Annotated in this window: 66 protein-coding genes and 4 tRNA genes (2 of these 70 only partly in view); 46 read left to right on the plus strand and 24 right to left on the minus strand. The window is 36.0% G+C overall.

The features are described from left to right. From Q8S25_RS09840 to Q8S25_RS09860, 5 genes are all read right to left on the minus strand, one after another. A protein-coding gene (locus Q8S25_RS09840; RefSeq protein WP_305537244.1) for a DMT family transporter crosses the window boundary here: on the minus strand, positions 1-312 show its start. The gene continues 603 nt to the left of window position 1, outside the view; the window shows 312 of its 915 coding nt (coding positions 1-312); it begins with the start codon at positions 310-312; its stop codon lies beyond the left edge, outside the window. After that, on the minus strand, positions 312-1616 hold the full coding sequence (locus Q8S25_RS09845) for a radical SAM protein (protein ID WP_305537246.1): 1305 nt from the start codon (positions 1614-1616) through the stop codon (positions 312-314). The genes Q8S25_RS09840 and Q8S25_RS09845 overlap by 1 nt, the downstream gene beginning before the upstream one ends. Beyond that, complete coding sequence (locus Q8S25_RS09850) at positions 1606-2181, minus strand: hypothetical protein (protein WP_305537248.1); 576 nt, start codon at positions 2179-2181, stop codon at positions 1606-1608. Before Q8S25_RS09850 ends, Q8S25_RS09845 begins: the two co-directional genes overlap by 11 nt. Further along, a complete protein-coding gene (locus Q8S25_RS09855; protein WP_305537250.1) occupies positions 2181-3212 on the minus strand; it encodes an agmatinase family protein in 1032 nt (343 codons plus the stop codon). The genes Q8S25_RS09850 and Q8S25_RS09855 overlap by 1 nt, the downstream gene beginning before the upstream one ends. A gap of 67 nt (positions 3213-3279) precedes the next feature. Beyond that, positions 3280-3816, minus strand: coding sequence for a hypothetical protein (locus Q8S25_RS09860; RefSeq protein WP_305537252.1), 537 nt, complete (start codon positions 3814-3816; stop codon positions 3280-3282). Between the two features lie 101 nt (positions 3817-3917). On the opposite strand from Q8S25_RS09860, the gene Q8S25_RS09865 reads away from it, so the two are divergent. The 3 genes from Q8S25_RS09865 to Q8S25_RS09875 all read left to right on the plus strand — a co-directional run bounded on the left by Q8S25_RS09865 (position 3918) and on the right by Q8S25_RS09875 (position 7485). Then, positions 3918-4325: a cytochrome c maturation protein CcmE gene (locus tag Q8S25_RS09865; RefSeq protein WP_305537254.1), complete on the plus strand. Its 408-nt coding sequence runs from the start codon at positions 3918-3920 to the stop codon at positions 4323-4325. 25 nt (positions 4326-4350) lie between these two features. Then, positions 4351-6798 carry a cytochrome c biogenesis protein CcsA gene (gene ccsA, locus Q8S25_RS09870; protein WP_305537256.1) on the plus strand — a complete coding sequence of 816 codons (2448 nt, stop codon included), beginning with the start codon at positions 4351-4353 and terminating at the stop codon, positions 6796-6798. Positions 6799-6870: 72 nt separating this feature from the next. After that, positions 6871-7485: a DUF4294 domain-containing protein gene (locus Q8S25_RS09875; RefSeq protein WP_305537258.1), complete on the plus strand. Its 615-nt coding sequence runs from the start codon at positions 6871-6873 to the stop codon at positions 7483-7485. On the opposite strand, the gene aat is transcribed toward Q8S25_RS09875, so the two are convergent. Both aat and Q8S25_RS09885 read right to left on the minus strand, forming a co-directional pair. Then, the gene (gene aat, locus Q8S25_RS09880; protein ID WP_305537260.1) at positions 7482-8120 is read right to left on the minus strand and encodes a leucyl/phenylalanyl-tRNA--protein transferase; all 639 of its coding nucleotides are present in this window, start codon (positions 8118-8120) and stop codon (positions 7482-7484) included. The genes Q8S25_RS09875 and aat overlap by 4 nt on opposite strands. Next, on the minus strand, positions 8120-8425 hold the full coding sequence (locus Q8S25_RS09885; RefSeq protein WP_305537262.1) for an ATP-dependent Clp protease adaptor ClpS: 306 nt from the start codon (positions 8423-8425) through the stop codon (positions 8120-8122). The genes aat and Q8S25_RS09885 overlap by 1 nt, the downstream gene beginning before the upstream one ends. Positions 8426-8543: 118 nt before the next feature. Between Q8S25_RS09885 and Q8S25_RS09890 the strand changes: the two genes are divergently transcribed. The 5 genes from Q8S25_RS09890 to Q8S25_RS09910 all read left to right on the plus strand — a co-directional run bounded on the left by Q8S25_RS09890 (position 8544) and on the right by Q8S25_RS09910 (position 11935). Beyond that, positions 8544-8618, plus strand: a tRNA-Val gene (locus tag Q8S25_RS09890). 155 nt (positions 8619-8773) lie between these two features. Continuing rightward, the gene (locus Q8S25_RS09895) at positions 8774-9916 is read left to right on the plus strand and encodes a glycoside hydrolase family 26 protein (protein WP_305537264.1); all 1143 of its coding nucleotides are present in this window, start codon (positions 8774-8776) and stop codon (positions 9914-9916) included. Then, positions 9913-10356 (plus strand): YciI family protein, encoded by a 444-nt coding sequence (locus tag Q8S25_RS09900; protein ID WP_305537266.1) that lies wholly within the window; start codon positions 9913-9915, stop codon positions 10354-10356. The genes Q8S25_RS09895 and Q8S25_RS09900 overlap by 4 nt, the downstream gene beginning before the upstream one ends. Before the next feature lie 28 nt (positions 10357-10384). After that, a complete protein-coding gene (locus tag Q8S25_RS09905) occupies positions 10385-10849 on the plus strand; it encodes a hypothetical protein (protein ID WP_305537268.1) in 465 nt (154 codons plus the stop codon). Between the two features lie 42 nt (positions 10850-10891). After that, complete coding sequence (locus Q8S25_RS09910) at positions 10892-11935, plus strand: NAD(P)-dependent alcohol dehydrogenase (protein WP_305537270.1); 1044 nt, start codon at positions 10892-10894, stop codon at positions 11933-11935. On the opposite strand, the gene Q8S25_RS09915 is transcribed toward Q8S25_RS09910, so the two are convergent. The 5 genes from Q8S25_RS09915 to Q8S25_RS09935 all read right to left on the minus strand — a co-directional run bounded on the left by Q8S25_RS09915 (position 11932) and on the right by Q8S25_RS09935 (position 15552). Next, positions 11932-12447, minus strand: a complete 516-nt coding sequence (locus tag Q8S25_RS09915; RefSeq protein ID WP_305537272.1) for a RidA family protein — start codon at positions 12445-12447, stop codon at positions 11932-11934. The two genes, Q8S25_RS09910 and Q8S25_RS09915, sit on opposite strands and share 4 nt — an antisense overlap. 1 nt (position 12448) lies before the next feature. Continuing rightward, complete coding sequence (locus tag Q8S25_RS09920; RefSeq protein WP_305537274.1) at positions 12449-12745, minus strand: DUF167 family protein; 297 nt, start codon at positions 12743-12745, stop codon at positions 12449-12451. Positions 12746-12754: 9 nt separating this feature from the next. Continuing rightward, positions 12755-14794: a DUF1684 domain-containing protein gene (locus Q8S25_RS09925; protein WP_305537276.1), complete on the minus strand. Its 2040-nt coding sequence runs from the start codon at positions 14792-14794 to the stop codon at positions 12755-12757. A 41-nt stretch (positions 14795-14835) separates the two neighbouring features. After that, entirely contained in the window at positions 14836-15126 is a 291-nt protein-coding gene (locus Q8S25_RS09930; RefSeq protein ID WP_305537278.1) for a hypothetical protein, read from the minus strand. A gap of 66 nt (positions 15127-15192) precedes the next feature. Further along, positions 15193-15552: a YraN family protein gene (locus tag Q8S25_RS09935; protein ID WP_305537280.1), complete on the minus strand. Its 360-nt coding sequence runs from the start codon at positions 15550-15552 to the stop codon at positions 15193-15195. Between the two features lie 54 nt (positions 15553-15606). Between Q8S25_RS09935 and manA the strand changes: the two genes are divergently transcribed. Together manA and Q8S25_RS09945 are read left to right on the plus strand one after the other, a co-directional pair. Then, positions 15607-16815, plus strand: coding sequence for a mannose-6-phosphate isomerase, class I (gene manA / locus Q8S25_RS09940; RefSeq protein ID WP_305537282.1), 1209 nt, complete (start codon positions 15607-15609; stop codon positions 16813-16815). A 78-nt stretch (positions 16816-16893) separates the two neighbouring features. Then, on the plus strand, positions 16894-17457 hold the full coding sequence (locus tag Q8S25_RS09945; protein WP_305537284.1) for a DUF6580 family putative transport protein: 564 nt from the start codon (positions 16894-16896) through the stop codon (positions 17455-17457). Here Q8S25_RS09945 and rnhA read toward each other — a convergent pair. Together rnhA and Q8S25_RS09955 are read right to left on the minus strand one after the other, a co-directional pair. Beyond that, positions 17454-17921 (minus strand): ribonuclease HI, encoded by a 468-nt coding sequence (gene rnhA / locus Q8S25_RS09950; protein WP_305537286.1) that lies wholly within the window; start codon positions 17919-17921, stop codon positions 17454-17456. The genes Q8S25_RS09945 and rnhA overlap by 4 nt on opposite strands. 26 nt (positions 17922-17947) lie before the next feature. Beyond that, on the minus strand, positions 17948-19576 hold the full coding sequence (locus Q8S25_RS09955) for an acyl-CoA carboxylase subunit beta (RefSeq protein ID WP_305537288.1): 1629 nt from the start codon (positions 19574-19576) through the stop codon (positions 17948-17950). A gap of 54 nt (positions 19577-19630) precedes the next feature. On the opposite strand from Q8S25_RS09955, the gene Q8S25_RS09960 reads away from it, so the two are divergent. From Q8S25_RS09960 to Q8S25_RS09970, 3 genes are read left to right on the plus strand one after another with little or no spacing between them, the layout of a single operon-like run. Beyond that, entirely contained in the window at positions 19631-21235 is a 1605-nt protein-coding gene (locus Q8S25_RS09960) for a GMC family oxidoreductase (protein WP_305537290.1), read from the plus strand. 52 nt (positions 21236-21287) lie between these two features. Continuing rightward, positions 21288-24197 (plus strand): 4-alpha-glucanotransferase, encoded by a 2910-nt coding sequence (locus Q8S25_RS09965; RefSeq protein WP_305537292.1) that lies wholly within the window; start codon positions 21288-21290, stop codon positions 24195-24197. Between the two features lie 8 nt (positions 24198-24205). After that, complete coding sequence (locus Q8S25_RS09970) at positions 24206-25219, plus strand: dipeptide epimerase (protein ID WP_305537294.1); 1014 nt, start codon at positions 24206-24208, stop codon at positions 25217-25219. On the opposite strand, the gene Q8S25_RS09975 is transcribed toward Q8S25_RS09970, so the two are convergent. From Q8S25_RS09975 to Q8S25_RS09995, 5 genes are read right to left on the minus strand one after another with little or no spacing between them, the layout of a single operon-like run. Next, positions 25202-25660: an NUDIX domain-containing protein gene (locus Q8S25_RS09975; protein WP_305537296.1), complete on the minus strand. Its 459-nt coding sequence runs from the start codon at positions 25658-25660 to the stop codon at positions 25202-25204. The two genes, Q8S25_RS09970 and Q8S25_RS09975, sit on opposite strands and share 18 nt — an antisense overlap. Then, positions 25661-26599 carry a magnesium transporter CorA family protein gene (locus tag Q8S25_RS09980; protein ID WP_305537298.1) on the minus strand — a complete coding sequence of 313 codons (939 nt, stop codon included), beginning with the start codon at positions 26597-26599 and terminating at the stop codon, positions 25661-25663. It lies immediately after the preceding gene. A 23-nt stretch (positions 26600-26622) separates the two neighbouring features. After that, entirely contained in the window at positions 26623-27402 is a 780-nt protein-coding gene (gene dapF, locus Q8S25_RS09985; protein WP_305537300.1) for a diaminopimelate epimerase, read from the minus strand. Positions 27403-27439: 37 nt separating this feature from the next. Beyond that, a complete protein-coding gene (locus tag Q8S25_RS09990) occupies positions 27440-27802 on the minus strand; it encodes a four helix bundle protein (RefSeq protein ID WP_305537302.1) in 363 nt (120 codons plus the stop codon). A 39-nt stretch (positions 27803-27841) separates the two neighbouring features. Beyond that, complete coding sequence (locus Q8S25_RS09995) at positions 27842-28720, minus strand: nucleoside phosphorylase (RefSeq protein ID WP_305537304.1); 879 nt, start codon at positions 28718-28720, stop codon at positions 27842-27844. Between the two features lie 88 nt (positions 28721-28808). Here Q8S25_RS09995 and Q8S25_RS10000 point away from each other — a divergent pair. The 20 genes from Q8S25_RS10000 to Q8S25_RS10090 all read left to right on the plus strand — a co-directional run bounded on the left by Q8S25_RS10000 (position 28809) and on the right by Q8S25_RS10090 (position 43514). Next, positions 28809-28879, plus strand: a tRNA-Cys gene (locus Q8S25_RS10000). 117 nt (positions 28880-28996) lie between these two features. Further along, the gene (locus Q8S25_RS10005) at positions 28997-29812 is read left to right on the plus strand and encodes a sulfite exporter TauE/SafE family protein (RefSeq protein WP_305537306.1); all 816 of its coding nucleotides are present in this window, start codon (positions 28997-28999) and stop codon (positions 29810-29812) included. A gap of 82 nt (positions 29813-29894) precedes the next feature. Further along, on the plus strand, positions 29895-31295 hold the full coding sequence (locus Q8S25_RS10010; protein ID WP_305537308.1) for a rhodanese-like domain-containing protein: 1401 nt from the start codon (positions 29895-29897) through the stop codon (positions 31293-31295). A 111-nt stretch (positions 31296-31406) separates the two neighbouring features. After that, entirely contained in the window at positions 31407-31721 is a 315-nt protein-coding gene (locus Q8S25_RS10015; RefSeq protein WP_305537310.1) for a YHS domain-containing protein, read from the plus strand. A gap of 89 nt (positions 31722-31810) precedes the next feature. Continuing rightward, positions 31811-33226, plus strand: a complete 1416-nt coding sequence (locus Q8S25_RS10020; protein WP_305537312.1) for a rhodanese-like domain-containing protein — start codon at positions 31811-31813, stop codon at positions 33224-33226. Positions 33227-33231: 5 nt separating this feature from the next. Further along, a complete protein-coding gene (locus Q8S25_RS10025; protein WP_305537314.1) occupies positions 33232-33675 on the plus strand; it encodes an OsmC family protein in 444 nt (147 codons plus the stop codon). An 89-nt stretch (positions 33676-33764) separates the two neighbouring features. After that, entirely contained in the window at positions 33765-33962 is a 198-nt protein-coding gene (locus Q8S25_RS14740; RefSeq protein ID WP_371131591.1) for a hypothetical protein, read from the plus strand. A gap of 70 nt (positions 33963-34032) precedes the next feature. Next, complete coding sequence (locus Q8S25_RS10030) at positions 34033-35265, plus strand: MFS transporter (protein WP_305537316.1); 1233 nt, start codon at positions 34033-34035, stop codon at positions 35263-35265. A 62-nt stretch (positions 35266-35327) separates the two neighbouring features. Beyond that, positions 35328-35567, plus strand: coding sequence for a hypothetical protein (locus Q8S25_RS10035; RefSeq protein ID WP_305537318.1), 240 nt, complete (start codon positions 35328-35330; stop codon positions 35565-35567). Beyond that, positions 35548-35763: a DUF6132 family protein gene (locus Q8S25_RS10040; RefSeq protein WP_305537320.1), complete on the plus strand. Its 216-nt coding sequence runs from the start codon at positions 35548-35550 to the stop codon at positions 35761-35763. Before Q8S25_RS10035 ends, Q8S25_RS10040 begins: the two co-directional genes overlap by 20 nt. Before the next feature lie 11 nt (positions 35764-35774). Next, positions 35775-36068 carry a thioredoxin gene (gene trxA, locus Q8S25_RS10045; protein WP_305537322.1) on the plus strand — a complete coding sequence of 98 codons (294 nt, stop codon included), beginning with the start codon at positions 35775-35777 and terminating at the stop codon, positions 36066-36068. A gap of 8 nt (positions 36069-36076) precedes the next feature. Further along, positions 36077-36388, plus strand: a complete 312-nt coding sequence (locus Q8S25_RS10050; protein ID WP_305537324.1) for a rhodanese-like domain-containing protein — start codon at positions 36077-36079, stop codon at positions 36386-36388. A 14-nt stretch (positions 36389-36402) separates the two neighbouring features. Beyond that, positions 36403-37236, plus strand: coding sequence for a universal stress protein (locus Q8S25_RS10055; protein WP_305537326.1), 834 nt, complete (start codon positions 36403-36405; stop codon positions 37234-37236). A gap of 12 nt (positions 37237-37248) precedes the next feature. Then, positions 37249-37806 carry a YeeE/YedE family protein gene (locus Q8S25_RS10060; protein ID WP_305537328.1) on the plus strand — a complete coding sequence of 186 codons (558 nt, stop codon included), beginning with the start codon at positions 37249-37251 and terminating at the stop codon, positions 37804-37806. 3 nt (positions 37807-37809) lie between these two features. Then, positions 37810-38223 (plus strand): DUF6691 family protein, encoded by a 414-nt coding sequence (locus Q8S25_RS10065; protein ID WP_305537330.1) that lies wholly within the window; start codon positions 37810-37812, stop codon positions 38221-38223. 18 nt (positions 38224-38241) lie between these two features. Then, positions 38242-39318 carry a c-type cytochrome gene (locus tag Q8S25_RS10070; protein ID WP_305537332.1) on the plus strand — a complete coding sequence of 359 codons (1077 nt, stop codon included), beginning with the start codon at positions 38242-38244 and terminating at the stop codon, positions 39316-39318. A gap of 5 nt (positions 39319-39323) precedes the next feature. Beyond that, the gene (locus tag Q8S25_RS10075; RefSeq protein ID WP_305537334.1) at positions 39324-41015 is read left to right on the plus strand and encodes a bifunctional UDP-sugar hydrolase/5'-nucleotidase; all 1692 of its coding nucleotides are present in this window, start codon (positions 39324-39326) and stop codon (positions 41013-41015) included. Between the two features lie 17 nt (positions 41016-41032). After that, positions 41033-42457: an OprD family outer membrane porin gene (locus Q8S25_RS10080; RefSeq protein WP_305537336.1), complete on the plus strand. Its 1425-nt coding sequence runs from the start codon at positions 41033-41035 to the stop codon at positions 42455-42457. 2 nt (positions 42458-42459) lie between these two features. Then, complete coding sequence (locus tag Q8S25_RS10085; protein WP_305537338.1) at positions 42460-43092, plus strand: Crp/Fnr family transcriptional regulator; 633 nt, start codon at positions 42460-42462, stop codon at positions 43090-43092. A gap of 26 nt (positions 43093-43118) precedes the next feature. After that, entirely contained in the window at positions 43119-43514 is a 396-nt protein-coding gene (locus tag Q8S25_RS10090; RefSeq protein ID WP_305537340.1) for a hypothetical protein, read from the plus strand. On the opposite strand, the gene rocD is transcribed toward Q8S25_RS10090, so the two are convergent. Next, complete coding sequence (gene rocD / locus Q8S25_RS10095) at positions 43483-44715, minus strand: ornithine--oxo-acid transaminase (RefSeq protein WP_305537342.1); 1233 nt, start codon at positions 44713-44715, stop codon at positions 43483-43485. The two genes, Q8S25_RS10090 and rocD, sit on opposite strands and share 32 nt — an antisense overlap. A 152-nt stretch (positions 44716-44867) precedes the next feature. Between rocD and Q8S25_RS10100 the strand changes: the two genes are divergently transcribed. The 5 genes from Q8S25_RS10100 to Q8S25_RS10120 all read left to right on the plus strand — a co-directional run bounded on the left by Q8S25_RS10100 (position 44868) and on the right by Q8S25_RS10120 (position 47580). Further along, positions 44868-46004, plus strand: a complete 1137-nt coding sequence (locus Q8S25_RS10100) for a serine hydrolase (protein WP_305537344.1) — start codon at positions 44868-44870, stop codon at positions 46002-46004. 34 nt (positions 46005-46038) lie between these two features. Next, a complete protein-coding gene (locus Q8S25_RS10105) occupies positions 46039-47061 on the plus strand; it encodes a glycosyltransferase family 2 protein (protein WP_305537346.1) in 1023 nt (340 codons plus the stop codon). Positions 47062-47105: 44 nt separating this feature from the next. After that, a complete protein-coding gene (locus Q8S25_RS10110) occupies positions 47106-47309 on the plus strand; it encodes a hypothetical protein (protein ID WP_295232845.1) in 204 nt (67 codons plus the stop codon). A 68-nt stretch (positions 47310-47377) separates the two neighbouring features. Beyond that, a tRNA-Gly gene (locus tag Q8S25_RS10115) sits at positions 47378-47453 on the plus strand. A 41-nt stretch (positions 47454-47494) separates the two neighbouring features. Then, positions 47495-47580 (plus strand) — tRNA-Leu (locus Q8S25_RS10120). 193 nt (positions 47581-47773) lie between these two features. Here the strand turns inward: Q8S25_RS10120 and purE are convergent. Continuing rightward, complete coding sequence (gene purE / locus Q8S25_RS10125; protein WP_305537349.1) at positions 47774-48292, minus strand: 5-(carboxyamino)imidazole ribonucleotide mutase; 519 nt, start codon at positions 48290-48292, stop codon at positions 47774-47776. Positions 48293-48302: 10 nt separating this feature from the next. Beyond that, positions 48303-49025 (minus strand): pyridoxine 5'-phosphate synthase, encoded by a 723-nt coding sequence (locus tag Q8S25_RS10130; RefSeq protein WP_305537351.1) that lies wholly within the window; start codon positions 49023-49025, stop codon positions 48303-48305. 62 nt (positions 49026-49087) lie between these two features. On the opposite strand from Q8S25_RS10130, the gene Q8S25_RS10135 reads away from it, so the two are divergent. Continuing rightward, positions 49088-50926 carry a UbiD family decarboxylase gene (locus tag Q8S25_RS10135; RefSeq protein ID WP_305537353.1) on the plus strand — a complete coding sequence of 613 codons (1839 nt, stop codon included), beginning with the start codon at positions 49088-49090 and terminating at the stop codon, positions 50924-50926. A gap of 51 nt (positions 50927-50977) precedes the next feature. Further along, complete coding sequence (locus Q8S25_RS10140) at positions 50978-52183, plus strand: anhydro-N-acetylmuramic acid kinase (RefSeq protein ID WP_305537355.1); 1206 nt, start codon at positions 50978-50980, stop codon at positions 52181-52183. 54 nt (positions 52184-52237) lie between these two features. On the opposite strand, the gene Q8S25_RS10145 is transcribed toward Q8S25_RS10140, so the two are convergent. Continuing rightward, a complete protein-coding gene (locus Q8S25_RS10145; protein WP_305537357.1) occupies positions 52238-52675 on the minus strand; it encodes a hypothetical protein in 438 nt (145 codons plus the stop codon). A 385-nt stretch (positions 52676-53060) separates the two neighbouring features. Between Q8S25_RS10145 and rpmB the strand changes: the two genes are divergently transcribed. The 5 genes from rpmB (at position 53061) to Q8S25_RS10170 (ending at position 55139) form a co-directional block, all read left to right on the plus strand. Continuing rightward, positions 53061-53297, plus strand: coding sequence for a 50S ribosomal protein L28 (gene rpmB / locus Q8S25_RS10150; RefSeq protein ID WP_295189181.1), 237 nt, complete (start codon positions 53061-53063; stop codon positions 53295-53297). A gap of 25 nt (positions 53298-53322) precedes the next feature. Continuing rightward, positions 53323-53505: a 50S ribosomal protein L33 gene (rpmG, locus tag Q8S25_RS10155; protein WP_295189178.1), complete on the plus strand. Its 183-nt coding sequence runs from the start codon at positions 53323-53325 to the stop codon at positions 53503-53505. 2 nt (positions 53506-53507) lie between these two features. Continuing rightward, positions 53508-53681 (plus strand): DUF4295 family protein, encoded by a 174-nt coding sequence (locus Q8S25_RS10160; RefSeq protein ID WP_295189174.1) that lies wholly within the window; start codon positions 53508-53510, stop codon positions 53679-53681. Positions 53682-53760: 79 nt separating this feature from the next. Further along, complete coding sequence (ftsY, locus tag Q8S25_RS10165) at positions 53761-54723, plus strand: signal recognition particle-docking protein FtsY (protein ID WP_305537360.1); 963 nt, start codon at positions 53761-53763, stop codon at positions 54721-54723. 5 nt (positions 54724-54728) lie between these two features. Beyond that, a complete protein-coding gene (locus Q8S25_RS10170; RefSeq protein WP_305537362.1) occupies positions 54729-55139 on the plus strand; it encodes a hypothetical protein in 411 nt (136 codons plus the stop codon). On the opposite strand, the gene Q8S25_RS10175 is transcribed toward Q8S25_RS10170, so the two are convergent. After that, entirely contained in the window at positions 55136-55612 is a 477-nt protein-coding gene (locus Q8S25_RS10175) for a hypothetical protein (RefSeq protein ID WP_305537364.1), read from the minus strand. The two genes, Q8S25_RS10170 and Q8S25_RS10175, sit on opposite strands and share 4 nt — an antisense overlap. Before the next feature lie 110 nt (positions 55613-55722). Here Q8S25_RS10175 and Q8S25_RS10180 point away from each other — a divergent pair, with 110 nt between their 5' ends. After that, positions 55723-55849, plus strand: the start of a protein-coding gene (locus Q8S25_RS10180; RefSeq protein WP_305537366.1) for a polyprenyl synthetase family protein. 839 nt of this gene lie beyond the right edge of the window; the window shows 127 of its 966 coding nt (coding positions 1-127); it begins with the start codon at positions 55723-55725; the stop codon falls past the right edge of the window.

A 55849-nucleotide genomic window follows, 5' to 3' on the forward strand; every position in this document is an offset into this window, starting at 1 on the left:
TGCCATATTAATTGCAGTGGTATTATGACCTGCTACATAAACGAATGTATTAAACAGCGCAATTCCAGTTAATGCAATTAGACTCAATATTTTCCAATTTGCTTTAAGGTGGTTTAGTTCCGAATAAACTTTTTTATATGCAAATGGGAACAACACCAATGAAGCACAAGCCCATCTATAAAATGCCAAGCTGATTGGGCTAATAACATTACTGACTTTTCTAGCTATGATAAAATTACCAGACCAAAGTAGCGTAGCAATTATTGCCAATAAAAAACCCTGTACAATATGGTTACTTAATTTAGACTGCATTATTGTAAAGGAGCTCCTGCAAATTGGTGGTTATAATCTCCTTTAATTCTTTCCATAGGAGGATTAAAATAGCCAAATTTTAAATTGGGGAATTCTTCTTGAATTAGATCCATCATTTGTTTTACCCCCAACATTTCTCCTGTATCAGTCATTCCAATTTTACCCATATACCAATCTGGATCAATATTGAAATTTCGCCACTGTATCATGTTTAAATCGGTATCTGCTATAAGTTTTCGAAGGGCTTCATATTCTGCTTCACTGTCTGTAATTCCTGGGAAAACAAAATAATTGATGCTGGTCCATCCGCCATATTTGCGCATGACTTTTAAGCTTTCAATAATGTCTTCAAATACATAGTTATTTGGCCTATAGTATGATTCGTAAATATGTTTCTGTGCAGAGTTCGTGCTAACCCTCATGCTGTTTAACCCTGCGTTGCAAAGTGCATCAACTGCGGCAGGCTTAGACCCGTTGGTATTAATATTAATACTACCTCTACTGGTATGTTTTCTAATTTCAATGATAGATTCTTTAATGGTCTCCCACATTAACAAGGGTTCCCCTTCGCAGCCTTGTCCAAAACTGATAATTGGATATGGCGCATTCATTAAATGGGGAACTGTAAATTCAACAATCTCTTCTGCCATTGGCTTGAACGTAAGTCGGTCCTGTGTACTAACAATGGTTTCTTCTTCTGGCTGAAATGAGATACAGCCAATACAATTGGCATTGCATGCTGGTGAAGTAGGAACTGGACATTCCCATCTGCCTAAAGAAAAATTTCTTGCTGCAGGGCAATGATATGTCATACAGCAGTTTTCCATCAAATGTTTAACCAACCTATTTTCAGGATAAGCTGCTAGCAAATGAGTAGTTCCTTCTTTTACTTTCGTATCATCAAATCCTGCCGCTTCTTGGCGGATATCTTTTTCAATTCTAACTGCTGGCACATAATTTTTATCGTTCATCCAACCAACCGCAGTATAACAAAATAATGGTAGCGTAGGGGCATCTGGCATGGTTTCGTATGCTGCAATAAATAAACCTGTGTAAGCAGGGGGAATAAATGCTGCTACAGCCCAACCTTTTTCGCAAAGTCTCATTTCGCCTGTTTCTACATCAATGCCAATTCCTCTTCTTCCGGGCAGTTCATATAAGTTTCCACCTTGTGGTAATTCTATCCATTGATCAGATTCAACTGGAAATGCATCCCATCCGGCACGTCCTACGGCAAATAGGGTTTCATCTTCATAAATATTCCCCTCGCCATCGGAGTACAATAAAAATGGTTTAACTAACATAAGCTGTTTTTTCTAGTTGTGCTTTTGCGAATGCATTGAATTCTTCCTCTGTAGTTCTTGTAGTTTCTGACTCTAATTCTTCTTGTATTAATTTATCGCTTTTAAAATCTAGGGTTAATAGTCCATCTTTCAATACTACATTTGTTAATGCACCCCACTCGTACCTTTTTTTTGGGAAACTGTTAAACACAATCTCATTTTCGTCAAAGGCAATTTCTTCTGGAAATTTTACTTGTTTTTCTAGCATAGCAGCCAATAAATAAATCAATGCAATCCATAAGCCATCTTCCATACTATACCAACCCATTGCACCTAATAATAAACCAAATCTATAAAAAGGGGGAGTACCTCTTTTCTTTTGCCAAATACAAAATGCTCCCCAACCAATAATTAATGCAGCAAATGCTAAAGAAGTTATCCAAGTATTTGAACCTTTAGTTACATCTTCAATAAATGTATTGCCAATAAAAGCAATTACTGCAATGAGCAACATAATTTGGCTTACTCCATCTACTGTTGTATAGTTTCGTTTTTTTAAAACGATTATATAGTCAAATGTTTTCATTATACCATTAAGTTACAAAGTCTCCATAATAATCTTGCACCTACATTGCTGTCCCAATCTGTTTCACCTACACCAATTTCAACCAAATCAAAACCGATTAATTCCCTGCCACTCTCTTTTATTTTTTTTAACAAATAAATTATTTCTTCACTTTCAAATCCCCCAGGTACAGGTGTGCCTGTATTGGGGCAGAGTTTCCTGTCTAATCCATCAATATCAAAACTAATGTATACTTTTTCAGGTAGGTGTTGAATAATTTCATCGGTAATATTTTTCCAAACTTGCCCTTCAAAAAGCCTTTCTTTTATATTTTTATCAAAATAGGTAATTACCCTAAAATTACTGTTGCAGATATAGTCCCATTCTTGCTCACAATAATCTCTTACACCTACTTGCACCAATTTAGTTAATTCCGGAATTTCATTTAGTGCGTTATACATGATAGATGCATGCGAATAAGTAAAATCTTCATACTTTATCCGAAGGTCGCAATGTGCATCAATTTGCAAAACGCCAAAAGAACCATGTTTTTCCGCTAGCGCTTTCATTAAGCCTAAAGGTGTGCTATGATCACCTCCTAATAGTCCCACGATTTTTTGTTTATCTAATATGGCTTTGCTTTGTTCATACACCCAGTTATTTAAATAATTACTGCCCTCATTAATTTCTTTTACACTCTTACACATGAACTTGTTTTTCAACAATTCAGCCCCTTGAGAAATATAGTCTATATAGAGTTCAGCTTCTTTTCTTAAATAATCACTTTTTAGCAAAAGTTTTTTGTCAATTTCTTTCATAAAAAATCCATGCTTCCAACCAGCATTCCCATCCATGTCCATTAAGTCTACTTGCATGCTACTTTTAAACACGTGTTCTGCAGCTCTAGCTGTTCCAGCCCCGTAACTAACTGTCACTTCCCATGGAACTGGAAGTATAATCACTTTTGACTCTTCCTCTGTAAAAGGAAGTCCAAAAATATTATTGTTCGGATTGGCAACCGCGTTGGGATTAAAGCCAGATAAATCGTTCATAATATGAAGTATTGAAAACGGGGTGCAAGTTAGTTCCTTAATTGATACTACATCACTATTTTATGTCTTATCTGGGTTCATAATACCTGTTAAATGAATCAAATAATGCCTTAAAGGGTAAAAAGGGCAAGAAATAGAGCAGATATACAGGGATTGCGGATAAATTTAATCCATAATTAAACCAGTTTGCAGCAGCAAACAAAATGACCAACCATTTATTTCTATTGATGGTTTTAAATACCAATATTGGGTTAATGCAGAAAGGAATTAAGATAGCCCACCAAATAAAGTTGTAATAAGCATTATTGGCAAGTGCTAAGTAACTTAAATTGAATAGCAACATCAATAAAGTGGATAAAATGCTCCAGCCCCTAGTAGGTATAAAAAAACCTACCAAAACAGCAGTTGAAGCAATAATACTTACAGTGGGTCTAAACCAGCTATTGATATACCAGCTTGATTTTTGCAGTGGTAATTGATAGGGCATTTGGTTTAATCCCATTTGTATAGCCATTACTAAAAAGAGCATACCAAATACAATTCTTGCCATAAATAGCCTAAAATCTTCAGTGGTAAGGAGGTTATTATCGGTGGTTGCAGTCATTTTAACTATTTGTGGAAAGTTGAAAATTTTAACATGCTCGAATAAGCAACAATTCTTTTTACCTATTGTTTTTAAATTACCTTTGCACTATAAAATTAGCCATGAAAACAACTCATATAATAATTCTTGTTTTAATTGCCGCTGCAATTGCAGTTTTAGTTCAATACAGTGGCGACCTTACCACTTATGAAACTATTGCTTCTGCAAAGGAAAAAGAAGGAAAATTCGTGAATTTAATTGCCAAGCTAGATACTACACAGGCCATTGAATACGATGCGGTTAAAAATCCAAATTATTTGAGCTTCACAGCTATTGATACGTTAGGGAATTCTATTAAAGTGGTTTATCATGATACTAAACCTACTGATATGGAAAAAAGCGAACGAATTGTATTAAAGGGTAAAGTACAAAATAACCAATTTGAGTGCGAGCATATTTTACTTAAATGTCCCTCAAAATACAAGGACGATCCTAATGCAATGAAGAAACAATTGCAAACCTCTAATTAACTGTTATATACTTAAGAACTGATTCATGAATTATATTGGTGAACATTTATTGCCCGGTCAAATAGGACATTTCTTTGCTATTTTAAGTTTAGTTGCCTCTTTGTTGGCAACTTTTGCTTTTTTTAAGTCGGCAAGTACGCCATTAAATGAAAACAAGCGTCCATGGCTTTTATTGGCCAGATGGGCTTTTTTGGCGGAAACCATTAGCATCATTGTATTATTTGGATGTTTGTATTATATCATTTCAAATCACCTATTTGAGTATAAATATGCGTATACGCATAGTGATTTGAGTTTGCAATTTGAATATTTATTGAGTTGTTTTTGGGAAGGCCAAGAAGGTAGCTTTATGCTTTGGAGTTTTTGGCATTGTGTTTTAGGTTGGGTGCTCATTTGGAAGGCAGGAAAGTGGGAAGCTCCGGTAATGACAGTTATTAGCTTTGCCCAATTTTTCATGGCAACAATGTTATTGGGAATGTATTTCTTTGGTTCTAGAATAGGCATTAGTCCTTTTGCTTTGTTGCGAAATGAAATGGATGCACCAATTTTTAGCCAACCCAATTACCTAGAATTTATTAAAGATGGTACGGGATTAAATACCTTACTTCAGAATTACTGGATGGTTATTCACCCACCTATTCTTTTTCTTGGATTTGCATCTACCATTGTTCCTTTTGCTTACGCTATAGCAGGTTTAGCAACAAAAGATCACGATTGGATTAAACCTGCTTTACCGTGGGGTTCTTTTTCAGCTGCAATATTGGGTACTGGTATCATGATGGGAGGGGCATGGGCATATGAAAGCCTTTCATTTGGAGGATATTGGGCTTGGGATCCAGTAGAGAACGCTTCATTGGTTCCATGGCTAACTTTAATAGCTGGCTTACATACCAACTTGATTTATAAGAATAGCGGCTATTCTTTAAGGCCAACTTATTTTTTCTACATCATCAGTTTTGTGCTGATTTTATATTCTTCATTTTTAACGAAAAGCGGAATTTTGGGCGATACATCGGTACACTCATTTACCGATATGGGGTTGAATACGCAGTTACTTTTGTTTGTACTCATCTTTTTTATACCTGCCATGGTATTGTATTTTGTACGATACAAAAGCATTCCATCCATTCAAAAAGAAGAAAGTACTTATAGTAGAGAGTTTTGGATGTTTATTGGTTCATTGGTCTTTTTTTTATCGGGGATGGTCATCATTGTAAAAACATCAACCCCTGTATGGAATAAAGTTTTTGGAACCAATATTGCTCCACCACAAGATCCTGAATTTGCCCACAATCAGATACAAATATTTGTTGCAATCATTTTAGGGATGCTTACTGCAACAACACAATACCTAAAATATAAGGATACTCCAAAAGGTATGTTTTGGAAAAAAATTCTAATACCTACCATTATTGCAATAGCTATTTCAGCTTCTATTAGTATTTGGGGTGATATTTCTTACACCAAAAAAGGCCCCGGCTTTTTAGCAGCAATTCATTTGGGAATTTTTGCTGCAGTTTATGCTGTTGTTGCTAATACTGCCTATTTATGGTTGGGAATAAAAGGTAAAATTAAAGCTGCAGGCCCTTCTGTTGCTCATATTGGATTTGGTTTGGCATTGGTGGGGATTTTAATTTCATCAGGAAAGAAAACAGTGTTGAGCTGGAATACAACGGGTGTAACCCCTTTAAGTGTTGAAAGCAAAGATGAAAAAGGTAACCCAGCAGGTGATCCAGCAGAGAACCTTACTTTGTTTAAAGCAGTTGCTACCGATATGGGTAAGTACATGGTAACCTATACCATGGATACAACCAATCCTAGAGATCGAAAAAGGTATTTTGAAATTGATTTTAAAGCTAAAGATGGTTCTGAGCAATTTAAGCTGTATCCAGATGTAATTAAAAATAATAAAGGAATGGAAGGTTTTGCTGCTAATCCTGCTGCAAAACATTATTGGTATAAAGACATTTTTGTTTACATCACTTCTTTTCAAGAGAATAGGGCTGCAGATACCGTTAGTTTTAAGAATAAAACCGTGAAAGTAAACGACACTTTGTTCTATGGTAACGGAATGATGATTCTCAACAAAGTAGCAGTAAATCCTAAAGATTTAAAAGCAAAATATGCGGAGGATGAAACTGCTTTGTTCTTAGATATGACCATAATTTCTAAAGAAGGAAAACAATATAGGGCTTATCCTGGAATTGCTTTGAAAGGGCAAGAATTACGTTCATTACCAGACAGTGTGATCTCACAAAGCCTAGTGTTGAAATTCAATAAAGTCATAGATCAAGATGCAGGGAAATTGGAAATTGGGGTAAAGGAAAGTGGTAATATTACCGACTTAATCACCCTTAAAGTATACCAATTTCCTATGATTAATTTATTGTGGATGGGAATTGTAATTATGGTAATTGGATTTGTCATGTCGATTATTCAACGTGTTAAACAAATTCAAAAATCTGTTTTATAGCTTTGGCAGCGTAGGTTACTTTTTTAGTGTCATGGTATTAATATTAGTCTAAATTGACTAAATTGAATAACATTGAAGCTCCAACGCACCTATATTATTATTTTAACTTTTCTTGGTTTAAGCTTTAGCCAATTATATGGTCAAGAAAAAGGGCTATTCGATACGGTAAAAGTGTATGCTTATATAACACCCAACGGTGATACAATTGGTGAATCTTGGCTCCCTAGTGTATTAGTTAATACAAAGCTTACTGCCGCTCAAAAAAATTATTGGGCAGATTGGACTCGTTTAAGAAATGCGGTATATGTAACGTATCCTTATGCCAAAGCAGCATCTAGAATTATAAATGATATAAATATTCAGTTGGTGAATGTGAAGGATAAACAACTTCGTAGACAAATTATTCGATCTAGAGAAAAAGAAATGAAAAAACAGTTTACCGATCAATTAACTCGGTTGTCTGTATACCAGGGAAGGGTTTTGATGAAGTTGATTAACAGAGAAACAGGTAATAATTGCTATGAAATAATACATGAATACAAGGGATTTATGACTGCTGCTTTTTGGCAAACAGTTGCAGTGCTTTTTGGTGGTAATTTAAAACAGGCTTACGATCCATCCAGTAAAGATGCCGACATAGAAAAAATTGTAAAAGATGTTGCCAGAATGTATGGGTATCCTAGTTAACCGTATTCTTCTAAATATTTTTTAAAATCAGTTCTCGAAATCATAATTGCACCTAGACTTTCTAAATGTGGGGTATAAACCTGACAGTCAATTAATACAATTCCCTCCAGCTTTAATTGATTCACTAACTTAATAAATGCAAACTTGCTTGCATTAGAAACCTTGCTAAACATACTTTCCCCAAAAAATAATCTTCCCATTTTAATTCCATACAAGCCACCCACCAATTCATTATTATGCCATGCTTCTGCCGAGAGGGCAATTCCTTTTTGGTGTAATTCGTTATATGCAAATTCAACCGCTTCAGTTATCCAAGTTCCGTCTTGCCCAATGCGAGGTTGATGCTTACACTGTTTAATCACTTCAGAAAATGAAGTATTAGTCTTGTATTCAAATAAGTTTTTTTTGATTATTTGATGCATGCTTTTGCTGATCACTAATTGTTCTGGAAAAAGAACAAAGCGTGGATCTGGACTCCACCATAGCGGCGTTTCCCCATCAAACCAAGGAAAAATGCCTTTTTGATAGGCTAGTATTAGCCTTTCAGTAGATAAATCGCCACCAATTGCCAATAATCCATCTTCTAATGCTTCTTCAATAGGAGGGAACCAAATTTTAGAGGAAAGTATATGCATTAATTGTTTTGTTCAACAGTGGCTCCTATGCCTCTGTCTGTGATACTGTTGCACATAGGTTTCAATGTATCATAGTCTCCTTTTTTAACAGCATATTTGCCCTTGTGGTGAACAAATAAAGCACATTGTTCTGCTTGTTCTAAACTATGTCCACAAACTTCCATTAAAGTTTCAATAACCCATTCAAAGGTATTGACTTCGTCGTTCCATACAACCAAACTATAGGTGTCAGCAATTGCAGTATCGGTTGCTGAATCAGTGGCTTCCCAAGTTTGTGGATTATTCGAAAAATAGAAATCGGACATGGTGTAAAATTATGGAATAGGCGCTTATTTCAAAAAAAATGAAATTTTATTGGCAAAAAAACATAATTTTTTTGGGTGGTTTAATTCGAGACCCTATTTTTGCACTCCCAAACAATAAGGGAGCATAGCTCAGTTGGTTTAGAGCATCTGCCTTACAAGCAGAGGGTCCGCGGTTCGAACCCGTGTGCTCCCACAAAGGCCTCGAAATTTCGAGGCCTTTTATATTTTCCCTGAATCTCTACCTAAAATAAGTTTTCAATTTAAATGGAGACTTCAATACAAACTATCGTTTCCTTAATGAACTGTAACCATTTAATGGGTAAATTGTAAGTAATTCAAAAGGTTAAGATGAGACGATTGTTGCTTTCAGTTATATTTTTTCTTCAGTTAATTCCAATGATGGGTCAAGCATACCAAACGGCCAATAAAAAAGCTAGTACAACTACTGTAAAGTTGTTCAATAATTTATTTAAGGCATTACCGGAAGGAATATTATTCGGGCACCAAGACGATTTAGCGTATGGGTTGGGTTGGGAGTATATCCCAGGCAAAAGTGTTGTTCAAGATGCTGTAGGGGAATATCCTGCAATGTATGGTTGGGAATTGGGCGACTTAGAGTTGGATGCTGAGTATAATTTAGACAGTGTACCTTTTAATAAAATGATCAATTTTATTAAAGATGGATATGAAAAGGGAGGAGTAATAACCATTAGTTGGCATGCCAATAATCCAGTTACTGGAAAGAATGCTTGGGATATTGGGGGTAGTGCAGTTGGTGCAATTATTCCAGGTGGAGAGAAGCATGCATTATATAAATCTTGGTTAGATAAAGTGGCTGCTTTTATGCTTGAATTAAAAAATGCAAAAGGAGAATACATACCTGTTATTTTCAGGCCATTTCATGAGTTTACAGGAAACTGGTTTTGGTGGTGTCAAAATGTTTGTACTCCTGAGGAGTATAAGGCACTTTGGAGGTTTACATTCGATTATTTAACCAATACTAAACAAGTGCATCATTTATTATATGCATATAATCCTGAAAAATTTGATAGTGAAGCAGGATATATGCAATATTATCCTGGTGATGAATATGTAGATATAATGAGTTTTGATTTTTATCAATATGGGGATCCGTCTAGTAACAGTGATTTTGAAAACACTTTAGATAAGCGATTGAGTATTTTAACCGAAGTTGCTACAAAGCATAAAAAGCTTCCAGCATTAGCTGAAACAGGTTTCATGAATATACCCTATGCAGAATGGTTTACTAAGAAATTAATGAAGGGGATTGGCAATCATCAAATCTCTTATGTGCATTTATGGAGGGATGGGGGATTGGTTAATGGAACTGGAGCTTATCGGTTTGCTCCTTCTCAAGATCATTTTATTCCCGTAGGGAGAGATCCCTCATTCATGGATTTTTATAAATTGTATATCTCAAATAAATTCATTTTTGAAAAGAAGGCCCGTGATTTAAAATTGTACCAATGAAACCTTTCATCTTTTTAACCCTCCTTTTATTTGCCTGTAAGGCAAATGCCCAAAACAAAATGTATGATTCTGTGCTTGCTAAAAAATTAGGCGCAGATAATAACGGTATGAAGGGTTATATATTGGTTTTATTAAAAACTGGTCCTAATACTACAACCAATAAACTTTTCATTGATAGTTGTTTTGCTGGGCATATGCAAAATATGGGAGTGATGGTAAAAGCAAATCAATTGGTGGTAGCAGGCCCTCTTGGTAAGAATGATAAAACATATAGAGGGATATTTATATTGAATTTAACCAATATTGAAGAGGCAGAAAAATTACTGAAAACAGATCCTGCAATTCATTCTGGATTGCTTGCTGCTGAATTGTATAAATGGTATGGTTCTGCTGCATTAGCAGAATATTTGCCATTTGCAGAAAAGGTCAGTAAAAATTAAATTTCTTTTACACCAAAACTAAATAACTATGAAAAAATTAGTTCAATATGTAAATGAGTTGAAAACTTATTTGCCAAGTGCTTCAATTTTTAATGAAAAAGTATCTTCTTCAAACGTTGGTTGGCATATTGATCATTCTTTGTTGGTGCTATCACAAATTATTGCTGCCATGGAAACATCGGATCCGATTAATTATCAATATCAATTTAATTTGAAACGTTTCTTAGCATTTAGTATGAATCGATTTCCAAGAGGGGCTGCTAAAGCACCTAAGCAAGTAAGGCCAACTGAAATATATAATGAAGCAAATACAGTTAATGCTTTTGAAGCAATCATGCCTAAATTATCCCTATTAGAAAATTTAACACCTAATCAGTTTTTTACGCATCCTTTTTTTGGGAAACTAAATAAAAAGGCAGCTATCAAAATGCTTTCAATACATACTGCTCATCATATTCTTATTATTAAAGATATCATTCATAAAGTAGCATAGCTACCGAAATTAAACTTTGTATCTTAGCAAAAACATAATACTATGATACAAGCTAAAGGATATGGTGCTACGAGTAAGGAAAGTGAAATTGCTCCGCTGTCATTTGAAAGAAATGAAGTTGGGCCCACAGATGTTTTAATTGATATTCATTACTGTGGAATATGTCATTCGGATATTCATACTGCCAGAGGTGAATGGGGACCTGCTATTTATCCAGTGGTTCCAGGACATGAAATTGTTGGCAAAGTAGTTAAAGTGGGTGATCAAGTAACTCGTTTTAAAATAGGTGATATTGCAGGTGTAGGAGTTTTTGTTGATTCATGCAGATCTTGTGCCCCATGCAAAAAGGGGTTAGAGCAATATTGTGAAGAGGGGATGGTTCCTACTTATAATGGTTATTATCGCGATAAGAAAACGCCTACTTATGGGGGGTATTCCAATTGTTATGTTATAGATGAAAAATATACATTGCATATTCCTCAAAAAGAAAATTTAGCTGGTGTTGCTCCTTTACTTTGTGCTGGAATTACCACGTATTCTCCACTCAAATTTGCTGGAGTAGGAAAGGGACATAAAGTAGCTGTATTAGGCTTAGGAGGCTTAGGACATATGGCGGTAAAATTTGCTGCATCATTTGGTGCTGAAGTAACTATGTTGAGTACTTCTCCATCTAAAGAAGCAGATGCCAAAAAGTTAGGGGCTCACCATTTTGCTTTATCAACTGATCCTGCACAAATGAAAGCTTTAAAAGGGAAGTTTGATTTTATACTGAACACGGTTGCTGCTGTTCACGATATGAACAAATTTCTTGATCTGTTGACCTTAGAAGGTAAAATGATTATAGTAGGGATACCCCCCGAAGACAGCGCTTACAATGCTGCTAAATTAATTTCAAAAAGAAGAAGCATTATTGGTTCAATGATTGGCGGCATAGCAGAAACACAAGAAATGCTCAACTATTGTGCAGAACACAATATCTATTCAGATATTGAATTAATTAGCGTTAAAGATATTAATACAGCTTATGAAAGAGTAATAAAATCGGATGTGAAGTATCGTTTTGTAATTGATATGAAAACCCTTTAGTTTTCTATTTCAACTATTAGCTCAACTTCTACAGCCATATTAAAGGGAAGTGTGTTTGTTCCAATTGCAGAGCGAGCATGCTTTCCTTTTTCTCCGAAAGCAAGTACCATTAAGTCGGAGAACCCATTCATTACTTTGGGCTGGTCATAAAAATCTGAACTGCTGTTAACCAACCCCAATACTTTTACAATTCTTTTTATTTTAGAAAGATCGCCTAATTCTTTTTTCAATACGGCTAATTGGTTGATGGCAGTTAACCTTGCTGCAGCATAACCTTCTTCAATTGTTAAGTTACTACCTAATTTACCAATCATGTATTTTCCTGTTTGATCGGATGGCCCTTTGCCAGAAAGGAATAGTAAATTACCCGTTCTAACAGCGTTTACATAGTTGGCTACTGGAGCCGATAAGTTGGGTAGTGTAATACCTGCTGCTGCCAATTTTTCTTCTGGTGTTTGTCCAAATGTTTTTGCTACTAAAAAAATTGCAACCAGTAATAATATTTTCTTCATTTTAAGTATTGTTTGGTTTTATGATAGTTGGGAGTTGTTTTGGTTGATGAATACGAAACTGTTTATGTGGAATAAATTCGCCAGCTACCAATTCAACAGATTTTTTAGAAACGTTAAAACTCTTAGCCAGAAAATCAATTAAAAATGCAGTTGCTTTGCCCTTTTCAGGAGCAGTCATAATGCTAATTTTTATTTGATTGCCTTTTACTTTGCCCCATAAGTTGGTTCTAGCGCCGGCACTGACCAATACATTTAGATTCAATACATCATTGTCCCAGCTGTAAAAGGGTTCTGTCATGTATTAAAATTAGTGATTGCTATACATTTTTTCTCCTGCAGTTACCGCAAAAGGCAATATATTTTGTGGTGGGGGAATAGGGCAGGTTGCATAAGGGGTAAATACACAAGGTGGGTTATACGCTTTATTAAAGTCGATCATAAAATTGGGCGATTCCGCTTCAGATTTTAGAATATACAAAAACCTTCCAGCTGCATAAGTGGATTGCCCCGATGTGGCGTCTCCCATGACTATTAATAAGTAATCTCCTTCTGAAATAGCGTCTAATGTAAAGAACTGTCCTTTGTATTCAAACCTTATTTTACCTACTAACTCAGTAGGATTTTCTTGTCTTAAAGCATTTTTAATGATGATGTTCTGTTTAAAAGCGGGCTTAATTAAATTGGCTTTAAATCTCCAGCTACTATCAGTTTCAAAATAATCAATACCTGCAAAATTCTTAATTTGGAGGGATTGAAGATTTCTTAATCTTACCCCAACTTTTTCACCACGTTTAATTATGGTGAAGCGCAAGTTTCGATGATTTACTACAGTAGAAGTATTTGATTCACTAAATAACAAGGTTTTGTTTTTCGTGTTTTTCCCATTCACTTCAAAACTAATTCCGTTAGCAGGTTTTAACCAAACACTGTCCCCTTTTCTAATTATTTCTCCTCCATTTAAAACAATTGTTCCTGAAGGGAATACTAAACTATTGTTAGCTCCAGATCCAAATTTATTTACTCCTTCATTTAACCAAAGTAATCCCTCTAAGTTAAGCCACCCGTCTTCTGCTTTTAGGGCGCGTATTCGAGCTCTTTTCCAATCTTCTATTTGTTCAGCATGGTCTTTAATTAATAACTCGTTGGCATGTTTATTAAAGCTGTCTATAAACGCTCGATAATACTGGCCAGTTGCAGGGCCTGCAAATCCTGCGTGAATATTTTGAATCGTTCTGTCTGAACGAATAAAAAGAGTGGTAGGGAAGCCAGTAAAATTTTTTAATAACGGGAATGTTTTTAAAACCGATTCTCCATTAGACAATCCTCCAAAAACCTGTTGATATTCAATGCCAAATTTTTCTTTGAATCGGGTCATTGTTTTTTGGGCATATCCCAATTCATCTTTTACTTCAAATTGTGCAGTGATTACTTCAATACCTCTTGCTTTATTGGCTTTGTACCAAGTAGATAAAAATTTAGCTTCATCGGCACAATTAGGACACCATGTGCCTCCGATGGTTAAAATCACAGGCTTATTAAAATACGCCGAATCTTCCAAACTGATTCTTTTACCCGCTATATTAGGCAAACTAAAATAGAAGGGTTGTTGATTATTTTTTAGTTGGGTTAATGTGGATGGATCAGGTAATGCTGCTGCCTCATTTTTATATGCCCTGATTAACTGAACCGATTTCAATCCCTGTTGAACCCCTTTTAATGAACCGTCCACTTCAATACTTCCAGAAAAGAGCAAAGGCGAATAGCCAATAAATAAAGAAAATTTAAATTCACTTCCTTGTATAGAACCAAATGAATACCTAGAGTCTCCACTTGGTCTTAAAAATGTTACGCCACCTTTGTTTCCCTCTTGATTAAAAAGTCCAATTGCTTTAATCTGTTTACCTGAATCATTAGTAAAAACGACATCGTATTTTCCTGATATTTTTTGTGGTGTCGTTTGCTTTTCCCATATAAAGCGTTGAGTATTGTTTTGCTCAACCAAAATAGGATAAGCATCTTCTCCATTTGTTTGTCTTCGCCAGATACCTTTTAATATTTTATTATTTTTTATCCCAATGGTTATGAGCCTATCAAACTGATTAATCCATATTTGTAAGCTATCTTTTACTTGTATTAATTGGCCGCCAAAATATTCTTCTGGGCCGTTGATAAAATAGACAATATATTTTCCTGCACTATCGGTTCTAACAGAAAAATTAAAAGGAATTTCTTCTCCATTGTAGAGTGGAAAACTTCCTCTCCATTCACCCAATGGGTTAAACAAATTTTGTGCTTTAATGGAAAGGCTAAATAGTAGTAAAAATGTGAAAATGATTGCTTGACGCATAATAGTCTATAAAATTAGTAGACAAAAGTAGTTATTCAAAATTAATTGAGTTGTAATGCGGGTAATCTATAATGTTGGCTATCATATACAAACAACTCTTCAATGGTATATGTCCAGTATTTATACAAAGGTGTTTTGACCAAATATTGGTCTGACGCTTCTTTCGTTTCTGTATTCATGGTAATCCAACAAGTTTGTGATTCCATACTAACCGCATAGCTGTCAATGATACCTTTATTCATTAAGAAATTAATATATGTACGATGCGCTGGAACCAGTGTCATAAACTGATCGTCCATTTTAAAGTGAATTATTGCCTGAAACTTTTTCATTGAATATAATTACAAATAAATCTCGTACAAGTTTTATGCCTATCCTAAAATAATGGCATTTTGTCTTTAAAAATAAACATCTTCAAACATTTCTATTGTAGCGGGCTTTTGCTTTTGCATTAGAATGGAAATAACATTGAATTGAATTCTTTTGAATTTAGGGTGATGAAAGTGATATAGCGCTGCAGCTAGTTTAAGTCTTTTCATTTTTATTTTGCTAATACTTTCTTCAGGAAATCCAAAAGCCAATGAGTTTCTGGTTTTTACCTCTACAAATACGAGTAAATTTTCATGGGCGGCAATAATATCAATTTCCAAATGTTTGCATCGCCAATTTCTTTCAAGGATTGAATAGTCTCTTTCCAGCAAGTAAGCAACTGCCAATTCTTCTCCTGCAACACCAGTTTCTAAATGATTCTTTTTCATTCCAAACAAGATAATGATCAAATTCTCGTTAATAACATGAATAAATACCTGTATATGCAGCTGAACGAACGGATTTTCAAGTTAAAAGGAGTCATTCAACATTATGCTTGGGGTGGTCATTCATTTATTCCCCAATTATTGAATAATAAGGAGGTCCTAGATAAACCTTCTGCAGAATATTGGATGGGAGCGCATCCTTCTGCCCCGTCTATGATTTTAGTGGGGAATGATTGGGTCAATTTGAACCAGTTCATTGCAGAAGATCCATCATCTACCATTACTAGCTCGGTAATGAGTCGGTTTGGTGAATTGCCCTATTTGTTTAAAGTGCTAGATGTAAAAGATATGCTATCTATTCAGGTGCATCCCACAAAGGAATCTGCTGAATTGGGTTTTGCAGAAGAAAATAATGCCGGCATTCCTTTAAACGCACCTCATAGAAATTATAAGGATCAAAACCATAAACCAGAAGTGATGGTTGCATTAAGTGAATTCTGGTTATTGCATGGGTTTAAAAGCAAATCAGCTCTAGAGGAAGTGTTGCTAAACACGCCTGAATTAAAAATATTATTGCCCTTATTTAAACAAGAAGGAATTAAAGGATTATATCAGTTTGTAATGGAAATGGCACAAGAAGACGTAAATAATATGCTTGAACCGCTGGTAAAAAGAGCCATTAGACTAAAAAATGAAGGCAGCATCAATAAAACCAATCCCGGATGGTGGGCAGCCAAACTATATGAAGAAAATGGGTTGATTGAAAATATAGATCGAGGCATTTTTTCTATTTATTTTTTCAATATTGTACAAGTAAATAAAGGCGATGCCGTTTTTCAAAAAGCGGGAGTGCCTCATGCTTATTTGGAGGGTCAGAATATAGAATTGATGGCCAATAGTGACAATGTTCTAAGAGGAGGGTTAACGCCCAAACATGTGGATGTACCTGAATTGATGAAACATACTTTGTTTGAGTCGGTTGTTCCTGATATTATGAAGGGCAATCCAGGGGCTGGGGGAGAACTGGTTTATCCATGTCCTGTTCCTGATTTTGGTTTAAGTAAAATTGAGATGAGTGCAGGAACAGACTATCAAGCTACAAGTTTTTCTTTGGAAATTCTTATTGTTACTGAAGGATCTGTGATAATAAACCAAAATATGGTTCTTAAAAAAGGGGAAGCTGCTGCAATTCTAGCTGAGACCCAATATTCCTTAACTGCAACAGGAAACTGCACCATTTTTAAGGCTTTTGTTCCATCAATTTGATGATTATTCACATAATGGGTAAAAATGAAAGCCTTTCTTTCATGAATAGGCTTATTTTTGTTCCCGAAATAGACTGAAATGAAACTGAACAAACAATTTATATTTTCTTTAGTATTAATGGTTTTTGCATCTGCAATTTACCGAGTGTTTCCTAATCGTCCTATGGGCTTTGCTCCTCAAATGGCTATTGCACTCTTTGCTGGAGCGCTATTTGTTAAAAATAAAAAGTTAGCATTTTTACTGCCATTGCTTTCCATGTTTATTTCAGATGGGTTATACCAAATACTTTACATGAATGGCCTAACTGAAATCTCCGGATTTTATGGTGGTCAATGGAAAAACTATTTGTTGATTATTGGTTTAACCAGTATTGGTTTCTTAGTAAAACAAGATAAAATTGCTTCTATAGCGGGTGCATCTGTTGCAGCTCCTACTATTTACTTTATCCTATCAAACGGACTAGTTTGGTTAGGTGGTGGTGGATGGCATAGACCCAAAACCATGGAAGGTTTAATGATGACTTATGCTGATGGATTGCCTTTTTACCCAAACAGTATTTATTCTACCATCTTTTTTAGCATGGTGCTTTTTGGAGCATGGTATTTGATCAAGCGCAATGCAGCTAAATTGAATTTAGCTTAAGCATTTTCTGCTTCGTATACTTCGTCTATCAACAAGTGCTTTCCGTCTGCTGCTTGAGTAGCTAACTCATCGCATCTATTATTCATTGCATTATCAGCGTGTCCTTTTACCCAAACAAATCGAACCTGGTACTGCTTGGCTAATTCATTGTATTGTATCCAAAGGTCTTTGTTTTTTTTGCCGCCTTTAAAGTCGGTTTTTACCCAGTTCTGTAACCATCCTTTTTGTACGCTGTCTACTATGTATTTACTATCTGTATAAATGGTAACAGGGATAGCAGTTTTGGTTAAAGATTTCAAAGCAACAATAACTGCCATCAATTCCATTCTATTATTGGTTGTTAATCTATATCCAGCAGCAATTTCTTTTCTTTTTTGCCCCCATATTAACACGATGCCATATCCTCCTGGTCCTGGGTTACCTCTAGCGGCACCGTCTGTATAAATCATTAAATGATGAGACATGACACGAAATAAATACATTTTGTGCATTATACCTGAAACACCCCAGTATTGAATTTTTCTAAATGCGGATTGTGGTTAGCAGCAGCAATACTTTCTGCAATTAATTGTCTTGTGTTTATTGGGTCAATAATTTCATCCACCCATAATCTAGCAGCAGCATAATACGGAGTGGTTTGTTGATAGTATCTGTCTTTAATGGTATCAAGCAAGTGTTTTTCTTCTTCAGGGGTTACTTCACGTCCTTTTGATTTCATGGTTGCAACTTGAATTTGGGCAAGTGTTTTTGCTGCTTGATCTCCACCCATTACTGCAATTTTTGCAGAAGGCCAAGCAAAGATAAATCTTGGATCATACGCTTTGCCACACATGGCATAATTGCCTGCACCATAGCTATTCCCTATTATAATGGTTATTTTTGGAACAATGGAATTGGCTACTGCATTTACCAGTTTTGCTCCATCTTTTATAATTCCGCTATGTTCGCTTCTGCTGCCTACCATGAATCCTGTAACGTCTTGTAAAAAAACGAGCGGAATCTTTTTTTGATTACAGTTCATGATAAATCGAGCGGCTTTGTCTGCACTGTCGTTATAAATTACGCCGCCAATTTGCATTTCACCTTTTTTGCTCTTACATACCAATCTTTGATTGGCTACAATCCCAACTGCCCATCCTTCAATTCGTGCATATCCACATAAAATGGTTTTACCATAATCTTGTTTAAATTGATTGAATTCACTGTTGTCTACCATTCGTTCAATTATTTCTAACATATCATAGGGCTTCAAATTTCCCTCAGGTATAATGTTGTAAATTTCAGATGGATTTTTAACTGGCGCAACGGGCTTAATTCGATCAAACCCTGCTTTTTCTGGAGCCCCAATTTTGCTGATGATTTTTTTGATATGGTCTAAACAATCTTGTTCTGTTTTAAATTTATAATCTGCTATACCACTAATTTCAGTATGCGTAATTGCCCCACCTAAAGTTTCATTGTCAATATCTTCGCCTATTGCGGCTTTAACCAAGTACGATCCTGCTAAAAAAATACTGCCATTGCCTTCTACCATCAAAGTTTCATCGCTCATAATTGGTAAATAAGCGCCCCCTGCAACACAAGCGCCCATTACTGCTGCAATTTGTGTTATGCCCATGGCACTCATTCTTGCATTGTTTCTAAACACCCTTCCAAAATGTTCTTTGTCTGGAAATATTTCGTCTTGCATTGGAAGAAAAACCCCCGCACTATCTACTAAATAAATAATGGGTAGTCTGTTTTCCATTGCAATCTCTTGCATTCGTAAATTTTTCTTGCCAGTGATAGGAAACCAAGCACCTGCTTTTACAGTTTGGTCATTCGCTACAATTACACATTGTCTACCACTAATATAACCAATGCCAGCTACTGTTCCACCTGCCGGGCAACCGCCTTCGGCTTCATACATTCCAAATCCAGCAAAACCGCCAATTTCTGTAAATGGTTGAGAATTGTCACATAAATAGGCAATACGCTCTCTAGCCGTTAATTTATTTCTTTCTTTTTGCTTCTCAATTGCCTTTTTGCCACCTCCTAATGCAATTTTTTCCATGCGCTGTTTCATTTCGCTCAGCATTAATTTCATCCAATCTTCATTGCGGTTTTCAGTCAAATTCATATACGAACAATTGTTAGTTTACAAATATAAGTGTACTTTAAGTATATTTAAGATATGACGTACGACTTTATCATAATTGGGGCAGGTTCAGCAGGTTCTGTGTTGGCATATCGATTATCAGAAAATCCAGAAAACAAAGTATTATTAATAGAAGCAGGTGGTCCAGATAAAAAAACAGAAATACATATTCCGGGCGCCTACGGTGAACTTCATCGTTCTGAAGTAGATTGGCAATTCTGGGGTACTCCTCAGCCTTCATTGAATAATCGAAAATTATATATTCCAAGAGGGAAAACCCTTGGGGGAAGTAGTTCTACCAATGCTATGGCTTATGTTAGAGGAAATAAGGCAGACTTTGATGAGTGGGCAGAATTGGGAAATCCTGGTTGGTCGTATGAAAAAGTATTACCGTATTTTATTAAATCAGAATTTAATGAAAATATTGAGTCTGCTTTTCATGGCCAGGATGGTCCTATGCATATCTGTTACGCTAAACAACCCAGTGTGTTTGCGGAAGCCTTTGTGGATGCCTGTGAACAAATTGGGATAACTAAAAATGAAGATTATAACGGAGCTGTTCAAGAGGGTGCCCACTTTTTGCAGTTTAATATTAAAAACAACAAGCGCTTTAGTGCAGCAGATGCATTTTTGAAGCCCGCTATGAAAAGAAAAAATTTGGTTGTGAAAACCAATACAAGGGTAAAGCGGGTAATCATTGAAAATGGAAGGGCAGTAGGGGTTGAAGTGTCATCAGCTTATACTCAATCTGAAAGAATAAATTGTAATAAAGAAGTCTTATTGTCGGCGGGTGCCATTCAATCGCCTCAGCTATTGATGCTTTCAGGAATTGGCGACTCAACTGAACTGAAAAGAGTAGGAATTGATGTTTTGGTTGCATTGTCTGGTGTTGGAAAAAATTTGCAAGATCATTTTTGGAGTGGTGTAACAATTGAAACGAATACACCTTCAGCCAATTCCTTGCTGAAACCTTGGAACAAGACTAAAGCTATTTTACAACATATATTGTTTAAGAAAGGACCATTAGGTAATAGCCCTTTAGAAGCCAATGCTTTTATTCAAATGCAATCGAATCAATCTAGGCCCGATATACAATTTCATTTTGCTCCCATTGGCATAGCCCAAGATTATTCAACTGATATTTATAATTTGAAAACTTTCCCTACTACCGATAGCATTTCAATCATGTCAATTTTGTTGCACCCTGAAAGTAGGGGTACGATAGGATTAAAATCGGCAAATCCTTCCGATAGTGTTATTATTAATCATCAAGCACTTAGTGCTGAAAATGATCAATTGCTATTATTAAAAGCCATCAGAAAGTCTATTGGTATTTTGCATGCGCCAGCATTGGCAGCTTATGCTAATGGAACAAGTTCATTTCCAGCAGAAGACGCTTCTGATGATGTTATTTTGGACCATATTCAAAAAACAGTAGAAACTTTGTATCATCCTGTTGGAACCTGCAAAATGGGAATTGACCATTTAGCGGTTGTTGATCATACATTAAAAGTTAAAAAAGTAAAAGGATTAAGAGTGGTAGACGCTTCCGTAATGCCTACCATTGTTTCTGGTAATACCAATGCAGCTACCATAATGATAGCTGAAAAAGCAGCCGATATGATACTTTCAGGTAATTAAAGTGTCATAGTTACACATTGTTTACTATTTTAGCGTCAATAAATTTTTTCCATTGGCTACTTCAAAAAAAACGATTGCTGCAAAGGAGGAACTTCCTGTTGTAGAAAAAAAAGGGAAAGCTATTGTTGCTGATAAAAAAGCTGCTGTAAAAAAAACAGTAGTTAAAAAAGCTTCAGTAGAAAAAACTACTGTTAAGAAAACTGCAGTCAAAAAATCTGCCGTTAAGCAAAAATTAGAAAATTCGGCAACAAAAACAACTTCTGTTAAACTGCATTTTCAATTACGTTATCATACAGAGTTTGGTCAGAATCTTTTTTTAACTGGGAACCATGTTTTATTGGGTAACGGCGATATAGCAAATGCAGTACCCATGCAATACTTAAATGAACAAGCGTGGACTGTAAATATTGATTGGGTAGATGATTCAACAAATGAACCCGTTCAGTACAATTATGTTTTGATGAATCCAGACGGTTCAACCATCGTAGATTGGGGTTCGGACAGAGTAATCAATATTCAATCGTATAAAGCAAATCAAATTCAAATTGTAGATACCTGGAATCATGCAGGCTATTATGAAAATGCTTTTTACACAGAAGCTTTTCAAAAAGTATTATTAAAGGATGCACACACAGAAAGTAAAATAAAAGCAGAAAAATCAGCCACACATTTATTTAGAGTTAAAAGTCCATTGCTTTCTAAAAACCAAATTATTTGTATTTCGGGTTCATTTAGTAAAGCAAATAATTGGTCTGAAGAAAATTTGGTACTAATGCAGAAAAAAGCGGCAGATCCATTTTTTGAAATTAGCTTGAACCTGAGTAAAGACCAATTCCCTATTGCATATAAATATGGGGTGTATGATTTGGAACTAAAGAAATTGGTTCAATTTGAGTCTAGCGATAATAGAGTATTGCATCATCAAATTGTTAAAAACCAAATTACCATTGTAAATGATGGGTTCACCTATTTACCCAATCAAACATGGAAAGGGGCCGGAGTTGCCATACCGGTATTTAGTTTGCGGAGCCAATCTAGTTTTGGTGTGGGTGAATTTACTGATTTGATTAAAATGGCAGATTGGGCATCAATGGTAGGATTAAAAATGATTCAACTTTTGCCAGTAAATGATACTACTGCAACCAATACCAATAAAGACTCTTATCCTTACGCAGCTATTTCTGCATTTGCCTTGCACCCTTTATATCTTAACTTGACTAAAATTGCTGGCAAGTCGCACGCAAAACAGTTACAGCAATTAGAAAAAGATCGATTGCAATTAAATGCAATGGCTAATGTGGATTACGGAACAGTGATTAATTTGAAATTGAGTTTTGCAAAAAAAGTTTTTCAATCAGAAGGGAAGGAGTTACTTGAACATAAATCCTTTGTTTCATTCTTTGAGCAGAATAAATATTGGTTGGTTTCCTATGCTGCATTTTGTTATTTGAGAGATGAGTATGGTACAGTTGATTTTGGGAAATGGCCTGCATACAAAAATTATAAAGAGAAAGATATTGCTGAATTGACTAACCATCAATCTGCTGCTTACCAGGATATTGCATTTTATTATTTTTTGCAGTATCATTTGCATCTTCAATTAAAGGAAGCAACTGCTTATGCCCATGGTAAGGGAGTAATTATAAAGGGCGATATAGCTATTGGGGTATATAGATATGGTGCAGATACCTGGCAGCATCCAGATTTGTTTCATATGGATTTTCAAGCAGGAGCGCCACCTGATGACTTTGCAGTCACTGGTCAAAATTGGGGCTTCCCCACTTATAACTGGCAACGGATGCAAGAAGATGGGTTTGCTTGGTGGAAGCAACGTTTTGAGCAAATGAGTCATTATTTTGACGCTTTTAGAATAGACCATATCCTTGGATTTTTTAGAATTTGGAGTATTCCTCTGAACGCTGTAGAAGGAATTATGGGGCATTTTGTTCCTGCAATTCCTATAGCACTTTCAACTTTTGCTCAACAAGGTATATGGTTCAATTATAATCGTTACACAAAACCTTATATAACAGATGCTGTTTTATGGGAAGTGTTTGGATATGATAATGAATTGGTTAAAAGCATGTTCTTAATTAATCATAAAGATGGAACATATGCTTTGAAAAATGGATTTGAAACACAAAGACAAGTAGAACAACATTTTGTTACGCTAGATCAAGATATTTACCACGAAAAAATCAAGAAGGGTCTATTTAGTTTAATCAGTAATATTATTCTGTTTGATACAGATGGCACTGGGGAATATTTTCATTTTAGATATGGTATAGAAAATACTTCAACATTTAAAAATTTGGAGTACAGCACTCAACAACAGTTGCGTAGTTTATATTTGAATTATTTCTTTAAGCAGCAAGACGATTTTTGGAAAAAAGAAGCCTATAATAAATTGCCGGCTTTAAAGAGGGTGACCAATATGTTGGTTTGTGGCGAAGACTTAGGAATGGTTCCAGGTTGTGTGCCAGAAGTAATGCAGCAGTTGGGATTATTGAGTTTAGAAATTCAGCGAATGCCCAAGAATCCGGAAACAGATTTTTTCCATCCTAATGACGCTCCGTACTTGAGTGTAGTAACTCCTTCTACTCATGATATGAGTACTATAAGAGGGTGGTGGGAAGAAGATAAAAATAAGATTCAACATTTTTATAATCACGAATTAGGGCAGTGGGGTGATGCGCCTTATTATTGCGAGGCATGGATTAATAAGTCAATCGTATTGCAGCACCTTTATTCACCAGCAATGTGGAGCGTTTTTCAAATACAAGACTTAATGGGAATGAGTGAAAAAATTAGAAGAGAAGATCCTTTAGAAGAGCAAATAAATGTTCCTGCAAACCCTAACCATTATTGGTGTTATCGTATGCATACAACTATAGAATCGTTATTATCTTCTAATGATTTTAATGATGAGTTATTGGCTTTTATTAAAAAATCAGGGAGATAAATAAAACAGTGATACTTCAATTTACTCAAACCAATCTTCCATTTGTTGATGCATTTACCATCTCTAATGGGAGAACAAAAACACATCAAACTGCATTGCTGGTAGCTTTGTCTGTTGGGCCATTTATTGGCTATGGCGAAGCCCCTGCAATTGCGTATTACAATATTACAGTAGATCAAATGATAGCCGATTTAACAAAGAAGCAAAAGTTGGTAGAAAAGTTTGCTTTAACCGATCCAGAAAGATACTGGCACTATTTGCATCACTTGTTTCCTCAGAATCCTTTTTTGGTTTCTGCACTCGATATGGCAGGGTGGGATCTTTTTGGCCAAATGAAAGCGAAGCCCTTATATCAATTATGGAATACAGAATGGAAAGCGGAATTACCAAAATGTGATTACACCATTGGGATTGATTCTATTGAAAAAATGGTTCAAAAAATGAAGGCGAAGCCCTGGCCCATTTATAAAATAAAACTGGGAACGCCAGACGATATAGGTATAATTCAAACCCTACGTAAGCATACTGATGCGGTTTTTAGGGTTGATGCCAATGCAGGTTGGACAACAGAACAGGCTTTAAAATTGATTCCCGAGTTAGCCCAACTCGGTGTTGAGTTTATAGAACAGCCATTAGCTAAAGACAATTGGGAGGGGATGAAAATATTATTCAAAAAATCTACTTTGCCCTTGATAGCAGATGAGTCATGTGTAACTGAACAAGATGTATCAAAATGTTTAGGTCATTTTCATGGAATCAATATCAAGTTAACTAAGTGTAGTGGTATCACTCCTGCTAGACGAATGATTCTTGAAGCAAGATCGCTTGGGTTAAAAGTAATGATGGGAAGTATGAATGAGTCGGTAATTGGGTCTGCTGCAATTGGACATTTCTTACCCCAACTAGATTATGTTGATATGGATGGCCCACTTTTGCTTGCAGAAGCAAATGCAAAAGGGGTAGATTATGAACAAGGGAAAGTAACGCTAACTAATAAACCTGGATTAGGAATTTTCTTTTAATAGTTGAATTGCTACTTTATCAATTGGCAAGGTTACGGAGTCAGGTGTTAATTCGTTTAAAGGTATCCACCTAAATACTTCAGACTCACCATTAGGATCAGCTACTTGTTCTTTGGTAAAATTAAATGGTATATCCGATGTTTTTATTTTGGTTGTATCTGAAGCATGAACCAAATAATAAATAGAGATGATTTGATCTTTATGGTTGAATGCAGAAATCTGAAAAAAATCTGTAGTATAAAAATGGGCTCCTACTTTTACTTCAATACCTGTTTCTTCAATAAATTCTCTTTGTAAACATTCTCTGGTGCCTTCTCCAAACTCTAATCCACCACCAGGTAATTTAGTGATATAGCTTCCTTTAATGAATTCATCGGTTACCAATAAACGTTGGTATTGATCAATTAATAAACCGTATACTCTAACATTAAATAAGGGCATTTAAAACCATTTTTTCTTGTAAAAATACACGCCAATAACAATTGATATGAAAAGAGAAATTATGACGGGAATATAAAACGCGTGATTAGAATGCTGGTAAGGTAGGTCTACATTCATCCCGTATATACTAGTAACTAATATTGGTAGTGACAAAATAATGGTAATGGAAGTAAGCCGCTTCATTACATTGTTTAAGTTATTGCTGATGATGCTGGCAAATGCATCCATGGTACTACTTAATATATTGGTATAAATATTAGCCATTTCCAATGCCTGGCTAGTATCTACTATTAAATCTTGAAGGAATTCTCTTTCGTCTTCGTTTAATCCTAGAAAATTGGTACGCTCCATTTTCATCATGAGCATTTCATTGCTTCTAAGTGCTGTTACAAAATAAACCAAGCTTTTTTGTACCCGCATTAATTTTAGTAAATCTACATTACTATTGCTGTCATATAAGCTTTGCTCGTATTGGTTTCTATTGTGATTGATTTCTTTTAAGTAATCTAAAAAAGTTTGAACTACTTTCTCAAATACTTTTAATACCATCATGTTCCTTTTGTCTGGATGTCTTTTCTGAAAAGTATTTAAGAATTTTTTGATGGCCCCATTATCAAAAGAGTTTACTGTAATAATTTGATTATGCGTGAGAATAATACATATTGGAATTGTAATATAAAATGCATCTGAATCATTGAATGAATTATTCTCGGTAGGCGTTTTTATTATGATAATTTTTACATTATCCTCCATTTCATAACGAGGTCGTTCATCTATATCTAATGAGTCTCTTAAAAACTCAATTGGAATTTCTAATTCATTACTGAGTTCTATAAACTCTTCCTCTTTAAATGGTGGAACTAAGTTTACCCAAACTCCTTGGTCGGCCTTTGGAATTTCAATGGTTTGTCCGTTTATATTTTTGAAATATTGAATCATCCTTTATAGCCTTTGGTGTTTATTTACAATGCAATTGTTCCTTTAAATACGAATGTTGCCGGACCACATAGCCATATATTTTGAAAATGTTGGTTGTCCTTTTTATCAAATTCAACACTCAATTCTCCGCCTTTAGTAATAATTGAAACGGTATTGAATCCAACAACAGCTTGTTGGTTTGTTAAGGCAGCAGCCGTTACTCCAGTTCCACAACTATAAGTTTCATCTTCAACTCCTCTTTCATAGGTTCTAACCATTAATTTACCAGTTGGTTGCTGCTCTACAAAATTCACATTAATGCCCTCTTGCTTAAACTGTGTATTGTACCTGATTTTCTGCCCTTCAGAAAAAACATCTAATTCAATTAAATGCTCCACTGGTTGAATATAGTGGGGAGAACCAGTGTTTAAAATAAAAGCGCCACCTTGTTCTTCCACAAATTGAACATCGTTCATTTTTAATTTGACCCATCCTACGTTTTCAATGATGGCTTCATGCGGCCCATCTGAAGCAATAAAGGAGAAGTGGCTTTGTAAAATGCCGCAATCTTGTGCAAACTGGGTTAAGCATCTTCCTCCATTGCCGCACATGCTTCCTTCTGCGCCATCGGAATTATAATACTTCATTTCAAAATCAAAGCCTTTTTGTTGATTCAGCAGCATTAATCCATCTCCCCCAATACCAAATCTTCTATGGCATAAATGGGCAATTTGTTCTTGAGAAAGTGCTAATTGATTATTTCTATTGTCTATTACAATAAAATCATTGCCCGTTCCCTGGTATTTATAAAAATCCAATTGCATGTTGCAATTTAGGTTGAAATCAGGAAGAACTTACCGATTAATTGCGGTAGCTTGATTGTATATTGCTTTCGCAGAAAACGAGGATTTGATCTAATGAAGTTTCTAGGGTAATTAGATCTGACGAGGTAAAATGCCCTAATGTAATGGAGATTTTCATTTGGGTTTTGATTTCCGCATACACTTTAATGAAAAATTCACTGTTCCTTTTTAGGGTCAATTTTGAATTAGTATCTGTAAATGCTGATAATCTATTGCAAACATTAATAATAGACCTTCTTAATTGAGAGGATAGCACAAACTGTTGTTGAATTGGAAGCTTGCAAGTAAGCTCGTACACTTCTTTTGCTACCAAGATGGTTTGTTGATAAAGAGATATGTCGGGTCTTATTGTTTCAGACATTAATCAAATTTACTATCTATACTTCTGATAAAAAAATATTTATTTCATGCTAGACAATATTTCCAAGCTTTTTACGATAAGGCTTTCTACAGCTTTTCCGCCGTCTTTACTAAAGGTTTTTTCTACTCTGTTAGCAACTATTGCACTTAAGCTTAAGCAGTTATGGTTTAATAATTTTCCTAATCCATAGATTGCACTGGTTTCCATTTCAAAATTACTAATGCGATGTTGGCCAAATTGAAAATGGGTCAATTGATTAATTAGATCTGGAAATTGAAGGGGCAAACGCAGAATTCTTCCCTGTGGTCCATAAAAACCTGGGCAAGTAACGGTGATTCCTTGGTGAAAACCGGTGACAAATTCTTTTAAAATATGCGTGGAAGCGGATGCAATATAAGGCTGAAGTCCATTTTGTCCTATTTGAGTATGATCGTTGAATGCATGTAAAATTTGCAACTCTTCTTCGTTATTCAATAATTTGTAAAAATTAAGTAGGTTGTCTATTCCAAGTCCATATGTGCTTGCCACAAAGCTATCCACTGGTATAGAAGCTTGTAACGATCCAGAGGTACCCATTCTAACAATGGTTAGCTTTGTTTGAATAGGCTTTATGGTTCTTGTTTCAAAATCAATATTGGCCAATGCATCTAATTCATTTAAAACAATATCAATATTGTCGGGTCCTATGCCAGTAGATAGAACAGAAATTCGTTTACTTCCCACTAATCCAGTATGGGTTATGAACTCCCGGTGTTCGTACTTTCCTTCAATACTGTCAAAATATTTACTCACTTCGGCAACCCTGCCTGGGTCTCCCACTGTTATAATAGTGTTGGCTAACTCTTCTGGTCTAAGATTAAGGTGATACACGGCACCTCTATCATTAATAATCAATTCACTAGCACCAATCTGGTTCATAATCCATCATTTATTAAGTAAAATTCGGTATTTCTTATTTAGAATTTTAAAATTAGTTTGTTTCCGCTATTTTTGCATCCCATTAAAAGGTCCTGTGGCCGAGTGGCTAGGCAGAGCTCTGCAAAAGCTTCCACAGCGGTTCGAATCCGCTCGGGACCTCCGAAGCACCAAAATGAAACCCTCGAGTAATCGGGGGTTTTTTATTACAATAAAGTGTAACTTTTGTAACCATTTCTCCCTAATTGTTTGTGCAACTTTGTTTTCTAAATTTATTCTATGGTTATTATTGGTTTTTTACTGGCAGCATTAGTAGGTATATCTCTAGGCTTAATTGGAAGCGGCGGGTCAATATTAACAGTTCCCATTTTAGTTTATGTTATGGGAGTTGATCCTGTTTTAGCAACTGCTTATTCTTTGTTTATAGTAGGATCTACCGCTTTAGTGGGTGGAGTACAAAGCGCTATTCAAAAACGAGTAGATTTTAAAACAGTACTAATTTTTGGTATTCCTTCAATAGCAGCAGTTTATGCAACTCGATTATGGCTGGTGCCTTTAATTCCAGCTGAAATAGTTTCAATAGGTGGATTAGTAATTACCAAATCTATTGCACTGATGTTATTATTTGCAGTGGTCATGATTTTAGCTTCTGTGAGTATGATTAGACCTAGTAAAAAAGCGGTTTTAGATGAGTCTGCTCCAATGGTTTATAATTACCCAATGATTTTATTGGAAGGAGCCGTAGTAGGCGTACTAACTGGATTGGTTGGAGCGGGTGGCGGTTTTTTAATAATACCAGCCTTGGTATTATTAGCAAAAATGCCCATGAAACTCGCGGTAGGAACTTCTCTATTTATAATTGCAGCAAAATCTTTAATTGGCTTTACGGGAGATTTACAAGGATCTCAAGTAATTGATTGGAACTTGTTGTTGATTTTTACTGGATTTGCAGTAGTGGGAATCTTTGCTGGCATACTCTTATCTAAGAAAATTCCAGGCGAAAAATTGAAAAAAGCTTTTGGTTGGTTTGTACTAATAATGGGAATTTATATCATTGTTAAGGAATTATTTTTTCCTACTGGCGGTGGGCATTAAATGCAACAAATGTTACCAAACTACTATTTTAACGAGCAGATATTTGCATAATAATTTTAATAAAACTTAAATACGAAATCATATGTTTTTTCAACACGTTTACGACAAGAGTTTAGCACAAGCAAGTTATTTTATTGGTTGTCAAAAAGCAGGTGTTGCTGCTGTAATTGACCCCAAAAGAGATGTGGATACCTATTTAGAAATTGCGAAGGCCAACAATATGACCATTACGCATATTTTTGAAACACATATTCACGCCGATTTTTTAGCTGGCTCAAGAGAGTTGGCACAATTAACTGGAGCACAACTTTATTTGTCTGATGAGGGTGGTGAAGGTTGGGAATATGAATTTCCACATGTTGGCTTAAAAGACAACGATATTATAAAATTGGGTAACCTTAGTTTTAAAATTTTGCATACTCCTGGTCATACACCAGAGAGCATCAGTTTCTTATTAACCGATCATCCTGCTAGCAATGAACCAGTGATGTTATTTACCGGAGACTTTGTTTTTGTAGGCGATATTGGTAGACCAGATTTATTAGAAAAAGCTGCTGGAATGATAGGTACTCAAGATAAGGGTGCAAAGCAAATGTACCAGAGTATTAAGAAGTTTAATGCTTTAGCAGATTACATTCAGGTATGGCCTGGGCATGGTGCAGGATCTGCTTGTGGTAAAGCTTTGGGTGCTGTTCCAAGCACTACGGTAGGTTATGAAAAAGCACGTAACTGGGCATTTCAATATCCAACTGATGAAAATGGATTTACAAAGTATTTATTGGCAGATCAACCTGAGCCGCCAAAATATTTTGCAATGATGAAAAAGTTGAATAAAGTAGATCGTCCTTTATTAACAGAAGTTCCCAAGCTTAAAAAATTGACAATAGAAGAAGTAAATAGCAATATGGCTAAAGGAGTAAAGCTGTTAGATGCAAGACCAAAAACTGAATTTGCTGCTGGTTTTATTCCAGGTAGTTTAAACATTCAAGGTAATAATTCATTTGCAACTTGGGCAGGCTGGTTTTTAACTTATGATGAACCTTTCATGATTTTAGCGGATGAGTCTATGTTAGATGATTTAACTAGGAAGTTAATGAGAATTGGCTTAGATAATATAGCAGGTTATTTGCCATCTGTAGCCGAATACACTAAAGCAGGTGGTACTTTAGAAAAAGTAAATCTGGTTGAATTGGCTGAAGCAAAAACATTGGCAAATGATTCAACTGTTCAAGTAATTGATTTGCGTGGAGTGGCAGAATTTAATTCGGGTCACTTAAAAGGAGCCGACAATGTATTTGTGGGAACTTTGCCAAATAACTTAGATAAGATTAGTAAAGACAAGAAAGTAATGATTCATTGTCAGGGTGGAGATAGATCTGCAATAGCTTATTCAATCCTTGCAAAAAATGGGTTCAAAAATATTGTTAATTACTCTGCAGGTATGAATGAGTGGTTGAATGCCGGTGAGCCGGTTGTAGATTAGTGCTTGCTATAGTTTAATTAGAGCTGCCTCCCCCAGGCAGCTTTTTTTATGATTATACTCATTTTTTAGCAAACGCTTGTCTTGTAATTTTGTAAAAAATAAATAAATCAAATGCATTTGAAATTCTCTTTTTCAGCCCTTCTTATTGCTTTTTTATTTGCCTCATGCGCTAATAGTGAAACTGCTTCATCGCCTTCTTTGGAACCTGTAAAACATGGTACAACAATGCAAGTTGCTGTTTCTGATTCTTTAAAGAAGTTTACTGCAGAAATGGTAAGCAATAAAAGAGATTTTATTTGCGGCATGCCAGTGACTGCTGGAATAGCAGACACCGCTCATTACAAGGGTAAAGTATATGGTTTTTGTGCATCAGAGTGTAAAGACGAATTCTTGAAATCTCCTGATGCCTATACTGCTAATAAATAATTTTAGAACAGTCTATATGTAACTTTTGATACGATGATTCAATGGATTGTTTCAGAAATTTACAATATAAATAATACAAAATATTAGTTATGAAAATTGAGCAAATTTATACTGGTTGTTTAGCACAAGGTGCATATTATATTGTTTCTAATGGGGAAGCAGCAATTGTTGATCCATTGCGTGAAACAAAACCTTATTTGGATAGGTTAACAAAAGACAATGTACAACTTAAGTATATTTTTGAAACGCATTTTCATGCAGATTTTGTTAGTGGTCATGTAGACCTTAGTAATAAAACAGGTGCTCAAATAGTATATGGTCCTACTGCAAAAGCTTCTTTTGACTGCATTACCGCGAATGATGGGGATACATTTAAAGTAGGTGATATAACAATTAAAGTGTTGCATACACCCGGTCATACTATGGAAAGCAGTACATATTTATTAATAGATGAAAATGGAAAAGAGCATTGCATTTTTAGCGGTGACACTTTGTTCTTAGGTGATGTAGGTCGTCCTGATTTAGCACAGAAAGCAGCAAGTATGACAAAAGAGGAATTAGCTGGATTATTATATGATAGTTTGATGAATAAAATTATGCCTTTGTCGGATGAACTTGTTGTTTATCCTGCTCATGGTGCTGGAAGTGCGTGTGGTAAAAATATGATGACCGAAACAGTAGATACTTTGGGCAACCAGAAAAAAGTAAACTATGCGTTAAACCAGCCAAATAAAGAAAGTTTTATTAAGGCAGTTACCGAAGGGTTATTGCCGCCTCCAGGCTATTTTGGCATGAACGTAGCAATGAATAAACAAGGCTATGCTTCATTTGATAAAGTGTTAACAGCGGGAACTACGCCTTTGACTGTTGAGGCTTTTGAAGCTGCAGCCGAAGAAACCGGTGCGCTCATTTTAGATACTAGAGATCCAGATGGTTTTTTCAGAGGTTATATTCCTCAGTCTGTAAATATTGGTTTGAATGGTGATTTTGCACCATGGGTGGGTGCGTTAATGGTAGATGTTAATCAACCCTTATTATTGGTTTGCAATGAAAACAAACAGGAAGAAGCAGTAACTAGATTAAGTAGAATTGGATTTGATCATGTGATTGGGTTTTTGTCAGGAGGATATGAAGCATGGTTAAGTGCAGGTAAGCCTGTAGATACTGTTGAAAGAATTGATGCCAAGTTGTTCGAAGAAAATTATGATCCACAAACAGACCAAGTAATTGATATAAGAAGAGAATCAGAATTTGCAGCAGAGCATGTTGAAAATGCGTACAATAAACCGTTGTCTTACATTAACGATTGGATAAAAGATATTGATCCTAAACAACACTTTTTTATGCATTGTGCAGGAGGATATAGAAGTATGATTGCTGCAAGTATACTTCAAGCAAGAGGGTATAGAAACTTTACTGAAATAGCAGGTGGTTACAAAGCAATTGTAGAAACTTCCATTCCTAAAACTGATTTTGTTTGTCCTTCAAAACTCATGAAAATTTAATCATTATGAATAACGCATATCATTACGAAGTTGATTTAACATGGTCAAGTGATAGAAAGGGAACCATAAGTTCACCTGTATTGAACAGCTCAATTGAAGTAGCTACACCTCCTGAATTTCCTAAAGGAATGCCTGGGATTTGGTCTCCAGAGCATTTATTGGTTGCTGCAGTTAATTCATGTTATATGACTACTTTTTTAGCAATAGCCGAAAATTTTAAATTAGATTTTGTATCATTGGATTCAAAGGCGATTGGCTTGTTAGAGCAACCAGAAGGTAAATACATGATTACTACCGTACTTTTAAAACCAGTTTTGGTTATTAAAGATGAAAATAATGCAGAAAAAGCTATGCGTGTATTAGAGAAAACAGAAAAAGCATGTTTAATATCCAACTCAATTAAGTCTACCGTTAAGTTAGATGCTATAGTTAAAGTTGCTCATCATTAATTAGTGAGGTAAAATGGATAAGTCTGCAGCCTATTTACTTGTGGTACTTCAATTTTCTGCTATTAGTTGGTTGATTATTGCGGCATCCAATGTATACGGCTGTACTGTTATTTACTGCAGGGCTTAGTATTGCTTATTTTGATTGGTATAAAGTAGTTATTTGGTTTATATTATTGATTGTTTTAATAGTAAAGCTTCATTGGGAAGAAAGCATGCTGCTTAAACAATTTCCTCAATACCAAACTTATCGGCTGAAATCGTATAAGTTAGTCCCTTTTTTGTACTGATTTAGGTTGAGTAACTTTTGTTACCAAATAGACAACCTAAAAATTCTACCTTGCTTTCTATTACTCCAATATGCAAGGACTAAAAGAAAATAAAACCCAGTTTCTATTATTGGTATTGGTAAATGCTTTTGTAGGCGCAATGGTAGGGATGGAGCGGTCAATTTTGCCTGAGTTTGGTAAAACGGTATTCTCTTTATCTGCTGCAACTGCATTAACAAGTTTTATTGTAGCTTTTGGAATCAGCAAAGCAATTAGTAATTATGCAGTAGGGATTCTATCTCGAAAATTTACTCGCAAACAAATATTGGTGGCAGGTTGGTTAATTGCTTCACCGGTTCCCTTTATATTATTGTATGCCAATCATTGGAACTGGATTATTGTAGCCAATATTTTTTTGGGAATTAGTCAAGGGCTTACTTGGAGCACTACAGTAGTAATGAAAATAGATTTAGTGGGAAGTAAGAATAGGGGGCTGGCCATGGGAATTAATGAATTTGCTGGATACTTATCTGTAGGGTTGGCTGCTTATCTTTCTGCGCAAATTGCTTCGCATTATGGATATGCATTTTATCCTTTTATTCCAGGTTTATTATTTGTATTTGCGGGTTTGGTTATTTCTCTATTCTGGGTTAAAGACACTGCTACATTTATTCATTCAGAAACAACCCATAGTACTATTCCATTGTTAAAAAATATCTGGGCAGCTACGAGTTGGAAGCACCGAAATTTAGGTTCAGTTACCCTAAATGGTTTAGTCAATAATTTAAATGATGGAGTAATGTGGGGTTTAGTACCACTATTATTAGTTCAAAGGTCTTTTACAATTGAACAAGTGGGTATAGTAGCTGGTATCTATCCAATGGTATGGGGGGTATCTCAATTATTTACTGGAAAAATGGGGGATCTTCTTTGTAAAAAACAATTGATAACAATGGGTATGTTATTGCAAGCATTGGCAATTGTTTTATTGGTTGTATTTTCTTCTTTTACCGGGGCAATTATAGCCGCCGTTTTATTGGGGTTGGGTACTGGTTTGGTATACCCCAATTTCTTGACCATTGTTGCAGAAAACGCACACCCAACCCAAAGGGCTGAAGTAATGGGCGTTTTTAGATTTTGGAGGGATGGCGGGTATGTGATTGGCGCTTTATTAAGTGGTTTTTTGGCAGATTGGATGGGGTTAAATTGGGCATTGTATTCCGTTGCAGCTATAACAGCTGGAGCAGGAATAGTTGCTAATTTAAGAATGTGTTGCACGTTAAAGCTGTTTTGGCGTTCTCAGGAGTGCATGCCAGCTGTGTAACCTTTGTTACCAATTTGGCCATTTTGCTATTCTACATTTGTATTCAGTTATATAAATAGATTATGAAGGAAGTATTGTTTAACAATTGGAGTTTTATGCGCATTGTTCGCTTATTGGCAGGAATAGCAATTATAGTTCAGGCAATTGCTAATAAAGATGCAGTATTTGGGGTGGCAGGTTTTTTATTCACCATCATGGCCTTATTTAATACAGGTTGTTGCGGAACAGGGGGATGTTATACACCAGTTAAAAAAACAACAAAAACTACAGAGGAGATCAGTTATGAAGAAGTGGTTAAATAATAATAAGCTTTACCTGATAGGGTCTTTATTAGGCGCTATTGCAGGGTATATTTATTGGCAACAAATTGGTTGCGACTCAGGAACCTGTGCCATTACTTCAAAGCCTTTAAATAGTACGTTGTATGGGGCAATGATGGGCGCATTACTGCTGGGGATGTTCAAAAAAGAAGAAAAAACAAAAACGGCTAATCAATAAAATTTAGTGTTATGACATTTAATGAAATGATACAATCAGATAAACCAGTTTTAGTAGATTTTTTTGCAGAATGGTGTGGCCCATGTAAAATGATGTCGCCAATTTTGAAAGAAGTTAAAGACAGTTTAGGAGACGAGATAACCATTATAAAAGTAGATGTAGACAAGAATCCACAAGCTGCAGCTGCTTACCAGGTGCAAGGTGTACCTACTTTAATTGTATTTAAAAAAGGACAAGCCGTTTGGAGACAAAGCGGAGTTGTTCCTAAAGCTGGATTAGTAAATATTTTACAACAATTTAAATAAATAAAGCCATGAGTATATTTAGTCAATTATTTGGAGGGGGGCCTTCTGTAGATTTAAAATCTGTTATTGAGGAAGGCGCTTTTTTAGTAGATGTAAGAACTCCAGGTGAGTTTGCAGATGGAAATGTTAAGGGGTCAGTCAATATTCCACTTGATAACATTACAAAGGAAATTGCAAAATTCCGTGACAAGAAAAATATTATAGTTTTTTGTAGAAGTGGAAATAGGAGTGGAATGGCCAAATCATTGTTAGAGCAACAAGGTTTTAAAAATGTAATTAATGGTGGTACTTGGCAAAATGTAGCCCAATTTGTTCACTAACCTAAATAATGAAAATGGAAACCTTGAAAATTTTAATACCCACTGATTTTTCAGTTCAATCAGAATTTGCCTATTTAATGGTAAAAAAGTTAGATGAAAAAATCAATACTGAAATTCATTTTTTACACGTATTATCTGTGCCAGATACAGTTACAATGGATACAGCAGGTAATATCAGTACCTGTGGTGAAATTGATGTGGCTTATGTAGAAAAACAAAAAGAAATAGCCGAAAGAAAATTGGCAAATTTGAAAAATCTATATGGCTCAGCAATAAATACCCACTTGTTATTGGGTAAAACAACTGATGCTATTGTAGATTATGCTTCATCTGCAAAAATGGATTTAGTTGTAATGGGAACAAAAGGAGCATGGGGCTTAAAAGAGAAGTTATCTGGAACTGCCACACAAATGGTTGCTCGTAAATCAACTATTCCTGTTTTGTCATTAATGTGTGATCGCTCCGATTTAACCATTAATCATTTATTATTGGTACACGATTTTTCAAAGCCTGCTTCAGAGAATTTACATTTAATGCATAAGATTTTGAAAGCATTTAATCCAACATTGCATTTGTTACAAATTGTTTCAGGCGAAGTTGTTGCAGTTAAAGCAGCAATTGAATTGAATATGCAGCAGTTTGCTAATTTAAATTCAATTGCAAAATTTGAATGCCATATTATTAACGATAAAGATGTTGAGAATGGGGTGATTCATTTTAATCAAATGAACAATATGGATATGATTTGTATAGGTACACATGGAAAAGGAGGGATGCTTCACCAAAGTGCTACAGAAAAGTTAATCAACCATTTATTTAAACCAATCATTTCTTTTCACCTAAAATAATATCTTATTCATATGCGCGAATTAATTACCCAAACCTGGGCATGGTGGTTCTCTGGGGCCATGATTGCCAGCATTATGTTTTTCCTTTTATATTTTGGACAATCATTTGGATTCTCTTCTAATTTGCGCACTATTTGTGCAGCAGCTGGATTAGGCAAGAAAACCAAGTTCTTCGATTTTAACTGGAAAGCACAAACTTGGAATATTGTCTTTTTAATTGGGTCCATTATTGGTGGTTATATTGCTTCCCAATTTTTATCTCAAGGCGGTCCTGTTGATATTTCAGCAGCAACTATTAATGATTTGAGCAAATTGGGTATTGCAGCTCCTGAGTCTTTACAACCAAATGAATTATTTGGTTTAGAAGCTGTATTTAGTTTGAAAGGCTTTTTAATATTAGCATTCGGTGGTTTAATGGTTGGATTTGGCTCACGCTATGCAGGAGGATGTACATCAGGACACGCCATAAGCGGCTTATCTAATTTACAATTCCCGTCTTTAATTGCAGTCATCGGATTTTTTATTGGAGGACTAGCAATGACTTATTTAATCATGCCTTTAATTTTTTAAATAATGAAATTCATTAAATTTTTATTGTTGGGAATCGTATTCGGAATAGTAATGGCAAAATCTGAAGCCATTTCTTGGTTTAGAATTCAAGAAATGTTCCGTTTTCAAGCATTCCATATGTATGGAATTATTGGAACAGCTGTAACGCTTGGTGTAATTGGTGTTGCTTTGATTAAGAAATTCAATATCAGGGATTTTCATGGTAACCCAATCACGTTTTTCCCTAAGGATAAATCTATTGCCCGCTACTTAATTGGTGGAACCATATTTGGATTAGGATGGGCTTTAAGTGGCGCTTGCCCTGGTCCAATGGTAGTGAATATTGGCTATGGTTTTTTATCTATGATAGTTGTATTCTTTTTTGCTATTGTAGGTACCTACTTGTACGGTGTTTTTATGAAAAAGCTCCCTCATTAATTTAATATACAACTTACAATGGAAACCAATCAACCAAACAATAAAGAGCAAGGATTAATTAAAATGATTCAGCGAATGCTGAACTTGATTATAGTGCTTGTTGCATTTATTGTTTTATTGCCGCTGGTGATTTATAATGCAGATACAATTTCAAGTTGGTTTAAGCCGGCCAATCCAAAGGCAGTAACACCATCATTTCCCGATACAAAAAAAGCGGATGAGGCTTCAAAAGAATCAACTGCTAGTGCGTTCTGGCAACCCAAAGCAATGGATGCGGTGGCAGATCCTGCTTTAAGGGATCAAGTTTATTACGGTAGAGAATTAATTGCACATACTGCTAAATATTTAGGGCCTAACGGATCTGTTTTACAAATTACCAATGGGCAAAACTGTCAAAACTGTCATTTGCAAGCTGGCACCATAGCGTTCGGCAATAACTTTGGATCGGTTGCTTCTACTTATCCAAAGTTTAGGGCAAGAAGTGGTACTTCAGAAAATATTTACAAAAGAGTGAATGATTGTTTTGAACGTAGTTTAAATGGCAAAGCTTTAGATTCTTCAAGTAAAGAAATGCAAGCTATTGTTGCCTATATTAATCATATTGGATCTAATGTTCCAAAAGGAGAGAAGGCAGTTGGTTCTGGATTAAAGGATTTGGCTTTTTTAGATCGAGCTGCAGACCCTATGAAAGGGAAATTAGTTTATGAAACAAAATGCCAAAGTTGTCACCAAGCCAATGGAGAAGGGGTATTGAATCCAGACAATATTGAATTTAGTTTCCCGCCGCTTTGGGGTAAACATAGTTTTAACGATGGAGCAGGACTTTACCGAATTACCAACTTTGCAAAATACATTAAATACAATATGCCATTGGGTGTTATCCATGAAAACCCACAGTTAACAGATGAGGAAGCTTGGGATGTTTCGGCTTATGTGTTAGCCCAATCACGTCCGCATATTGCAGTTCCCAAGGATTGGCCTGATATAACTAAAAAACCGATAGATCATCCCTTTGGTCCTTACGCAGACTCCTTTTCAGAAAAACAACATAAATACGGTCCCTTTAAACCTATTGCAGAAAAAGCAAAAAAATAATTCCTATGTCTAATAATAGAAGAAAGTTCATACAACAAATTGGCGCATTGGGTGGAGTTGGATTGGTTTCGGCAACAGGGATGAGTGATGTGGCAGCCGCAGTAGAGAATCAATTAGAAAAAGATTTTATTCCAGAAGAGGGCACTACTACTTTAACTATTTTACAAACTACTGATGTTCATTGTCAAGTTCATCCGCATGACGAATTATTTTGGGAGAATGGGAAATCTGTTTTTAGAAAAACTGGTGGGTACGCCCATTTAGCAACTTATTTAGCAAAGGAAAAAAAGAAAAATCCCAATAGTTTTTTAATTGATACAGGGGATATGTTTCAAGGAAGTGAGTTGTCAGTAAAAACATTGGGTAAAGCAATGGTGCCCATTTTGAATGCATTAAATTACGATTTGTATTTACCAGGAAATTGGGAAGTAATTTATTACAAGAAAGCGATGCAAACTTTATTGGGGGCCTTACATGCTCCCAAAGTATGCGCCAATATGTATCATGATTTAGGAGATGGTAAAAAAGGTGAATTGATTTTTCCTCCCTACCATATTTGGCATTCCAATGGTGTTAAAATTGGATTCATTGGGTATACCGATCCATTGGTTCCAATAAGACAATCGCCTAATTATAGCAAGGGAATCATTTATACTAAACCAGAAGAAAATCTAGCACATTATGTAGATGTATTGAGAAATCAGGAGCAATGTGCTGCTGTGATGGTTATTGCTCATTTGGGTTTATCTCAACAATTGCATTTGGCCAATCAGCCTGAATGCGCTGGTGTAGATTATATTTTAGGCGGAGATACTCATGAGCGAGTTAGAAAACCGATTGTTTGCAAATATGCTAAAGTGGTAGAACCTGGTGCATTTGGTTCTTTTGTTGGGAAGTTGCAATTGAGTTTTAAAGACGGAAAATTAATTGATGATATTTATAGTTTAGATGAAGTAAGTGCAACGGTTTATAAAGCAGATAAAAATATGACTGTTTTAATAAATCAATATGAGCAACCCTTTGCTAATCAAATTTATAAAATAGCAGGATACAGTACCATTCCATTGTATAGATATTTTGTGGTAGAAAATCCAATTGATACTTTAATACTCAATGCATTAAAATGGAAGTTGCCAGAAACCGATATTGTTCTGTCTAATGGCTTTAGGTTTTGTCCTCCAAGAACAACCCCCGATTCAACAGGAAATATTCCCATTACAGAGGGCTTTATTTTTGATATGCTTCCAGTTGATAGCACAGTTAGAACAGGTGCAGTAACAGGTAAACAAATAGTAGATTGGTTAGAGAAAGAGTTGAATAATGTTTTTGCAAAAGATGCAGTAGAACGATTTGGGGGATGGGTAATAAAGTTTAAAGGGATGATAGTTAAATTTGAAGCATTTGCAGAAAAAGGTAAAAGAGTGAAAGAGGTTAAAGTGGGTAGCTCACTATTAGATATCAATAAAACCTATACCATTTGCGCTTGTGAGAGAGATGGTGATCCTGATGATATGTTGTGTAGAATGCGTAATGTAAAGAACCCACAGAATACCCCTTATACTCTGCATAGTACCATGTTAGATTATTTGAAGAAGAATTCACCTGTAACACCCACTCCTGAAAAAAATGCAATTATCCTGGATGCTCCAGATACATTGTTGTCTCAAGTTACAGGAGTGGATTATGAATTTCGTTAATGATTAAATAAACACGTATGCGTTTTATATATTCAGCTATAGCATTATTGCTATGCTCTGCCACCGCATTTTCTCAACACCAAGAAATTACAACAAAGCCCGACATGTGGAAGGGTAAGCAAGAAAATTTGATAGACACTAGTTCATTGTTGTATGCGTTTAAATCGGGAACTGTGAATGGGCATTTTCGGTATTTTTTTATGGCAACTGATAACGCAAAAGCGCTAACTGATTTTTATGCCAATGCAGCTGGGGGTGGTATTAGATTTGAAACGGCTAAGTTTAAAGGATTTCAGTTTGCCGTAAGCGGTTTTTATATTTTTAATATTGGTTCATCAGACCTAGCAAAAAAAGATCCTATAACGGGCCTAGGAAGTAGATACGAAACCACTTTGTTTGATATTGAAGATCCACATAATAAAATGGATTTGGATCGGTTAGAAGAATTTTATCTAAAATACAATTTCAAGAAATCACATATAATTTTTGGACGACAATTGATAAATACCCCCTTTATTAATTTACAGGATGGTCGTATGCGTCCAACTGGTGTAGAAGGAGTTTGGATGGAATTAAATGATTTGCCAAAAACAAAAATTGCAGGAGGGCTATTGTATGCCATTTCACCACGGGGAACAGTAAAATGGTATGGAGTGGGTGAATCAATGGGAATATATCCGTCTGGAATTAATACGGATGGTACTAAGTCGGGTTATCCAGGTAATGTTGAAGCGAGTAATTTAGTGCAATTAGGTATTCATCGTGAAATTTCAACAAGCACCACATTGCATGCATGGAATTTATTGGTTCCTAAAGTTGTTAATGCCGCATTATTGCAATTGGATTATAGCTTGCCTACTCAACAAAAGGGGCATCAGTATTATGGTTCTTTGCAAGCTGTTAAACAGCATGCATTAAAAGATGGAGGTAATGAAGATCCTGCAAAAAGATTCATAGAAAAGGACAATGGTGCTTTTAGTTTTGGAGCAAGGGTTGGATATAAAACACCCATTTGGGATTTCTCTTTAAATTATAATCGTATTACAAAAGAAGGACGGTATTTAATGCCAAGAGAGTGGGGTAGAGATCCATTTTTTACTTTCATGCCAAGAGAGCGAAATGAGGGTTTTGGGGACGTACACGCGGTAGTTGCTAAAGCGGCGTATGCAATCCCTCAGAAAAGATGGAAGTTCAATTTGGCAGGGGGGTATTTTAAAATGCCTGATGTTACTAATACGGTGCTGAATAAATTTGGGATGCCTTCTTATGTTCAAGTTAATGCAGATGTACGTTATGCATTTGCTGGGTTATTTCAAGGAATGGATGCGCAATTATTAATTGTAGGAAAATTAAATCAAGGCGAAACTTACCAACAAGCAAAATATGAATTGAATAAAGTGAACATGCTTCTATATAACTTTGTATTGAACTATCACTTTTAAGCATGAATAAAAATGTGACGCCATTTGATGCAATATTTGAACCAGCGTTGGTAACAGAAATGTACCAGTTTGGTGAAGTAAGACAATTCAAGGAAGGAGATTTGATTATGGATTACGGTAAGTATATCCGTTATATGCCTTTAATCTTAAAAGGCACAATCAAAGTGTTGCGCAAAGATGAAAATGGCAAAGAATTATTATTATACTATTTGTCTAGCAACGAAAGTTGTTCTATGGCATATAGTTGCTGTGTGGAAGCAAAAAAGAGTGAAGTAAAAGCCATTGCAGAAGAAGATGTTGAATTACTAGCCATACCACATATTAAGCTAGAGGAATGGTTGTGTAAGTATCCTAGTTGGAAGAACTATATCATGCGCAGTTTTAATGAGCGTTTCTTAGAATTGCTGAAAAATATTGAGTCTATTGCCTTTCATAAATTAGATGAGCGATTGATTGCTTACCTACGTGAGAAGAAACAGGTAACAGGGTCCAGTGTGGTTAAAGCATCCCATTATTTAATAGCAGACGAATTGGCTACTTCTAGAGTGGTTATTTCTAGATTGTTAAAGCAATTGGAAAATGATGGGCGTATTTTGTTGTACAGAAATGAGATTAAACTGCTGAAAGACTTTTAAGTTAACTTTGCTGCACAATTAAAAAAATGAAACATTCTCAAACCATTGGATTTATTGCTGTTGTACTGGCCATTTTAGTATGCTTTATGCCTTGGGTATTTATTGAAAGTAAAAATTTAACCATCACAGGATTTAAAGCAGAGGGCACTCGATTTGGTAGGCCTGGAATGTTTATTGTTTATATGGGGAGTATAGCCGCCGTTTTATTTTTAATACCTAAAATTTGGGCTAAAAGAGTCAATGTTTTTTTGACTGCCATGGTTTTTGCCTGGGCAGTAAGAAATTATTTATTACTCACTACTTGTTCAGCTGGAGAATGTCCGAAAAAACAAATAGGATTATTTCTCCTACTTGCTTTCTCGGCCATTATTATGATTATGTCGTTTTTGCCTAAGATAGATCTTTCAAAGCAGCAGCAATAATTTCAACACACTCCAAAATTTGTGCTTTGTTAATCACCAACGGAGGCGCAAAACGAATTTTATCTCCGTGAGTTGGTTTAGCCAAAAGCCCTTTTTCTTTTAAAATTAAGCAGAAGTCCCAAGCAGCTTCTGAATTTGGATGATTAATTACGATTGCATTGAGTAATCCTTTTCCTCGAATGGTTTTAATATAAGGGGAGTTGAGCTTACTTAATTCATTGCGTAAGAGTTGGCCCATAGCTTCTGCATTCTCATCAAGCTTTTCCTCTTTAATAACAGTTAAGGCACTCATTGCCACAGCACAAGCCAAAGGGTTTCCACCATAAGTTGAACCATGTTCTCCTGGCTTTATATTCATCATAATAAAGTCGTCGGCAAGTACTGCTGATACAGGTAAAACACCGCCGCTTAAGGCTTTCCCAAGTATTAAAATATCTGGTCTAACGCCCTCATGGTCGCAGGCCAACATTTTACCTGTTCTGGCTAATCCTGTTTGAATTTCATCTGCAATAAATAATACATTGTATTGGGTACATAACGCACGCACTTTAGTTAGGTATCCTTCATCTGGTATAACCACTCCTGCTTCACCTTGAATAGGTTCTACCATAAAAGCTGCTACATTTGGATCTTGTAATGCTCTCTCTAATGCAATGGTGTCGTTATATGGTATTAATTCAAAGCCTGGCATAAACGGACCAAACTGGTGGTAACTACTTGGATCGGTTGATGAAGAAATAGCCGCCAGTGTCCTTCCCCAAAAATTGCCTTCAGCAAAAATGATTTTAGCTTTATTTTCTTCAACCCCTTTTTTTGTATAGGCCCACCTTCGTGCTAGTTTGATGGCTGTTTCTCCTCCTTCTACACCCGTATTCATTGGTAATACTTTATCATAGCCAAAATATGCTGCAATAAATTGCTCGTATTTACCTAATAAGTTATTGTGAAAGGCACGAGAAGTAAGGGTGAGTTTTTTTGCTTGTTCAATCAAGCTTTCAATAATACGTGGATGGCAATGCCCTTGGTTTACGGCAGAATAACCACTCAAGAAATCATAGTATCTTTTGCCTTCAACATCCCATAAAAAAACACCTTCGCCTTTTTCTAGCACTACAGGAAGGGGATGATAATTGTGCGCGCCATATTGATCTTCTAATTGCAAATAGGCAGCTGTAACTGGCGATAATTTCGCAGTTTCCATTGGTAAAAAATTATAGATAAAAAAATTAAATGCTCAGAATAAGTTATCTAGTACCCACAGGATGGTCTAGGAAATCTAAGTTGAAATGTAGAAAATGCATGTTTAGCATAGATGCAAGATAATTAATTATATTCAATCTCAAATTCATCTTTATGCGGTTATTAAAAATGCTTTTTATTGTACTAGTGGTAATACTGGGCGCTTTTTCTGCTTATGCAGTACTATTTGATAAGTCCTATTTATTTAAGGCAGCTTATTATAATTTTTCTGCCATTGACGATTATACCATTTTTGAAAACAATAAAGTGGCCAAAGCCAAAGTAGTGAAGCCTTGGCCTTTAGCAAATCAATACAATAAACAAGCTTACCCAGATAGCTTGAATAGTTTATTAGAAGAGTTAAGAACGGTAGGTGTATTGATGATTAAAAATGATTCGATTTTATTTGAAAAATATTGGGATGGCTACAGTGATAGCTCTTTATCGGGTTCGTTTTCTGTTGCAAAAAGTATTACTAGCATACTTATTGGTGCTGCCATTAAAGAAGGGAAGATTAAATCGGTGGATCAGCCAGTAGGTGATTTTATTCCAGCCTTTGCAATTGGAGATAAAGCTGCAGTTAAGATAAAAGATTTACTGACCATGAGTAGCGGCACCAATTGGAATGAAAGTTACTGGAATCCTTTGGCGGTGACTGCTGAAGCATACTACGGTAACGATTTAAACAAAACCGCAACTGAAGTAAAAATGCTTAATCAGCCTGGTAGTTTACATAAATATAAAAGCGGCGACACCCAGCTACTAGGGCTTATTTTAGAAAAAGTGACGGGCAAAAAATTAAGTGAATATGCTGCTGAAAAATTATGGCAACCCATGGGGGCAAGTCGTGATGCATTGTGGAGTACTGATGGCTCAAATGGCAATACCAAATCATTTTGTTGCTTTAATACCAATGCCAGAGATTTTGGTCGAATTGGAAAGTTTATGCTCGATTCTGGAAAAATTGATGGAGTGCCGGTTATTGATAGTGCATATTGGAAGCAATCAATAACGGCTTGTAATATTAAAGATGAAAAAGGATTGGAATGCAATTATTATGGGTTTCAGTGGTGGCTTGATCCACAACATCCTGAAATTTTTTATGCAAGAGGCATACTGGGTCAGTATATCATTGTAATCCCTTCTAAGAAAATGATCATCGTAAGATTGGCGCATAAAGCTTCTAAGGAGCGGGTGCAAACGGTTCCTAGGGAAGTGCGTGCTTTAATTAATTGGGGACTAAATAGTTAACCATTTTGATTGTACTTTCGCCAAAATACCAATTTTGACCCCATCCGTTGCTGTAGTAATATTAAATTATAATGGTAAAAAGCACCTTGAGCAATTTTTGCCTTCGGTGATGGCTACTGATTATTTGAATATTCGTATTATAGTTGCAGACAACGGCTCTACGGATGATTCAATTGCATTTGTACAAGCCAACTACCCGCATATTCAAATTTTGGATCATCATACCAATGAGGGGTTTGCTGGTGGGTATAATTGGGCTTTGCAAAGGGTAGAAGCCGATTATTATGTTTTACTGAACTCAGATGTTCAAGTGAGCAATGATTGGATTAATCCTGTAATTGATTTAATGGAACAGGATAAATCCATTGCTGCAGCTCAACCAAAAATGCGTTCTTTTCATGAACCAGATTTATTTGAATATGCGGGTGCTGCAGGTGGGTGGATTGATTTTTTAGGGTATCCATTTTCTCGCGGTAGGGTTTTTGATATTTGTGAAACCGATAACGGGCAATTTGATGGTGCCGAAAAAATATTTTGGGCTTCGGGTGCGGCTATGTTTGTGCGGGCTTCAGTGTACCATGAAATGAAAGGTTTCGACCCTTATTTTTTTGCACATCAAGAAGAAATTGATTTGTGTTGGAGAATGCAATTGGCTGGGTATAAAATAATGGCTTGTCCTTCATCAGAAGTTTTTCATGTAGGCGGTGGTACACTGCCTAGAGGTGGTCGTAAAGTATTCTTGAATTTCAGGAATAACCTAATCATGTTGGCTAAAAATTTGCCATTCAATGAATTGATTTGGAAACTTCCTTTCCGTTTTTTCTTGGATGCTATTTCTGCTTGGAAGGGATTATTTACAGGCGATTTCTATTTTTTTACTGCTATCATGAAAGCTCATTTTGCTTTTAGTTGGTGGTTTTTTACCCGTTATATAAGCACCCCTAAAGTGAGGAAACCTATGCGGGAACTGCATGGAGTCTACTCTGGGTCGGTTGTTTGGAACTATTTTGTTCGGAATAAAAAACGTTTTCTAGAAATTATATCCACAAAGGGATGATAATTTTAGTTGCATACCCTATTTTTGCAAAGCAATAATCTACTATGTCACAGGAAATATTAGAACACAAAGAAAAAGACATTAAGACTAATTGGGTGAATTCATCCAGATTCTTATTTTATCTACAAGTATTTTGCATTCTAGCTTTTGTATTAGGCGGTTGTTACCGTATGTACAACCAACGCTACAAGGGAAAACCAAAAGTAGAAGTACAAAGCAGCTCTAAATACAAGCCTGAGTATAAATAGTCTAAAAAAAATTTTGTTATGAACTAGAGATTGCTATTTTTGCACTCCCAATTTAGTTCTTACAAACCGCGGAAGTAGCTCATTTGGTAGAGCACGACCTTGCCAAGGTCGGGGTGGCCGGTTCGAGCCCGGTCTTCCGCTCCAAAAAAATCCCGCTCTTATTGGGTCGGGATTTTTTCATGGCAGCCCCGGTGGTGGAATTGGTAGACACGCAGGACTTAAAATCCTGTTCGCCGCAACGCGAGTAACGGTTCAACTCCGTTCCGGGGCACAAAGCCTCTCTGAATTTTCGGAGAGGCTTTTTTGTTTGGGTAACGTGGCAAACTTGTTTGCCAAAGTGAACCAAATAAAAAAGCCTACATCGCTGAAAGCGATGTGGAGGCTTTGAGTAAGACCAAATATTCGGTAATCAGCGAGCGCAGCGAGCTAATCCGTTCCTTTCTAATTTTAATCCGTTCCTTTTTTTACTGATCAAAAAGGTTCGGCCATTTAGACTTCATGCCTGCAGCTTTTTCTTCAACAGCATGTTTCATATCTGTTTTGTAGTTGGCTATTTTAGTAGCAATGCTTGCATCAAAAGCACCAATAATTTGAGCTGCTAATAGTCCTGCATTTTTTGCAGCATTCAGTGCTACTGTAGCAACAGGAACCCCATTGGGCATTTGTAGAATTGATAAAACAGAATCCCACCCATCCATTGAGTTAGAAGATTTAATGGGCACACCAATCACTGGTAAAGTAGTAACAGATGCCACCATTCCTGGTAAATGCGCCGCACCACCCGCGCCTGCAATAATTACTTTCAAACCTCTGTGTGCAGCGGAGGAAGCATAGTTTATCATTCTCTGTGGGGTTCTATGTGCAGATACAACAGTTAATTCAAAAGGGATACCCATTTCTTGTAAAACAAATGCCGCTGCTTCCATTACCGATAAATCGCTATCGCTTCCCATGATAATGCCTACCTGAGGTTGATTGTTCATATTGTAATTATTAATGTGTTAATTGTCTTTTATATAATTGCACTGTATTTTCTAAACCTAAATAAATAGCATCACAAATTAATGCATGTCCAATACTCACTTCGTCTAGCCAAGGTATTTCTTTACTAAAATAGCCAAGATTAAATCTGTCTAAATCATGACCTGCATTCAATCCCAATCCCAATAATCTAGCTGCTTCTGCAGCTGCTTTAAAAGGGGCAATGGCCTGTTCTTTATTTCCTAAAGCAAATTGCTGCGCATATGATTCTGTGTATAATTCAATACGATCGGTACCTGTAGTTGCTGCAGCTTCTACCATAGAAACATCAGGGTCTACAAAAATAGATACTCGAATACCTGCATTTTTAAATACCGCAATGGTGGTCTTCAAATATGCTTGGTGTTCAATGGTATTCCATCCATGGTTGCTCGTTAATTGTCCTAATGCATCGGGTACTAATGTAACTTGTGCCGGCTTTGAAGCCAATACCAGGTCTACAAATTTTTGTTCAGTTGGATTCCCTTCAATATTGAATTCGGTATGCAATACTTTTTTTAAATCGTATACATCGGCATAACGAATATGTCGCTCATCTGGTCTGGGGTGAACCGTGATTCCATCGGCACCAAATTGCTCTATATCTAGGGCAGATTTTACCAAATTGGGGTTATTTCCACCTCTGCTATTACGAAGGGTTGCTAATTTATTAATATTGACACTAAGCTTTGTCATGGTACAAATTTACTTAAACTATTCGCATATCAACTTTTGCTGTTTAGCTTTGTTAATACATTATGAACTATCCATCACTCGAAGCCTGTTTAATTGATCTAGAGAAAAACGGTCAATTGATTAGAATAAAAGAAGAAGTTGATCCTTATTTAGAAATGGCAGCTATTCATTTAAGGGTATATGAAGCCAAAGGACCTGCTTTATTATTCGAAAATGTGAAGGGGAGTAAGTTCAGGGCTGCATCCAATATTTTCGGCACGCTAGAAAGATCAAAGTTCATCTTTAGGGATACCATTGCATCGGTTCAACAATTGATTGAATTAAAAAATGATCCAATCAAAGCCATTAAATCTCCCTTGCAAAATGCATCTGCTGCTTTGGCTGCATTAAAAGCCTTGCCATTAAAAAATCCATGGACTAAGCCAGTGATGTACGAAGAAATTAACATTAGTGATTTACCCTTGATTCAACATTGGCCAATGGATGGAGGTGCATTTGTAACCTTACCGCAAGTTTATACAGAAGACATTGATCAGCCAGGCATAATGAAGTCTAATTTAGGCATGTATCGGATACAGCTAAATGGGAACAATTATATTAAAGACAAAGAAATAGGTTTGCATTATCAATTACATAGGGGAATTGGGGTGCATCAAACCAAGGCGAATGCAAAAGGGCTTCCATTAAAAGTAAGTTGCTTTGTGGGTGGTCCACCTTCGCATACTTTATCGGCCGTAATGCCATTGCCCGAAGGCATTAGCGAAATGACTTTTGCTGGTGTATTAGGTGGTAGAAGATTCCGATATACCTATGAAGATGGGTATTGTATTAGCACCGACGCAGACTTTGTTATTACAGGGGAAGTGTTCCCCGGTGAAAACAAGCCTGAAGGCCCATTTGGCGATCATTTGGGTTATTATAGTTTACAACACGATTTTCCCTTGATGAAAGTGCATAAAGTTTATGCCAAAAAAGATGCAATCTGGTCTTTCACCGTGGTTGGAAGACCTCCACAAGAAGATACCAGTTTTGGGGAGTTAATTCATGAAATTACTGGGGCCGCTATTCCGCAAGAAGTACCTGGCTTAAAAGAAGTACACGCAGTAGATGCTGCGGGTGTTCACCCTTTGTTATTAGCTGTGGGAAGCGAGCGCTATACTCCCTATACACCCACTAAACAACCCGCCGAATTGTTAACTATTGCTAATCATGTTTTGGGAACAGGGCAATTGAGTTTGGCCAAGTTTTTATTTATTGCAGCAGACGATACCAATCAATTGAAAGCACACCATGTGTTCAATTTCATGAAATATGTTTTAGAAAGAATTAACCTGCAAAGAGATATTCATTTTTATACCAACACCACCATTGATACTTTAGATTATTCTGGCACTGGATTAAATTCAGGAAGTAAAGTGGTATTGGCTGCATATGGAGAACCTATTCGTGAATTAGCTATTGAAGTGCCTTCTGTTTTAAATGGACTTGTGCAATTCGAAAATCCAAAGATCGTAATGCCAGGCGTGATTGCACTAAAAACAAAACCTTTTGCTGATTATGCAACAGTGAAAGAGGAAATGAAAATGCTGAACTACCAGTTGCATGAGGCAGTTGGTCAGTTAAAAGGAATAGCCATCATTGTTGTTTGTGATGATGCTGAGTTTGTTGCTGCCAATATGCGTAATTATTTATGGGTAACTTATACCCGTTGCAATCCTTCACATGATATGCATGGGATTAAAGAGTCAGTGGTGAATAAGCATTGGGGTTGTGAAGGTCCATTGGTGATTGATGCAAGAATTAAACCCCATCATGCACCTCCAGTAGAAAAAGACCCTGCTGTTGAAAAACGCATTGATCGAATTTTTGCCAAGGGAGGAAGTTTGCAGAATATTGCGTAATCGGCAGTATTCTTTGCGGCTATTTGCGTATTTTAGGTAAAATTATTAGGCATGAACCAATATATTGCTCAATTAGCCCGTATGGGGGCTGCTAAAAAAAGGACCATTATTGGGTTAATGAGTGGCACTTCATTGGACGGTTTGGATATTGCATTATGCGAAATTGGTGGAAGTGGGATGGAAACCGAAGTGGTATTGAAAAAATTTACAACAGTTCCATTTGAAGAAGCATTTAAAAATTCCATCAGGTCTATTTTTTCTAAAAAAATCGTTGATTTTGAACAGTTGTGTTTATTAAATCCATGGGTTGGTGAAAAACATGCTTCCATTATTTTAGCTACTTTGAAAAGTTGGGGGATTGATCCCTCCGAAATAGATTTAATTGCCAGTCATGGGCAAACGGTTTATCATGCCCCTAAAATTTTACATGGCCATCCTCAATTTGGAAACGGCACTTTGCAAATTGGAGATGGGGATCATATTGCGGTTAAAACGGGCATCATTACTATTAGCGATTTCAGGCAAAAACATATTGCTGCAGGGGGAGAAGGTGCACCACTAGCAGTATATGGAGATTATTTTATTTTTAGCAAAAAGGGCGAAGACCGGATCATGTTAAATATTGGCGGAATTGCCAACTATACTTTTTTACCTGGGAATTTAGACGCTTCCAAAATTTTTAGTACCGATACTGGTCCGGGGAATACATTGATGGATCAGTTGGCTCAAAAACATTTTGATTTGCCTTACGATAAAGATGCTGCTATAGCATTGCAAGGAACAGTTAATAATGCATTATTAAAAGTATTATTAAAAGATGAGTTTTTTGAGAAACCCTTTCCAAAAACTACCGGACCTGAATTGTTCAACCTTGATTATTTAGAAAAAGCAATAGTAGCAGCTGAACAAAAAGGAATTACTGTGTACGATACAATGGCTACGTTAAATAGACTCACTGCACAAACTATAGTAGCAGCTATTCAAAAGGGACAGGAGATGATTGGGCACAAAAAATTATCCATTTATAGCAGCGGTGGAGGGATGCATAATCCAATGATTATGCAGCATATTAAAGCGGCTTTACCCGAGTCTACTTTTTTTACTACCGATGCGTTGCAAATTCATCCCGATGCAAAAGAAGCTGTCTTATTTGCCGTTCTTGCGAATGAACATGTGGCTGGTGGTGTGCTTGAAATTGGCGCTGGCAAAGCAGGTATTCCTGCAGTAACAATGGGAAAGATCAGTTTCCCTAAATAAACAGCCGCCCCTTTTGGGAGCGGCCGCTCTTCTTAAACCATATTGCGCTGCGAACTACTTTCTTGAATTAGAAAAAAAGCTTACTTCTCCATATTCAGTGATGGCTAAAACCAAATATTCTGATTCAGTTGTCATAGATACATAATAGGTAGACTCATTGTAACCATTGGTAAAAACAATGCACTCTTCTAAGTTGTATGCTGGGAATGTGTACTTGCTTGTAATTGTTTTGATGGCATTTTTAGGAAGCTTATCAAAATCTTGGTAACGAGTGGTTCCAATTAAATCACCTTCTTGATTGTAAAATACTTCTACTTTTTGTTCTTCTACTACTACACTTGCTTTTTCAAAATTGGCTGCTGATTTCCATTGAACATTGGAAACCTTGCCCAATAGGCTTTTCAAGTTGCCTTTATCGTTTAAACTGGTTGTTGTGGTAGCAAAGCTACTGGTGCTTACTAAAACTGCTGCTGCAATTAAAATCTTTTTCATAATGTTTTATTTTGTGTTAGTTATTTAATTTTTACAAGTCAAAACTACTTGCTTGCATATATCAGACGAAGCTGATTGTGATAGGTTACATAGCTATAGGGGGTATTTAGATGAGCGGTAAAGCATACGGTGAGCATGTTTTTGCAAACACACTTGAAATGAGCTACTGTAGCGGTTTATAAGCTATTTGTTCAAAAAATGTTAAGGAGCTCGGGGCTGTGATGAGAATTGTTAAAGGAACTTTCACACTTGATAAAAGGTTGGTGAATAGCCCGTTTTAGGGTTAATTTTGAAAAAAAAGGAAAAAAACCTTTTTTACTCTTGTTATTTTGGTGGATTTACTTACCTTTGCCGTCCGAAAAAATCGGAAAAAAACATTTGAGTCATGGCAAGAGTATGTCAGATAACCGGTAAAAAGCCAATAGTTGGTAACAGTGTTTCTCACTCAAACATTAAAACCAAGCGTCGTTTCTTACCTAATTTGCAAAAAAAGCGTTTCTTCTTTGCAGAAGAAGATCGTTGGGTAACAATGAAAGTGTCTACGGATGCTCTCAGAACCATTAATAAAAATGGTCTTAGTACAGTAATCAAAGAAATGAGGGCCAACGGCGCTAAAATCTAACTAAACACAGTAAACTACCTATAAAATGGCAAAGAAAGGTAACAGGGTTCAAGTAATATTAGAATGCACTGAGCATAAGACCAGCGGTCAAGCCGGTACAAGTCGTTATATTACTACCAAGAACAAGAAGAATACGCCTGAGCGTATTGAATTGAAGAAATTCAACCCAATTTTGAAAAAAGTAACCGTTCATAAAGAAATCAAATAATCATGGCTAAAGTAGCTTCCAAAAACGCGAAAGTAAAAGACTTAAAAGCAGCAGCTGAAGCAAAGAACTGGACTAAAGTAATTAAGGCCGTTCGTAGCCCTAAGTCTGGTGCATACACTTTCAAAGAGCAAATCATACACAAAGACAAAGTAAACGAGTTCATCTCAGCGAAATAGTCTTTTGTTGTTAATAATCTTAAAGCTTCCTTCATAATAGTCGGAGGCTTTTTTGTATTAAACCATAAATACATGTACAATGGGTTTTTTCGATAAATTATTTGGTAAAAAAGAGAAGGAAAGCCTTGATCAGGGTTTACAAAAAACCAAAGAAGGTTTCTTGTCTAAGCTCACCAAAGCAATTGCCGGCAAAACTACTATTGACGATGAAGTGCTAGATAATTTGGAAGAAGCATTAATTGGTGCAGATGTAGGTGTTGAAACTACATTGAAAATTATCAAGCAAATTGAATTAAGGGCAAAAAGTGATAAATACCTCAATACCAGTGAATTAAACACGATACTTCAAGAAGAAATTGCATCTGTTTTAGTAGATGCCCCCGCTGATTCCTTACAAGGATTCAACTTTCCTGCAAATAAGAAGCCGTATATTATTTTGGTTGTTGGTGTTAATGGGGTGGGTAAAACAACAACCATAGGTAAATTGGCTTCCCGCTTTAAAGCGGCTGGAAATGAAGTTATATTAGGTGCTGCGGACACGTTTAGAGCTGCTGCTGTTGATCAATTAACCATTTGGAGCGAACGAGTTGGGGTGCCTATTGTTAAGCAAGCTATGGGGTCCGATCCTAGTGCTGTTGCTTTTGATACCGTGGCCAGTGCTGTTGCTAAAAATGCAGATATCGTTATTATAGATACTGCAGGGCGTTTACACAATAAAGCCCATTTAATGGATGAGTTAAATAAAATTAAGCGGGTAATTCAAAAAGTAGTTCCCGATGGGCCTCATGAAGTATTATTGGTATTGGATGGGTCTACCGGTCAAAATGCGGTTGAACAAGCACGTCATTTTACTGCAACTACCAATGTTACTGCATTAGCTATTACAAAATTAGATGGTACAGCTAAAGGCGGGGTTGTTTTGGCTATTGCCGATCAATTCAGTATTCCCGTAAAATATATTGGTGTTGGCGAAAAAGTAGAAGATTTATTAATTTTCAATAAAGCAGCTTTTGTAGATACTTTATTTTCTATTCAAAAATAATCAAAATGAAAAAAGGGATCATTCTATTGGCCATTTTGGCTATTGTTTCAACTGAGTTGAATGCTCAACTAGGAAATGTATTGGATAAAGCTAAATTGGCTTCAACCACTGCTCAATTTGATGTAAATTCATTAACCAGTGGTATAATGGGAAAGCTTTCTTCTGCGTTGGCGTTATCTGCCGCTCAAAAGCCCAAAGTAGCCAGTGTTATTACTGAGTATTTGAGCCAAAAAGCACAATTTATTGCTAAACAAAAAACCAGTCCAGCAGAATATACACAACGTCAAATGGGTATTTTTCAAGGAGTTAAATCTAAATTGGCCGGAATATTGGTCAAAAATCAAATGAATAAGTTCCTAGGATTGAAGCCTGCTACCAATGATCCGGCCAACGTTTTGTCTCAATTGTTTTTTTAGAAAGTATAGCGAATAGCTAATCCTCCCCATCCACCTTCAAAATAGTTGTATCCTATAATATTAAAGGAGGGCTGCCAATCAAAACTGAGGTTGAGCGGAGCTCCTTTAATTTTATAGTCCAATCCCAATACTCCATCTACTCCAATAGCTAATCCATTGGCCCTGGTGGGGTACCTATTTTTCCAGCTATCACTCCATATACCTAAATGTCCACCTCCACCTACATACCACTGCAGCCCTTCGGCCCCTTCAATGGGAAAGTGCAACTCATATAATCCAGTTAGCCTAAATCCATCAGCAGAAATATATCCCAACCCTTCAATGGCTTTGCCTTTTGCAATAAAATGTTTTACAGAAACAGCTCCTGGATACATTTTTACTCCCAATGCTGTTTGATAGCTGGTTCCATTATTTTGAGCATAGGTTGTTCCGCCAATGAATAGGGCAGCTAATAGTGCAAATGTTCTTCTCATAGTCTTTGTTTTACTTTATCCTTATAAAATCATGCCAATCATCAACCTAAGTAGTAAAAAAAATGTTAAGCTCCTGAACAGTTCCATTTTTTTATAATTAGGTTTGTAGCATGTATTCATTTAAAGAATTAGTTGTACAGTTTAGCGAGCAATTTTCTTCGGCCCATTTTGACAATGAACCTGCATCATTGTATGATCCTTGTAATTATTTTTTAACCATTGGAGGTAAAAGAATTA

Origin of the sequence: Sediminibacterium sp. (genome assembly GCF_030695065.1) — a bacterium.
In the GTDB taxonomy this organism is placed as follows: Bacteria; Bacteroidota; Bacteroidia; order Chitinophagales; family Chitinophagaceae; genus Sediminibacterium.

What these genes read in the sequence shown, in the direction of transcription:
- Q8S25_RS09845 (WP_305537246.1), bottom strand. Translation starts at nt 1,616, where the DNA reads ATGTTAGTTAAACCATTTTTATTGTACTCCGATGGCGAGGGGAATATT.
- Q8S25_RS09850 (WP_305537248.1), bottom strand. Translation starts at nt 2,181, where the DNA reads ATGAAAACATTTGACTATATAATCGTTTTAAAAAAACGAAACTATACA.
- Q8S25_RS09855 (WP_305537250.1), bottom strand. Translation starts at nt 3,212, where the DNA reads ATGAACGATTTATCTGGCTTTAATCCCAACGCGGTTGCCAATCCGAAC.
- Q8S25_RS09860 (WP_305537252.1), bottom strand. Translation starts at nt 3,816, where the DNA reads ATGACTGCAACCACCGATAATAACCTCCTTACCACTGAAGATTTTAGG.
- Q8S25_RS09865 (WP_305537254.1), top strand. Translation starts at nt 3,918, where the DNA reads ATGAAAACAACTCATATAATAATTCTTGTTTTAATTGCCGCTGCAATT.
- ccsA (WP_305537256.1), top strand. Translation starts at nt 4,351, where the DNA reads ATGAATTATATTGGTGAACATTTATTGCCCGGTCAAATAGGACATTTC.
- aat (WP_305537260.1), bottom strand. Translation starts at nt 8,120, where the DNA reads ATGCATATACTTTCCTCTAAAATTTGGTTCCCTCCTATTGAAGAAGCA.
- Q8S25_RS09885 (WP_305537262.1), bottom strand. Translation starts at nt 8,425, where the DNA reads ATGTCCGATTTCTATTTTTCGAATAATCCACAAACTTGGGAAGCCACT.
- Q8S25_RS09895 (WP_305537264.1), top strand. Translation starts at nt 8,774, where the DNA reads ATGAGACGATTGTTGCTTTCAGTTATATTTTTTCTTCAGTTAATTCCA.
- Q8S25_RS09900 (WP_305537266.1), top strand. Translation starts at nt 9,913, where the DNA reads ATGAAACCTTTCATCTTTTTAACCCTCCTTTTATTTGCCTGTAAGGCA.
- Q8S25_RS09905 (WP_305537268.1), top strand. Translation starts at nt 10,385, where the DNA reads ATGAAAAAATTAGTTCAATATGTAAATGAGTTGAAAACTTATTTGCCA.
- Q8S25_RS09910 (WP_305537270.1), top strand. Translation starts at nt 10,892, where the DNA reads ATGATACAAGCTAAAGGATATGGTGCTACGAGTAAGGAAAGTGAAATT.
- Q8S25_RS09915 (WP_305537272.1), bottom strand. Translation starts at nt 12,447, where the DNA reads ATGAAGAAAATATTATTACTGGTTGCAATTTTTTTAGTAGCAAAAACA.
- Q8S25_RS09920 (WP_305537274.1), bottom strand. Translation starts at nt 12,745, where the DNA reads ATGACAGAACCCTTTTACAGCTGGGACAATGATGTATTGAATCTAAAT.
- Q8S25_RS09925 (WP_305537276.1), bottom strand. Translation starts at nt 14,794, where the DNA reads ATGCGTCAAGCAATCATTTTCACATTTTTACTACTATTTAGCCTTTCC.
- Q8S25_RS09930 (WP_305537278.1), bottom strand. Translation starts at nt 15,126, where the DNA reads ATGAAAAAGTTTCAGGCAATAATTCACTTTAAAATGGACGATCAGTTT.
- Q8S25_RS09935 (WP_305537280.1), bottom strand. Translation starts at nt 15,552, where the DNA reads ATGAAAAAGAATCATTTAGAAACTGGTGTTGCAGGAGAAGAATTGGCA.
- manA (WP_305537282.1), top strand. Translation starts at nt 15,607, where the DNA reads ATGCAGCTGAACGAACGGATTTTCAAGTTAAAAGGAGTCATTCAACAT.
- Q8S25_RS09945 (WP_305537284.1), top strand. Translation starts at nt 16,894, where the DNA reads ATGAAACTGAACAAACAATTTATATTTTCTTTAGTATTAATGGTTTTT.
- rnhA (WP_305537286.1), bottom strand. Translation starts at nt 17,921, where the DNA reads ATGTCTCATCATTTAATGATTTATACAGACGGTGCCGCTAGAGGTAAC.
- Q8S25_RS09955 (WP_305537288.1), bottom strand. Translation starts at nt 19,576, where the DNA reads ATGAATTTGACTGAAAACCGCAATGAAGATTGGATGAAATTAATGCTG.
- Q8S25_RS09960 (WP_305537290.1), top strand. Translation starts at nt 19,631, where the DNA reads ATGACGTACGACTTTATCATAATTGGGGCAGGTTCAGCAGGTTCTGTG.
- Q8S25_RS09975 (WP_305537296.1), bottom strand. Translation starts at nt 25,660, where the DNA reads ATGCCCTTATTTAATGTTAGAGTATACGGTTTATTAATTGATCAATAC.
- Q8S25_RS09980 (WP_305537298.1), bottom strand. Translation starts at nt 26,599, where the DNA reads ATGATTCAATATTTCAAAAATATAAACGGACAAACCATTGAAATTCCA.
- dapF (WP_305537300.1), bottom strand. Translation starts at nt 27,402, where the DNA reads ATGCAATTGGATTTTTATAAATACCAGGGAACGGGCAATGATTTTATT.
- Q8S25_RS09990 (WP_305537302.1), bottom strand. Translation starts at nt 27,802, where the DNA reads ATGTCTGAAACAATAAGACCCGACATATCTCTTTATCAACAAACCATC.
- Q8S25_RS09995 (WP_305537304.1), bottom strand. Translation starts at nt 28,720, where the DNA reads ATGAACCAGATTGGTGCTAGTGAATTGATTATTAATGATAGAGGTGCC.
- Q8S25_RS10005 (WP_305537306.1), top strand. Translation starts at nt 28,997, where the DNA reads ATGGTTATTATTGGTTTTTTACTGGCAGCATTAGTAGGTATATCTCTA.
- Q8S25_RS10010 (WP_305537308.1), top strand. Translation starts at nt 29,895, where the DNA reads ATGTTTTTTCAACACGTTTACGACAAGAGTTTAGCACAAGCAAGTTAT.
- Q8S25_RS10015 (WP_305537310.1), top strand. Translation starts at nt 31,407, where the DNA reads ATGCATTTGAAATTCTCTTTTTCAGCCCTTCTTATTGCTTTTTTATTT.
- Q8S25_RS10020 (WP_305537312.1), top strand. Translation starts at nt 31,811, where the DNA reads ATGAAAATTGAGCAAATTTATACTGGTTGTTTAGCACAAGGTGCATAT.
- Q8S25_RS10025 (WP_305537314.1), top strand. Translation starts at nt 33,232, where the DNA reads ATGAATAACGCATATCATTACGAAGTTGATTTAACATGGTCAAGTGAT.
- Q8S25_RS14740 (WP_371131591.1), top strand. Translation starts at nt 33,765, where the DNA reads ATGTATACGGCTGTACTGTTATTTACTGCAGGGCTTAGTATTGCTTAT.
- Q8S25_RS10030 (WP_305537316.1), top strand. Translation starts at nt 34,033, where the DNA reads ATGCAAGGACTAAAAGAAAATAAAACCCAGTTTCTATTATTGGTATTG.
- Q8S25_RS10035 (WP_305537318.1), top strand. Translation starts at nt 35,328, where the DNA reads ATGAAGGAAGTATTGTTTAACAATTGGAGTTTTATGCGCATTGTTCGC.
- Q8S25_RS10040 (WP_305537320.1), top strand. Translation starts at nt 35,548, where the DNA reads ATGAAGAAGTGGTTAAATAATAATAAGCTTTACCTGATAGGGTCTTTA.
- trxA (WP_305537322.1), top strand. Translation starts at nt 35,775, where the DNA reads ATGACATTTAATGAAATGATACAATCAGATAAACCAGTTTTAGTAGAT.
- Q8S25_RS10050 (WP_305537324.1), top strand. Translation starts at nt 36,077, where the DNA reads ATGAGTATATTTAGTCAATTATTTGGAGGGGGGCCTTCTGTAGATTTA.
- Q8S25_RS10055 (WP_305537326.1), top strand. Translation starts at nt 36,403, where the DNA reads ATGGAAACCTTGAAAATTTTAATACCCACTGATTTTTCAGTTCAATCA.
- Q8S25_RS10060 (WP_305537328.1), top strand. Translation starts at nt 37,249, where the DNA reads ATGCGCGAATTAATTACCCAAACCTGGGCATGGTGGTTCTCTGGGGCC.
- Q8S25_RS10065 (WP_305537330.1), top strand. Translation starts at nt 37,810, where the DNA reads ATGAAATTCATTAAATTTTTATTGTTGGGAATCGTATTCGGAATAGTA.
- Q8S25_RS10070 (WP_305537332.1), top strand. Translation starts at nt 38,242, where the DNA reads ATGGAAACCAATCAACCAAACAATAAAGAGCAAGGATTAATTAAAATG.
- Q8S25_RS10075 (WP_305537334.1), top strand. Translation starts at nt 39,324, where the DNA reads ATGTCTAATAATAGAAGAAAGTTCATACAACAAATTGGCGCATTGGGT.
- Q8S25_RS10080 (WP_305537336.1), top strand. Translation starts at nt 41,033, where the DNA reads ATGCGTTTTATATATTCAGCTATAGCATTATTGCTATGCTCTGCCACC.
- Q8S25_RS10085 (WP_305537338.1), top strand. Translation starts at nt 42,460, where the DNA reads ATGAATAAAAATGTGACGCCATTTGATGCAATATTTGAACCAGCGTTG.
- Q8S25_RS10090 (WP_305537340.1), top strand. Translation starts at nt 43,119, where the DNA reads ATGAAACATTCTCAAACCATTGGATTTATTGCTGTTGTACTGGCCATT.
- rocD (WP_305537342.1), bottom strand. Translation starts at nt 44,715, where the DNA reads ATGGAAACTGCGAAATTATCGCCAGTTACAGCTGCCTATTTGCAATTA.
- Q8S25_RS10100 (WP_305537344.1), top strand. Translation starts at nt 44,868, where the DNA reads ATGCGGTTATTAAAAATGCTTTTTATTGTACTAGTGGTAATACTGGGC.
- Q8S25_RS10110 (WP_295232845.1), top strand. Translation starts at nt 47,106, where the DNA reads ATGTCACAGGAAATATTAGAACACAAAGAAAAAGACATTAAGACTAAT.
- purE (WP_305537349.1), bottom strand. Translation starts at nt 48,292, where the DNA reads ATGAACAATCAACCTCAGGTAGGCATTATCATGGGAAGCGATAGCGAT.
- Q8S25_RS10130 (WP_305537351.1), bottom strand. Translation starts at nt 49,025, where the DNA reads ATGACAAAGCTTAGTGTCAATATTAATAAATTAGCAACCCTTCGTAAT.
- Q8S25_RS10135 (WP_305537353.1), top strand. Translation starts at nt 49,088, where the DNA reads ATGAACTATCCATCACTCGAAGCCTGTTTAATTGATCTAGAGAAAAAC.
- Q8S25_RS10140 (WP_305537355.1), top strand. Translation starts at nt 50,978, where the DNA reads ATGAACCAATATATTGCTCAATTAGCCCGTATGGGGGCTGCTAAAAAA.
- Q8S25_RS10145 (WP_305537357.1), bottom strand. Translation starts at nt 52,675, where the DNA reads ATGAAAAAGATTTTAATTGCAGCAGCAGTTTTAGTAAGCACCAGTAGC.
- rpmB (WP_295189181.1), top strand. Translation starts at nt 53,061, where the DNA reads ATGGCAAGAGTATGTCAGATAACCGGTAAAAAGCCAATAGTTGGTAAC.
- rpmG (WP_295189178.1), top strand. Translation starts at nt 53,323, where the DNA reads ATGGCAAAGAAAGGTAACAGGGTTCAAGTAATATTAGAATGCACTGAG.
- Q8S25_RS10160 (WP_295189174.1), top strand. Translation starts at nt 53,508, where the DNA reads ATGGCTAAAGTAGCTTCCAAAAACGCGAAAGTAAAAGACTTAAAAGCA.
- ftsY (WP_305537360.1), top strand. Translation starts at nt 53,761, where the DNA reads ATGGGTTTTTTCGATAAATTATTTGGTAAAAAAGAGAAGGAAAGCCTT.
- Q8S25_RS10170 (WP_305537362.1), top strand. Translation starts at nt 54,729, where the DNA reads ATGAAAAAAGGGATCATTCTATTGGCCATTTTGGCTATTGTTTCAACT.
- Q8S25_RS10175 (WP_305537364.1), bottom strand. Translation starts at nt 55,612, where the DNA reads ATGAGAAGAACATTTGCACTATTAGCTGCCCTATTCATTGGCGGAACA.